Genomic DNA, 57,671 nt, shown 5'->3' with positions numbered 1-57,671 from the left:
GCTGCAGATCCGTTGGAGACTGTAAAAACATTAAAAGATATCGATATTGCTCTAGCAAAAATATAAAGATTCAGAGGTGATTTAGTAAAATAAATCACCTCTTTTTTTTATGGCGGATAATGGAAAGAAAATAAATTCGGGAAAAACGGCCGGATGGCATAAGTGCTGTTTAGAACAATTCCAAATTGATTTAATTAAATGGAATGCATGCGTTTAAAGTTGGATTTTCATTATTTTTGTATTTAGTCATAATAGTTGATTTACAGTAAAAAAATCGGCTTGAATACACGAACTGAACGGGCTAATTTATAATGTAGTGTAGCGGGTCTACATGAGTTATTCTATTAGCTTAATTATATTACAGACACGGTAGTGGAAGAAGATCAAAAATATATCTTCTAAACTATCCTTAAAATAGAAAGATTGATATCTATGAGTATTTACAACGATTACGTACAAGAGGTTGTAGAGCGAGAAGGCCAGGGATTACATCCTAAGCCTATTGACGGAGCAGAATTACTAAGTGAGGTAATTGCTCAGATTAAAGATTTAAACAATGAAAATAGAGCGGAATCTTTAAGATTGTTTATTTATAATACTTTGCCCGGCACAACACCTGCGGCTGGTTTTAAGGCGCAGTTCCTAAAGGAAATTATTTTGGGTGAATCAGTTGTTGCTGAGATTACTCCTGCGTTTGCTTTTGAGCTATTGTCTCATATGAAGGGTGGACCTTCGATCAAGGTGCTATTGGACTTAGCGCTTGCTACTGACCTTGCGATTGCCAATCAAGCAGCAGAGGTGCTTAAAACACAGGTTTTCTTGTATGATGCGGATACAGCTCGTTTGAAAGCAGCCTATGAGCAGGGTAACGCTGTCGCAAAAGATATTTTAGAGAGTTATGCAAAAGCTGAATTCTTTACGAAACTTCCTGAAGTAGCAGAAGAAATTCAGGTGGTTACTTTTATTGCAGGTGAAGGTGATATCTCTACGGATTTATTATCTCCGGGTAATCAGGCGCATTCACGTTCTGACCGTGAATTGCATGGTAAATGTATGATCACACCAGAAGCCCAGCAACAAATCAAAGAATTACAGGCGCAACATCCTGGTAAGAGCGTGATGTTGATCGCTGAAAGAGGTACAATGGGCGTAGGATCCTCACGGATGTCAGGGGTGAACAATGTGGCCTTATGGACTGGTAAACAAGCAAGTCCTTATGTTCCTTTTGTAAACATCGCGCCAATTGTCGGCGGTACAAATGGTATTTCTCCAATTTTCTTAACGACAGTAGACGTTACGGGTGGTATCGGTATTGATCTTAAAAACTGGGTGAAGAAGGTAGACGAAAACGGAAATGTGGTTCGCAATGAAAAAGATGAGCCTATTTTAGAGGAAGTTTATTCTGTCGCTACAGGTACTGTATTGACCATCAATACAAAAACAAAAAAACTCTATAATGGTGAACAAGAGCTAATTGATATTTCAAAGGCTTTGACTCCACAGAAAATGGAATTTATCAAGGCAGGTGGTTCTTATGCTATCGTATTTGGTAAAAAAATCCAAACTTTCGCAGCACAAACCTTAGGTATCCAAGCACCGACTGTATTTGCGCCTTCGAAAGAAATCACGATTGAAGGTCAGGGATTAACTGCTGTAGAAAAAATCTTCAACAAAAATGCGGTAGGAGTAACATCGGGCAAAGTATTGCATGCTGGTTCTGACGTTCGTGTCAAAGTGAATATTGTCGGTTCTCAAGATACGACAGGTTTAATGACTGCACAGGAGTTGGAAGCTATGGCTGCGACAGTAATCTCGCCGACAGTTGATGGTGCCTACCAATCAGGTTGTCATACAGCATCTGTATGGGATAAGAAAGCGCAAGCGAATATTCCGAAATTGATGAAATTTATGAACGATTTTGGTTTGATTACTGCGCGTGATCCAAAAGGCGTTTATCACGCTATGACAGACGTGATCCACAAAGTATTAAACGATATTACGATTGACGAATGGGCAATTATCATTGGTGGTGACTCCCATACGCGTATGTCTAAAGGTGTTGCTTTTGGAGCTGACTCGGGTACTGTTGCATTGGCATTGGCTACAGGTGAAGCTTCGATGCCAATTCCTGAATCTGTAAAAGTTACTTTCAAAGGTAGCATGAAAGAACACATGGATTTCCGTGATGTTGTACATGCTACGCAAGCACAGATGTTACAGCAATTTGCCGGAGAAAACGTTTTCCAAGGTAGAATCATTGAAGTCCATATCGGTACATTGCTTGCCGATCAGGCCTTTACTTTTACAGACTGGACCGCAGAGATGAAAGCAAAAGCGTCCATCTGTATTTCTCAGGACGAGACCTTAATCGAATCGTTAGAAATCGCTAAAAACCGTATCCAGATCATGATTGATAAGGGTATGGAGAATAAAAACAACGTTTTGCAAGGTTTGATCGATAAAGCAAACAAACGTATCGAAGAAATTAAATCAGGTGTCAAACCAGCGTTGACTCCAGATAACAACGCAAAATATTATGCTGAAGTTGTGGTTGATTTGGATCTTATCGAGGAACCAATGATTGCGGATCCAGATGTAAATAACGCAGACGTTTCTAAGCGTTATACACACGACACCATTCGTGACCTTTCTTACTATGGCGGAAATAAAAAAGTAGATTTAGGTTTCGTGGGTTCATGTATGGTACATAAGGACGATTTGAAAATCGTTTCGAAAATGTTGCGGAATATTGAACAGCAAAAAGGTGTTGTTACTTTTGAGGCACCATTGGTTGTCGCTGCTCCAACTTATAATATCATTGATGAGTTGAAAGCCGAGGGCGATTGGGAATTTTTGCAAAAATACTCTGGATTTGAGTTCAGTGATGCATTGCCAAAAAGCACTGCCCGTATGGAATACGAAAATATTATGTACCTGGAGCGTCCTGGTTGTAACCTGTGTATGGGTAACCAGGAGAAAGCTGCTAAAGGTGATACGGTGATGGCGACTTCAACACGTTTGTTTCAAGGTCGTGTCGTAGAGGACAGAGATGGTAAAAAAGGAGAATCCTTATTAGCATCTACACCTGTCGTTGTACTTTCAGCTATTTTAGGCCGTATTCCTAATATTGAAGAATACAAAGCTGCTGTCGAAGGCATTAACTTAACTAAATTTGCGCCTATTCCGACAAAATAAAAAGCTATCAGGGTTTCAGTAACTTAATTAAATAACATAAATAAGAGAGATATGGCTTTTGATGTAGATATGATTAAAAAGGTGTACAGCCGTTATGATGAGCGCATTGCTGCGGCTCGTCAGGTGGTGAACAAACCTTTGACTTTATCTGAGAAAATTTTATATGCCCACCTTTGGGATGGTAATGCGACAGAGGATTACAAACGTGGCGTTTCTTACGTTGATTTTGCTCCTGATCGTGTAGCGATGCAAGACGCAACTGCACAAATGGCTTTATTGCAATTTATGCAGGCTGGACGTCCAAAGGTGGCCGTTCCTTCTACTGTTCACTGTGATCACCTGATCCAGGCGAAAGAAGGCGCAGATAAAGATTTAGCCCGTGCTAAAAACGAAAGTTCGGAAGTATTTAACTTCTTGAGCTCTGTTTCAAATAAATATGGTATCGGTTTCTGGAAACCTGGTGCAGGTATTATCCATCAGGTTGTATTGGAGAACTATGCTTTCCCTGGTGGTATGATGATCGGGACCGATTCACATACGGTGAATGCGGGTGGCTTGGGTATGGTTGCGATTGGTGTAGGTGGTGCGGATGCCTGTGATGTGATGGCCGGTTTACCTTGGGAATTAAAATTCCCGAAATTAATCGGTGTTAAATTAACCGGTAAATTGAGTGGTTGGGCTGCAGCAAAAGATGTTATCTTAAAAGTTGCAGGTATCTTGACAGTAAAGGGCGGAACCGGTGCGATCGTTGAATATTTTGGCGAAGGTGCTGAGTCCCTATCTTGTACAGGTAAAGGTACAATCTGTAATATGGGCGCTGAAATTGGTGCCACGACCTCCACATTTGGCTACGATGCCTCGATGGAGCGTTACCTGCGTGCGACAGGCCGTGCTGAAGTTGCAGATGCTGCAAATGCCATTAAACAGCACTTGACAGCTGACGCTGAAGTTTATGCTAATCCAGAGCAATATTTCGATCAACTGATCGAAATTAATCTTTCGGAATTGGAGCCTTCATTGAATGGCCCTTTTACGCCAGATCTATATACACCGGTTTCACGCATGCGTGAAGAGGCAGCCAAGAATGGTTGGCCTCTGAAAGTGGAGTGGGGATTGATCGGATCCTGTACAAACTCTTCATATGAGGATTTATCGCGTGCTGCATCCATTGCGAAACAAGCTGTTGATAAAGGACTGATCACCAAAGCTGAATTTGGTATTAATCCTGGTTCTGAGCAGGTTCGTTTTACAGCCGATCGTGATGGTTTGTTAAAAACATTCGAAGATCTTAATGCAACGATCTTCACCAATGCTTGTGGCCCATGTATCGGTATGTGGGATCGCGTTGGTGCGGATAAGCAAGAGAAAAACACGATTGTCCACTCGTTCAACCGTAACTTTGCAAAACGTGCGGACGGTAATCCAAATACTTATGCATTTGTTGCTTCGCCGGAACTGGTTGCTGCAATTGCAATTTCCGGTGATTTGGGTTTTAATCCGGTTACGGATACGCTAACGAACAACAAAGGAGAGCAAGTGAAGCTGGATCCACCGGTAGGGGATGAATTACCAACAAAAGGTTTTGCTGTGGACGATCCGGGATATCAAGCTCCTGCGGTAGACGGTAGCGCTGTTGTTGTTGATGTAGCGCCAACATCAGATCGCCTTCAATTATTAGAACCTTTCACTCCTTGGGAGGGTACAGACCTAAAAGGTTTGAAACTATTGATCAAGGCTAAAGGAAAATGTACGACAGATCATATTTCTATGGCGGGTCCTTGGTTGAAATACCGTGGTCACTTAGATAATATCTCAAATAATATGCTGATTGGTGCGGTTAACTTCTTCAATGAGAAAACCGATAACGTCAAGAATCAATTGACAGGTGAATATGGTCCTGTTCCGGCAACGCAACGTGACTATAAAGCTCATAACATCGGATCAATTGTGGTAGGAGACGAAAACTATGGTGAAGGGTCTTCCCGTGAGCATGCGGCAATGGAACCTCGTCATTTGGGTGTTCGCGCAGTATTGGTTAAATCTTTTGCGCGTATCCACGAGACGAATCTGAAAAAACAAGGTATGTTGGGCTTAACTTTTGCGAACAAGGATGACTATAACAAAATTCAGGAAAATGATACAATTGATATCCTTGGCTTGACTGAGTTTGCTCCTGGTAAACCATTGACTCTTGTCTTGCACCATGCAGATGGAACGCAAGAGGAGATTTTGGCAAACCACACCTACAATGCCCAACAAATCGAATGGTTTAAAGCCGGTGGTGCTTTGAATATCATTCGCAAGAATCAAGCGAAATAATTTGATTTTATAAAATAGTTTAATAGAAAAGCTGCTTTCATAGAAAGCAGCTTTTTTTTTGAACTCAAGACCGGGAACATTTCTGTGATCTTCGTCATATTTTCCTATTTTCCATCTAATTTATTTGCTTATAATATAGAATGAGGGTACTTTTGCCCAACGTTTTTAGCGCTGATATGAGAAAAATATTTTTGACAATTGGAGCACTTGCACTAGGTGTTTCGAGTTTATTTGCACAGGAAAATCCCGAGATAGGAAAAAGCATTTTTAAGCCAAAGAATTTAAGGACGGAAAGTAATAAAGGGAAGTTTTTCTTCTTTTGGGGATATAACTTTTCTTCTTATGCGAAATCTGATATTCATTTCACAGGTCCAAACTATGATTTCATCCTTCATGATGTAAAGGCAGGAGATCGCCCGACGAAATTTGGCGCAACCTATTTTGATCCTAGTCGGTTAACAATCCCGCAATTCAATTTGCATTTTGGATATTATATCAAAGATAACTATTCCATCTCTTTAGGTTGGGATCACATGAAATATGTAATGGATATCCCACAGCAGGTTAAGATCACAGGTTATATCGGCGAGGAAATCTCAAATCCTGGTATACCGACGGGAAACCGGGCTGGACAATACAACGGCGAAATGATTACAGTAGATTCTGCGATGCTAACATTTGAACATACAGATGGCTACAACTTTGCCTCTGTAGGATTAGAACGCTACGATGATATCATTAACAATCGTAAAGGTCAACAGGTGCTTACCATGGAGTCCGGTGTAGATGTAGGACTTTTGATACCACGATCTGATGTACATCTCTTTGGTGAGGGGGCCAATCATTTTTGGAATATTGCTGGCTACGGTGCTTCAGCAAAAGTTGGTTTACATTATCGTTTTTATAAAGGCCTTTACCTGCAAGGGAACTTTAAGACAGGCTGGACAGATTTATACAATATCCGTACAACGGGAAGAAGAGGGGTGGACAAAGCGACACAACAGATCTGGTTTTTTGAAAACTACTGGGCTTTGGGCTTTAGATTCTAACGATTTCAAGATACAAATAAGAAGGCACCTGTCACATACCAGCTCCCTCTTATTTGTATCTTGAGTAGTAGCATTTAATATGCAATCTGAGAGTTCTATATATCACTTAATTTGAATATATCTTTCACTCGGATTCCTTTCTCCGTATGTTGTAAGGTACAACATTCATTTATTGGGTCATGTTCCAGGAACAGGATGTATTCATTGTCAACGATCTCATTCCAATACGTATTGCGTTCATCCATGGTAATTAAAGGTCTCACGTCGTAGCCCATGACATAGGGGATGGGGATGTGGCCAACAGAAGGTAATAGATCCGCCATATAAAGCATTGTTTTTCCTTTATATTGAATCTGTGGCAACATCATAGCTTCGGTATGACCATTGGCATAACGAATATCGATGTCCTTGCCAAATGGTTCCTCCACATCTTCAACGAATTTCAACTGGCCGCTTTCTTGAATTGGAAGAATATTCTCTTTTAGAAAAGATGCTCTCTCCCTAGCATTTGGAGCTGTTGCCCAAGCCCAATGATCGCTATTGCTCCAAAAGTTAGCATTTTTAAATGCGGGAGATAATTTTTCACCTTCACGGATTATTGCACCACCACAATGGTCAAAATGTAAATGAGTCAGAATGACATCCGTGATATCATTTCTGTCAAAACCTATGCTCTTGAGGGAATTGTCTAGTGTGGCATCGCCGTGTAGATAATAATAACTGAAAAATTTTTCTGTTTGTTTGTCGCCAAGGCCTGTGTCTACTAACATTAATCTTTTACCTTCTTCGACGAGGAGTAAACGGTTTCCCCATGTGCACATATTATTGGCATCGGCTGGATTTGTTTTATTCCAGATACTTTTTGGAACCACTCCAAACATGGCACCCCCGTCCAATTTAAAGAAACCAGTTTCTATCGCGTGTAATTTCATCTTATTAATATTTGTAAAGCTTGGAACAATTTACGAAAAATCTACATGATAAGAACAGTATACAATACTATTTTGCTAAAAAAATATGCTAAAAACTTTAATTTTTTTTATCTTCATAAGTAGCTGTTAGTGAAGTTGTTGTTTTTGTGTTTTTTGTACAATAAGCTTGATTTTAAGATGTTTAAGTTTTGTTTTTAGCGAAATTTGCCTTTAACTTTGGGCACATTTTAAAACAAACAAAAATATGAAAAAGGGTAACATTGGAAACGCGCCTGATTTGAAATATTTGAAAATTGATGATACAGGAACTGTATTTTATCAATTACCTGTTTCAGCGCTGGTTGAACATGCTCTAACGAATCAAGAGGGAAAACTATCTGATACTGGAGCATTGGCTGCTGATACAGGAAAATTTACTGGAAGATCTCCCAAGGACCGTTTTTTGGTCGAGGATTCCCGGACCAAGGATACTGTATGGTGGGGAGAAATAAACCAGCCGATGACTACGGCCAATTTTGATGCATTATTTTCGATGGTTGGCACACACTTGAGCAAGAAAACAATTTATGTTAGGGATTGTGCTGCTGGGGCGGACCCAACATATCAATTATCCATTCGTGTTATCACAGAGACAGCATACCAAAGCATTTTTGCGAATAATCTGTTCTTGAGACCGGAGGAGGATATCAATCATCAACCACAATGGTCGATACTAGCTGCGCCAACATTACTTATTGAGAATCCGCAGCACTACGGTATCCGTAATGAAAATTTTGTAGCAATAAATTTTACAAAAAGAATAGTATTGATTGCAGGAACTGGATATACTGGTGAAATCAAGAAAAGTATCTTTTCCATCCTGAACTTTATTTTGCCACTAGAATATAATGTTTTATCTATGCACTGTTCAGCAAACACCTCCAAGGATGGCAAAACGGCTTTATTTTTCGGGCTTTCTGGAACGGGCAAGACGACGCTATCGGCTGATAAATATAGAAAGTTGATCGGTGATGATGAACACGGTTGGAGCGAAAAAGGTATTTTTAACTTTGAAGGTGGCTGTTATGCAAAATGTGTTGGACTCACGGAGGAGAAGGAACCAGAGATCTATCATGCCATCCGTTTTGGTTCATTGTTAGAGAATGTTGTTTTGGACGAGTTTGACCGACCAGATTATGATGATATCAGTAAAACAGAGAATACGCGGGTTTCCTATCCGATAGATTTCATGGAAAACGCTGAAATGTCTGGCGTGGGTAATGCCCCTGCCAACATTTTCTTCCTGACAGCGGATGCTTTTGGTGTATTGCCGCCCATTTCCCTGTTGACGGTAGATCAAGCTGTGTATCATTTTGTGAGTGGTTATACAGCGAAAGTCGCCGGTACAGAAGTGGGTGTAAAAGAACCTACAGCAGCTTTCTCCACCTGTTTCGGCCAGGCATTCTTACCTTTACATCCGGCGAGGTATGCTTCTTTACTGCGCGCTAAATTGGAACAAAATCCTGATATCAAGGTATGGTTGGTCAATACAGGTTGGATTGCCGGGCCATACGGTATCGGACGCCGGATTAAATTGAACTATACCCGGGCTTTAATTCGCACTGCTATGGACGGTTCATTATTGGAGTCTCGATTTAATAAACACGAGATCTTCGGATTGGATTATCCAACAAACTGCGGCGAATTTGTTCCTGAACAGATCCTGGATGCCAGGGGACTGTGGAATAATAATGAAGCTTATGATATGCAAGCCAAACGTTTGGCAAAACTGTTTATTGAAAACTTCGAAAAATTCGACAATGATATGCCGGCTTCAGTAAAAATGGCTGGCCCCAGGGTTGTTACAACAGTACTGGTCTAGAATACCGAACAAACTGAAATAAAAGCACCTCTAGAAAGATATCGTCTTTCTAGAGGTAGTTTATAAAGATACGATCTATTCATACTTATTGACAAATGAATCTAGTTTCTCTTGTTCATTACCGACAATTGCATTGATAATTACCCGAAATGAAGCCAATCGGGCTTTCTTTTTATTGTCTTTATCAATCTCAAACCAAGGAGACTTTTTGGTCCCTGTTGTTTTAAAGAGATTTTTAATATAACCCGTGTAAACATCCCATTTTTCCTGCGCCTGCTGATCTAAAACTCCAACTTTCCAACGTTTTAGAATATCCTCTTGTCTTTCTTTCAGCCGTTCAGCTTGCTCTTCTTTGTTAATGCTGAGAAATAACTTGACTAATATAATACCATCGTCAATCAGCTGCTTTTCAAATTCAGGTACTTGTTTCATGAATAATTCGTGCTGCTCTTTGGTACAAAAGTCAAATACAGGTTCTACCACAGCACGGTTATAATAACTACGGTCGAAAATTACTATTTCTCCGGCATTAGGCAGGTGTTTAATATATCGTTGAAAATACCATTGTCCATTTTCCTCCGGAGTTGGCTTAGGTAACGCTACCACTCGTACCTTTTTTGGATTGAGATGTTCCGTCACACGACCAATGGTACCTCCCTTTCCAGCAGCGTCCCTACCCTCAAATATAATAACGACACGCTTTCCTTTCTCTATAATGTCATATTGTAATTTGAGCAAGCTAACCTGTAGCTCGTAGAGCTCTTTTTCATAATCGTAGATATCGTTAAATTTTTCAATTTCTATAATTCCATGTTGCTCTAAATAATCAAGCACATCTTTGTTTTGACGGATTTTTTGAAGCTCTTTTAAATCGTATTCTGCCATAAATATATTTTGATTTTAAGTTTATTAAACTAAAGTTACTTAATGAAATGTTAAATAATGTCAAAATCGAGATAAATCCGATCAGTGCATGTACTATGAATGGAAAAGTAAACGTTATAAGGTAAAGTAATACAAAATATTGCTTTGAGTAGAAATTAGACTTTTCATAAATTTAGGTTAATAATTGGTTAGGTAAGCTCGGAGTTCTCAACTTCGGGCTTTGTTATTTATCATAAATTGTTTATGGAATCGTTCTTAATGTCTGCTGATTTGGATTTGTAGCTAAAATATGCCATTTACCCGATGCGATATTGTGTAAATGTTAAAAAATGTTAAAGCATTAGCAACCATATAATTAATTGGAACAAGCGTCGTTTTAATTACAAATACTTTTCATAAAATAGGTTAATATATGGCTAACGAAAGCTCAGAGTTCCCCACTCTGGGCTTTTTATTTTTTTACTAGACTAGATGGAACAACTTTAACGACAGGGCGAATACTTCGTGGTGACTAGGAATTTGATTAATGGCAAGAAAAATATGAGTGGAAAAAAAGCCCTACAATTTATGTAGGGCTTTTTTTCCACTCATATTTTTATGCTACTTCCCTTAAATCTACGGCAACAACACGCGAGACCCCTTGTTCTACCATGGTCACACCATAGATAATATCAGTACTTGCTATTGTTTTCTTGTTGTGGGATACAACGATAAACTGTGAGTTTTTGGAAAAATCGCGAATGATATTATTGAATTTATCAATATTCGTATCATCCAAAGGTGCATCTACCTCATCGAAAATACAGAAAGGTGCTGGTTTTGAAAGGTAGAGTGAAAATAATAACGCTGTTGAAGTCAACGTTTTCTCACCTCCCGAAAGCTGGTTGATTGACAATGGACGTTTTCCTTTTGGCTGAGCAATGATATCAATATCCGAATCCAACGGGTTGCTTGGATCAGTCAAGACAAGGTCACAGCTGTCCTCTTCATTAAATAATGAGCGGAACACCTTAATAAAATTGTCTCTTACGGCATTGAAAGTAAACATAAACTGCACTTTGGCGGTGTCGTCGATTTCCTTAATGGTAGCCATTAAAGAACCTTTTGCTTCGATCAGATCTGCCTTTTCTTTATTGATAAAGTCATAGCGCTCATTCATCTCATCAAAGGCTTCTTTGGCCATTAAATTAATCGTTCCAAATTCATCAAGCTGCTTTTTGAGTTTGCTGCATTTTGCCGCTAAGGTGGATTGATCTTCCGCAATTTCCGGTACATCTTCACGTTCAATCAGGTCTTTCAGCTCGATATTAAATTCTACGGAGAGGCGCTCCTTTAGCGTGTTGAGATCAATTTGTAAGGCGGTTTTCTTATCCTTAATCTCACCGATAAGAAAATCACTCTGCTCTTTTGATCGGCGTTGCTGAGTGAGGGCATCCTCCAGATTATTGATCTGTTGCTTGTCTGCATAGTACTTTTCTTCCAGCTCCTTTAGACCGTCTTCCAATGCAATCTTTTGCTCATACATGGCAATCAAATCCGCATCTTCTTCGTCCTCAAACGGAATAGTGGTGCGCAATGCTTCTTGTATTTCAACAAGTTCAACGCTATTTCGCTCGATACGGATTTCATAATCATCTTTTTGGGTCTCTCTGAATTCCAGATCCTTTGTAATGTTAGAAACTTTATTTAATTGCTGATGATAGCTGATATTTTCCTGATTATAAGCGATAGACTTTTCATTTAAAATCTCTGAAATTTCATGGAATTGATCCTGTAATTCCGATAATTCGGTTACACTCCGATCTTTTTGTACGCGCAATTCCTGCAGCTGAGGTTCGGCAAGAGTAAGATCGGTTTCGATACCTGCAATTTTTTCCTGGATATCTCTTTTACGGACCTGCGAATTGCTGATGAAAGACTGGTATTGCTCCTGTTTCGTTTTTACAGTGATCAGCTCATTGTTAAATCTATTGAGTTGAAAACGGAGTTCATCAATGTGTTCTTTTTGCGAGTTGCTGCGTAAAGCCTCCACGCGCGCTGTTTCGGCTGTTATCTTGTCTTCAAGTTTTGCAATCTCTTCATTGAGCATTTTAATTTCCTGTGCGAGAACCTCGAGGTTTTTCGCTCTACCGATGCGTTTTCCCTCAAATAATCCGACCGATCCACCCGAAAGTCCCAAATGATGTTTGGCATAGCGACCATTCTTTTGCAGAATCACTCGACCTGTTTCCGGTAGCTCTTGTTCCAGTTCCTTTTCACTTTCCTGCTTTAATATATAGACGTGCTGAAGGAGTAGGGTACAAAGAGCTTTATATTTTTCATCCACGGTGATCACATCCAAAGCAGACATGAGATTATTATTTGGTGGGACGGGAGAAGTAGCCGCGGTATCAATTGCTTCCAATACGAAGAAATGAGCTCGACCTTTTGCGGCATCACTCAGTAGCTGAATCGCTTGAACAGCATCTTGTTGTGTTTCGACAACATAATGGTTCATGATCGGTTCCAAGTAATTTTCAATTGCAACGCGATAATCTTCCTGACAGAACAATACATCCGAGAACAGCGGTGGTTGCTTTTTCCATCCTGCATTTTTCTTTAAAAATCGGATGGAATCGGGGAAACCCTCTAAGTTGTCAATAAGAGATTTTGTTAGGTTATATTCATTCTGTTTGGCATCAACTAACCTAAGGTCTTTCGCAAGTTGTGTTTTAAACTCCTCCAGATTTGTCTGGCATTGAAGAATTTGGGTCTGTAGCTCTTCCTCAAGCTCATTGGCGGATTCATATTGCGCTTGTTGAGCCTCAACACGACCTTCCAATTCAGCTACAGCATTGTCAAATTGCAGTAATTCGGCTTCTTTTGCTTCGGTATCCACGCTATTGCGCACGGCTTCCTGAAGAAGGGCTTCTTTCTGAATATTAAAAACAGCTAGATCTTTCTCCAGTTTATAAATTCTGGCCTGAAGTTCAGCATTGCTTTTATTGAAGATATCCAATTTGCCTTTGGCAGACTGTTGCTGACCACGTAAGGCATCTACTTCAGATTTATTGGATTCCAGGTTATCTTTTAATGAATCAAGTTTATTCTGTTCATCAAACAACTCCTCGTTTAATCTTTTTATGGTGTAAAGAACGTGATTAAGTTGTTGCTTGTCGCTATTGATGTCCAGGTTTAATCTGTTTTCTTTGTCCTGGAGATTTTTTACTTTCTCATTTTTGATCTTCTTTTCCGACTCATAACCACGGATTTTGTTGACAAATTCCTGCGTCGCCTTTTGCTGTACGGAGAGGTTTTTCTCCTGCTCCAAATTTACCTGACGTAGTGACTGCAATTCTGTTTCTGCATTCAGGATCAATTGTTGAGAATTAGCGGCGTCTTTCTGAACCTTAGACTCCTGTGTTTGAAGCCTATCAAGTTCTGTCGAAAAATCAGCAATTCTATGATAAGCCAGATCAATGCTACTTTGACGATATTCTTGCTTAAGTAAAGTATATTTTTCTGCTTTTTTTGCTTGATTTTCTAATGATTTAAGATTTTTAGTGATCTCATAGAGTAGATCGTCTACCCGGCTGAGATCGGCTTCAGTGTCCCTCAATTTTGTGAGCGTCTGTTTTTTGCGCACCTTATATTTTGAGATTCCAGATGCTTCTTCAAAAAGATTTCTACGCGAATTATCTTTGTTGTTGATGATCTCGTCAATCATTTTCAATTCGATAATAGAATAGCTATCCGCACCAACTCCCGTATCCAAAAATAAATCGGTGATATCTTTTAAACGACATTTTACGTCATTCAAACGGTATTCACTATCTCCATTGCGGAATAGTTTACGTGTAACTGTGACGGTAGAGAATTCCGTTGGGAGGATATTATTATTGTTGTTGAAGGTTAGGGAAACTTCGGCAAGATTGGCTGGTTTTCTATTTTTCGTTCCGTTAAAAATAATGTTCTCCATTTTATCAGAGCGTAGCATCTTTGTACTTTGTTCACCAAGGACCCAGCGTATTGCGTCCACTACATTGGACTTCCCACATCCGTTTGGTCCGACAATTGCGGTGACACCGTCATTAAAGTTGATCGTGATTTTGTCTCCGAAACTCTTAAATCCTTTTATTTCTAGTTTGGTTAACTGCATTTATACCAAATTTGTTTGTCGTTATAAGCTTGCGAAAATAGTAAATTAAAATAAAACTTTTTTCTTTCTTTACTCACATTTTCCCGTTTGAGGATCGCAGGAAGGCCCATCTTCACCTCTTTGCTGCAGCGGGGTAGCCTGGCCCGCCAAACATTCTTTGATTGTGTTGTGAAAAACCTCCATGGGCTGTGCGCCAGGAATTGCATATTTACGGTCAAACACAAAGAAAGGCACACCGCGAAGGCCAAGGTTGACTCCTTCTTGAATATCTTGACTGACATCGTAAGCATAATTGTCGGAATCCAAAAGTTCACGAACTCCGCGCTCAGGCATGCCTGCTAGTCTAGCCAGTTCAGTAAGGGTAAGATTATCATTGACATCCAAACCATCGGTAAAATGCGCTTTGAATAATGACTTTTTTAATGCTGTTCCTTTGTTGTGCGCTTGCGCAAAATGAATAAGACGGTGTGCCTTTTTGGTATTTACAACGATCGCTTTATCAAAATTTAACGTAATACCTAATTCTTTCCCCTGCTCACTGAGCTGTGCTGTCATCGCTACCACGTCATCCATGCTCATTCCTTTTGTCCGGACGAGATAATCGTACGTAGGCATTCCCGCCTCATCTTCTGGAAAATCTGGGTTGAGCTGATAGGATTTCCAGGTAATCTTCACTTGCGCTTCATCTGCAGTTTCGTGCAGGGCCAATTCAAGCTTTGTCAAACCAATATAACAAAAAGGACAAATGATGTCCGACCAAATTTCTATCTTCATATTTCTTAATTTACTCCGTATATTGTAATCAAAAATACATATTATAACGGTGATTATCGGATTACATTGTTGTGCCAATCTCAACATCATTATAATGCAGGTCTAAGCATATGTCAGAGAAAGATTTTTTGAATCGTAAAGTAACACTTGTCCTTGGAGGTGGTGGAGCAAGAGGACTGGTACATATCGGTGTTATCCGGAAATTAGAGGAAATGGGCTTTGAGATAGATGAAATAGTCGGCTGCTCCATAGGAGCATTGGTCGGCGGCATTTACGCTCAGGGAAAGATGGACGTGTTGGAAGATTGGATGTTTAATTTAACAAAGAAATCAGTTTTCAATATGATGGATTTCAGCTGGAAGGGCTTGGGGATGATGAAGGGGATCAAAGTGTTCAATGCATTGAAATCGGTAATTCCTGATGCCAATATCGAAACGTTTCCCATTTTATTTAAGGCCGTTGCGACAGACCTAAACTATGAAGAAGAAGTTGTATTGGATTTTGGAAGTATGTACGATGCTATTCGGGCCTCAATCGCGATACCTGCTGTCTTTACTGCTGTAGAAGATAATACCCATGTCTATGTAGATGGGGGGGTACTTAATCCTTTGCCCATCAATCACGTTACAAAAAAAGAAAATTTAATTATTGCTGTCAACCTGGAGTCGAAACCTGATAAACAATATTCTGTTATCAAAAAGCTCGATACAAAAACATCCAATTCTTTGGACATTTTACAGGCTTCCTATTATGTGATGCGTAGGAAAATGAGCCGTATGATTATTGATCTATACCGCCCGGATGTCGTTGTGGACATCCCATATAATATCTGTAATTTATGGGATTATCACCGCGCTGAATTTTTAGTTCAAAAAGGACGGGAGTATATCGATAACGCTCTTAAAAATAAGACCAAAATAGGATAAAAGTTTGCGCGCTCTTGGTTTAGTCATTTAGATTTAAATCGTTATATACTAAAACAAGTTGATTTTAAAACATCAAGGAATTAGAATAAGTTTGGATAATCGCTGATAACTCCATCCACCTTCAAAGCTTTTAGTTGCTCCATAACAGTTTTCGTATTTACTGTCCATGGAATTACCTTTACATTTACTTTATGGTATTGGCGAATAAAATCGCTGTTCACTAACTTATAGTGTGGGCTTATAATGAAAGGTGTAAAACCTAGCGCATCGATTGTTTCTTGCGCGTTTTTTGAATAATTTTCATCAATAAGATAAGACACTTTTAGTTGGGGATAGGCAGTGTTGAGATACTTGACAGCACGAATATCAAAGGATTGAATAACTGTACGTGCGGCAATTTTTTTCTCTGTGATGACCTGTACAATTAAATCGACAAATTCCTCCACTCGTGGATGATTGATACCATCTTTATCTTCGTTGCTTTTTACCTCGATGTTATAAAACATGGGTGCTTTTCTCTTTTGGAGGGCATAGGCTTCTGTACTATCAATGAGGTCAGCGAGTTTTGCTATGCGTGTCAACTGTTTTTTTTGTTCAGGAAATTCTTTGTAAAACTTCGATCCAATATCATATCTAATGAGATCTTGATAATTCATTGCATAGATCTTCAGGGATTTATCCTTTTCCGGGATTTCACTGCCATCCGGTTTTAACACAAATTTGGGATTGAGATAGTCATCATGAAAAACAACAACTTTCTTATCCTTAGTAATATGACAGTCCATTTCGAGTGTAGTTACTTGAGGCAGGTCAATTGCATTTTTCATTGCAGGGATAGACTCTTCTGGATATAAGCCGCGTCCTCCACGGTGTGCTTCCAAGCTCAGTTTTGGAAAACTGTTTGCCGGTTGAGCGGAATCTTTCATAACTGAACAAGATGTAAAGGGCAATATTACGCCAAAAAACGCTATTCTACGTAGACTTTTTCTCATTATATTACTATATTTAAAACAAAATAAGGGTTATCCCGTTTTGATTAGGCGAATATACACAACCTATTTTATTTCGGCGACTTTGCATACTTGATTTCCTATTTCGAAAGTGCGTTTAAAATAGAACAAACTAAAATGATTCGAAATTGTTGAAATGAAGAAAAAACGAAGCTTTAAAAATCTGTTAGATTAGCCTTACTTTACGAGAAGAGGATACTCTTAGGGACAATGTTGACGTTGTTTTGCAATAGAAAATACAGTTATATACCGAGATGAAATCTATTTTTTTTGTCTTTTTTGCAAGAAATTATTGTCATTCCTTTTAGAATTCCCTTTATTTGCACAAATCTCAAATTAGATGGCGAAAAATTTATTGATAGTTGAGTCTCCAGCGAAAGCAAAAACGATAGAAGGATATTTAGGAAGCGATTTTATGGTAAAGTCAAGTTATGGACATATCCGTGACTTGGTGAAAACCGATGATGCGATTAATACAGAGAAGAATTTCGAACAGAAATACGAGGTTCCCTCCGATAAAAAAGCTATTGTGAGCGAGCTGAAGAAATTAGCTAAGGCAGCAGAAACTGTTTGGCTTGCATCCGATGAGGACCGCGAGGGAGAAGCTATTTCTTGGCATTTATTTGAGACATTGGGATTAAAGGATGAAAGTACAAAACGTATTGTGTTTCATGAGATCACAAAGCCAGCGATACTAAAAGCTATCGACAATCCCCGTAAAATAGATTATAATCTTGTTAACGCACAACAGGCCAGACGGGTTTTAGATCGGCTCGTGGGCTTTGAATTATCTCCTGTTTTATGGAAAAAGGTTAAGCCTTCGCTATCTGCAGGCCGTGTACAATCTGTTGCAGTTCGATTAATTGTAGACCGTGAGCGTGAGATTAACAAATTTGAACCGGAGGCGGCTTTTAAGATTGTTGCGTTTTTCCATACCGGTAAGATCAAAGATAGTTTTAAAGCCGAGCTTCCGCAACGATTTGCAACAGAAGTAGAGGCGACACGATTTTTGGAAGACTGTAAAGCAGCTTTGTTTACGATTAAAAATCTGGAAACAAAACCATCAAAACGCTCACCGGCTGCGCCATTTACCACATCAACCTTACAACAGGAAGCAAGTAGAAAACTTGGCTTCTCGGTCGCAAGGACGATGCAGGTTGCTCAACGTTTATATGAGTCGGGACGTATTACCTATATGCGTACGGATTCCGTCAATTTGAGTGATACGGCTATTGAAGCGGCAGAAAAAGAAATTAAATCGGCTTATGGCAATCAATACCATAAAGTAAGAAAATATAAAACAAAAACTTCGGGTGCGCAAGAGGCACACGAGGCCATACGTCCTACCTATTTTTCGGAACATACCATTGAAGGTGATTCGGCTGAAAAGAGGTTATATGAACTGATCTGGAAGAGAGCAATTGCATCTCAGATGAGTGAAGCAGAATTTGAACGTACGCTGGCTAAGATTTCCATTTCTACACGTCCGGAAGATCTGAATGCTTCAGGAGAGGTGATGAAGTTTGACGGTTTTCTGAAAGTCTATATGGAATCCGTAGATGATGATCAGGAGACAACACTCGATGAAGATAGCGATAACGCCATCCTGCCACCATTGACGGTCGGATTACAGCTGACGTTGAAAAGCATGTCAGCTACAGAGCGCTTTACAAGACCTCCGGCACGTTATACGGAAGCGGCATTAGTAAAAAAATTAGAGGAACTAGGTATCGGTAGACCGTCTACCTATGCGCCAACCATTTCTACAATTCAAAATCGTGGTTATGTTGTTAAAGAAGAACGGGAAGGAAGATCACGCGACTATCGGGTATTGACCCTAGAGAATGCCGAACTGAAAGCCGTTACCAAAACAGAAATTACAGGCGCCGAAAAAGGGAAAATGTTCCCCACTGATATCGGTATTGTCGTGAATGATTTCTTGGTAGAGCATTTCAATGGTATTGTAGATTTTCACTTTACGGCGAATGTCGAGAAAGAGTTTGACGATATTGCGCATGGATTGACCGAGTGGACAAAAATGCTGCACGATTTCTATGGCCCTTTTCACTCCGAAGTGGAGGATACGCTGGAAAATGCTGATCGCGCCAATAACGAACGTGAACTGGGTATAGATCCAGTTTCCGGAAAACCGGTTTCTGTACGTATCGGAAAATTTGGGCCTCTGGTTCAGATTGGTTCGCCAGATGATGAGGAAAAACCTCGATTCGCATCGTTGCGCAAAGGACAGATGATTGAAACAATTACCTTTGAAGATGCCATGGAGTTATTTAAACTTCCCAAAAAAGTAGGCGTATTTGAAGATAAGGAAATGACAGTTGCCATCGGTCGATTTGGACCTTATATCCGTCATAACTCCGCTTTCTATTCCTTGCCAAAAGGAGTAGATCCGTTGGACGTGACTGAAGAGGAATGCATTCAGATTATTCAGGAGAAACGTCAGAAAGATATTGAAAAAGTGATCCGTGTATTTGATGAAAATCCGGATGCACAGATCGAACAGGGCCGTTGGGGACCATTCATTCGTTTTGGAAAGCAGAATCTGAAAATTCCGAAAGGAACAGAAATCGAAAAAATCAGCTATGAAGAAGTTCTGAAGTGGGCGGAAGCGGATGCACCGAAAGGTAAAGCTGTTAAAGCAAAAACTGCCGAAAAGAAAACAGTTGCTAAAAAAGCGACAGCCAAGAAGGCTCCAGCTAAGAAAACGACAAAGTCTAAATAAGGATGAAAGCAGATTTGCCAGAAAATATAGTAAAAGATATTATGATTGCCGTGGTGTTGGAGGGCGAGACCGTGGAGACTAAAAACTGGACAGTGTACGTTATCAACGATAAGAATATTGCGATACAGAATGTGCTGATCAGTTCAAAAGGGTATGGTGAAAAGGATGGTCGGCAAGTAACAACCACCACTTTGCGGCATTTCATCGGAAATATTGAAGCAAAATCCTTTGATCGGGTCGAGGCAATCGACGAGCAGGTATTTGGCCTAACTAATGAATATTGGTTGAGTTTTTATATTGACAATATTATTTACGATAAAAAATATATCTTTTTACCCGAAAGCATCGTCGATGGTAACCTGACTAAGGTTCCCTTAGTAAATAAACCCGGTGTCATCATAGGAGGAAACGAATAATGAGCACAAGACACAATTTTATCATTGCCATAGATGGTTTTTCTTCTTGTGGAAAGAGTACACTGGCAAAAGCTCTGGCTAAAAAATTAAAATTTGCCTTTATTGACAGTGGCGCGATGTATCGAGCAGTAACACTCTATTTTACACGCCATAATATCGATTTGAACGATCAGGAAGCGATTGATACTGCCCTAAATGATATCCATATCGACTTTATTCCCAATGCTGTCAAAACGGAGATTCACCTGAATGATGAAGACATCTCGGAAGAGATCCGTCAGATGTATATTTCCGATAAGGTGAGCGAGGTCAGTGCGATTAAAGCGGTACGTACCGCCATGGTTGCGCAACAGCAAAAGCTGGGCAGCCGTCGAAATATCATTATGGATGGCCGTGACATTGGTACCACGGTTTTTCCGGATGCCGATCTCAAGATCTTCATGACAGCTGATCCTAAAGTTAGGGCAGCCAGAAGATACCTGGAACTCACGGAAAAAGGGGAGGATGTCACACTTGAAGAGGTGGTGGAAAATCTTGCCAATCGGGACCGAATTGATAGTACCCGTGCGGAGAGTCCTTTGCGGCAAGCCGAAGATGCCATCGTGCTGGATAATTCAAATTTGACTCCGGAACAACAGTTGCATTTTGTCGAAGAAGAATATCTGAAAGTTAAAGCAGCCAGGATGCAAGCATAAATAAGAATATAACAAAAGATGCCGATTGAAAAATCGGCATCTTTTGTATTTTGGCCCCAGCTATTTGATACTATTGATTTGCTGTTGCTCCAGTAATTTGTCGACATTGTTTTTTTCGCCAAACTCTGCAGTCTGTTCTTGAAAAGATTCCAGTAGCGCTTTAATAGCGTCTGAATTATCGGCTGTACGTTGATAGATCTCAGGAATTGTCTTTTCGATATTCTTATCACCAAGTTCGATGTTATCAACTTCGATTTTGCCTATTTTTTCCAAAACAGCTTGTTGACTGTTTCTGACATCTTCTAACTCTCTTGCTATTTTTTCCATCAATTGGAATTTCTTCAATTTATCCATATGCAATATCTTTAGTCTACTCTAATAAGAACAAAGTCGCTAGAAACTTTGTTTTGTTTTTTTTTAAATCAGTGAAAAACAGGTTTTAATGGTACCATTGGATGATACCATTGGGTACAAAAAAGCCAGTCCTTTTCTTGGACTGGCTGCAATAACGTAGAAGCTTTGCTGTTTAATTTGTTCTTCCGGGATATACCTCTAGCGCTTTCTCCAGACAGGTCAATGCGTTTTTAAGATCATTTTGATTCAGTACATAAGCTAAGCGAACTTCATTTGTTCCGGCACCTTCTGTACTATAAAAACCAGTTGCTGGAGCCATCATGACCGTTTCATTATTGTAAGAAAACTCTTCCAACATCCATTGGCAAAATTTATCCGCGTTATCTATGGGCAGCTTGGCAACCACATAGAATGCACCGCCGGGATTAGGAGAGTAAACACCTTCAATTGCATTTAATCCATTGACTAGAGTGTCTCTTCTCGCTGTATATTCTTTGGATACTGCTTCAAAGTAGCTGTCAGGTGTATCTACAGCAGCTTCTCCCGCAATTTGACCTTCCATTGATGGACTTAAACGCGCCTGCGCAAATTTTAATGCAGTCTGATAAAGCGCTTTGTTTTTGGTAATGATACAACCAATACGAGCACCACATGCTGAATAGCGTTTAGAAACGGTGTCAAAGATGACAACATTATTTTCAAGACCCTCCAGGTGCATAGGGGATATAAACTCCTTGCCATCGTAACAGAATTCGCGGTAGGCCTCATCCGAAAATAGATAAAGATCGTATTTCAGGCAAAGTTCACGTAAGGCTTCCAGCTCTTCTCTCGAATAAAGGTAACCTGTCGGATTGTTGGGATTACAGATGCAGATTGCTTTTGTTTTTTCCGTAATTACTTTTTCAAATTCAGCAATGGAAGGCAGTGCAAATCCAGTTTCGATGTAGGACATGATCGGTTTGATCACAATATCAGATGAGCAGGCAAAACCATTGTAATTCGCATAGAATGGTTCCGGGATAATCACTTCTTCACCTTCATTCAGACATGCTTGCATGGTAATTGTGATCGCCTCAGAGCCACCATTGGTCACCAAGATGTCCGTAGGTTCAATATTGTAATTTAACTTGTTATAGTATTCGGCTAATTTTTTACGGTAGGAGGCTGTACCTTCAGAAGGCGTATAAGCCCACACCTTGAAATCAATATTTTTCAATGCATTAAGCATAATTTCAGGTGTTTGGATATCAGGTTGTCCGATATTTAAATGGTATATTTTTTTACCGTCTTTTTTTGCTTGATCAGCATAAGGCGTCAGTTTTCTGATTGGCGACGCAGGCATATTCAGCCCTTTTTCTGATATTACTGGCATTATAGTTTTTTTAAAATTAGTTGTGCAAAGCTAACCAAAATAAAACGAAAAAAGCCACATCAGGATGTGGCTTTTTTCGTTTTATTTGTCGGATTTTTATTCCACAATCCCTTTAATATAAAGTGTCTTTACAGGTGTTTTGGTATTCGATTGTACCGTAAAACTTTTGGTAAATGGCGCTTTGGCCGCAGCGTTATACGTTACCTTGATTGTTCCTGTTTCCCCCGGTTTGATTGGAGTTTTTGTGAACTCGGCCACCGAACAACCACAGGTAGGGACTACATTCGAAATGATAATAGGCTCGCTGCCTGTATTTGAAAATTTAAAATTATATGATACAGGTGTTCCAGCCGGAATCTTGCCGAAATCATGTGTTTCTTTTTCAAATTTAAATTCCCCTTGTCCAGCTTGCATTGACGAAAAACCGATAAAGGAAATGATCACTGCTAAGATTGTTATATACTTTTTCATGCTTCTAAGATATTACTTTGTGATTAAACTAGTACAACTGATATGCCAAATGTAGGATTTATTGTCAATTTATTACACATCTAACAACTTTATTACAGTTAGATTATACCCTCTTTAAGCAGATCTTGTATATGGATAACCCCATCATAGTTCCCCTGATCCGATACCAGCAATTGGGTGATATTGTTTTCCCGCATGATATGGAGCGCACTGGCTGCGAGTTCGTTTTTATCAATGACCTTTGGGGATTTGCCCATAATATCTGCCGCGCTGATTGTCGCTAGGTCAGTATGTCTTTCGAGCATGCGACGGATATCACCATCGGTAATAATACCCTGAATTTGTGTGTCCTTTAAAACAGCGACGGCTCCGAGTCTGAAGTGTGTAATGGTGATGATAATGTCTCTGACGTTGGCATCCAATTGTACGCTCGGCTTGCCGTTTTGATCAGATAGGTCTCTGACTTTTAAGTAAAGTTTCTTACCCAGTGCACCACCGGGATGATATTTTGCAAAGTCCTGGTCTGTGAAATCCCGACATTCCTGCAAGACAACCGCTAAGGCATCACCCATGGCCAACTGCGCTGTTGTACTTGACGTTGGCGCTAAATTGTTTGGACAGGCCTCTTTCTCCACCGTGGTATTCAGGGTATAATCCGCATTTTTGGCCAAGTAGGATGCTGTATTGCCAACCAAAGCCACCAACGTGTTTTTCGTTTGTTTGAGAAAAGGAACAAGTACTTTGATTTCTGGTGTATTGCCGCTTTTAGATAGGGCAATAATCAGATCATACTGTTGGATAATGCCTAAATCTCCGTGAATGGCATCGGCAGCATGCATAAAAATGGACGGTGTGCCAGTGGAATTTAATGTTGCAACAATCTTTTGTGCTATTATGGCACTCTTTCCTATACCTGTAACGATTACACGACCTTGGAGATGCAAAATTTTATTTACCACGGTAACAAAATCATCATCAATATATTGAGCCAGAGCAGCTACTGCTTTCGCTTCTTCTTGAATAGCTTGAATAGCTATATTTTTTATTTCGTAGTTGTTTTTCACAAAAAATACTCTTACTTTTATGTATTAGAATAGATTGCAAAAATAGATTATTTTTCAGGATTATTTCTTCATTTATCTATCTTATTTTTGCCCAAGGCGCAATGGAAATAGAAAAATCACTTTTCGACAATTTACAGGATTTTTTTGGTTTTGATACTTTTAAAGGAGATCAAGAGGCTATTATAACGAGTATTCTTCAGAAGAAGGATACGTTTGTTATTATGCCAACCGGGGGAGGGAAATCAATTTGTTATCAACTACCAGCACTCATGAGTGAGGGAACTGCAATTGTAATTTCCCCGTTGATTGCTTTAATGAAAAACCAAGTGGATCAGCTTCGTGCATTTGGCGGCGAAGATAGTATCGCTCATTTTTTGAACTCCTCCCTGAACAAGAGTGAAATCACTCGAGTAAAGGAGGATGTGCTTGCGGGAAAAACAAAGCTACTGTATGTAGCTCCGGAATCGCTTGCTAAACAAGATAATGTAGAGTTTTTGCATCACATAACGGTATCTTTTGTAGCCGTAGACGAAGCACATTGTATCTCTGAATGGGGACACGATTTTCGACCAGAATATCGTAAAATACGTCAGGTTATCAATGAAATTGGATCGAATATTCCAATTATTGCATTGACAGCAACAGCAACTCCGAAAGTCCAATCCGATATCCGTAAAAATTTGCAGATGAATGATGCTATGTTATTCAAATCATCGTTCAATCGGAGCAATTTATACTATGAGGTCCGCCCTAAAAAAGATGTAGTCAAAGAAATTGTACGTTTTATCAAAACCAAATCCGGTAAGACAGGTATCGTCTATTGCCTGAGTAGAAAGAAAGTTGAAGAAATAAGTGAAGTTTTGAACCTTAACGGGATCAAAGCGCTGCCATACCATGCTGGACTCGATGCGAAAACTAGGGCCGATACACAGGATAAATTCCTAATGGAGGATGTCGAAGTGATTGTTGCGACAATTGCCTTTGGTATGGGGATCGACAAGCCGGATGTTCGCTATGTTATTCATCATGATATCCCCAAATCTATGGAAGGGTATTATCAGGAAACTGGCCGTGCGGGTCGTGATGGAGGTGAGGGCTACTGTCTGGCATTCTATTCGGAGAAAGATGTCGAGAAGCTGACAAAATTCATGAAAGATAAGCCTGTGGCCGAACGCGAGATCGGGACACAGATACTAAAAGAAGTTATTGATTATTCCGAATCTGCGGTCTGCCGACGTAAACAGATTCTTCATTATTTTGGTGAAAATTTTGACGAACAAGGTTGTAGTAACATGTGCGACAATTGCCGGTCGGAAAAAGAATATTTTGAAGCCGAAGACTCCTTAAAAGATGTACTGGGCTTTATTAAAGAACAAGGCGAAAAATTTGACGATCATCATGTCGTTAATGTGATGATTGGACAAAACAATCAACCTGTATCTTCCTATAAGCATGATGAGCACCGGTTATTTGGTTCGGGAAAAGACAAAGGCTCTATTTATTGGAAGTCTTTGTTAAGACAAGCCGTACTGGACAATTTCATTGAGAAAGACATTGATCATTATGGTTTGTTGAAACTAACCGACATCGGTCGACGTTATCTGGAAAATCCATATCAGTTAAAGTTTGTTTTAAACCGTCCGATTGAAGGCGGAGAGAATACGAGTGGTGAAGATGCCGGTCATGGTACTGGAGCGTTAGACACCACCTTATTAGGTATGCTCAAAGACTTGCGTAAAAAGATCGCCAAGAGTAAATCTTTACCACCTTTTGTTATTTTTCAGGACCCGTCCTTAGAAGAAATGTGTACACATTACCCCGTTAATATCGAAGAATTAAAACAAATTCAAGGGGTAGGAAATGGTAAGGCAATTAAATTTGGCGCTTCCTTTATCGCTCTCATAAAAGACTACGTGGAAGAAAATGAAATCGACCGCCCTGTAGATCTAGTGATTAAAAGTACGGCAAATAAATCAGCGCTGAAAGTGGCAATCATTCAAAATATTGACCGGAAAATAGCGCTAGATGATATTGCTGCAGCAAAAGGAATTACCTATGAGGAGATATTAAAAGAAATTGAAACTATCGTTAATGCTGGTACTAAAATAAACATTAATTATTTTATTGATGAGATTATTGATGAGGACCGTCAGGACGAAGTGTACGATTACTTTAAGACGGCTGAAACCGATTCAATAAATGATGCCCTTAAGGAATTAGGGGGCGACGATTATACTTTTGAAGACATCCAATTGATGCGTATCAAATTTTTATCGGAATTGGGTAATTAAAATTTTTATATAATTTATATGATCAACAAATACATTCCTGAAATAAAGAATGGAACTTCGCAGAACTTCTTTTTAATGGCAGGGCCATGTGCAATTGAAGGAGAAGAAATCGCTATGCGAATTGCTGAAAAAATTGTTACTATTACAGATAAACTCAATATTCCTTATATTTTTAAAGGATCATACCGTAAAGCCAACCGATCACGTTTGGATTCTTTTAAGGGTATCGGTGATGAAAAAGCATTAAAAATTTTGGAGAAAATAGGGAATACCTTTGGTGTACCAACGGTAACGGACATCCATGAGAGCCATGAGGCAGCAATGGCAGCAGCTTATGTCGACGTCCTTCAAATTCCAGCGTTTTTATGTAGACAAACGGATCTATTGGTGGCTGCGGCAAAAACCAATAAAGTCGTTAATGTAAAAAAAGGACAGTTTTTAAGTGCTGGATCCATGAAATTTGCTGTGGATAAGATTGTAGAGTCCGGCAATGAGAAAGTCTTTTTGACAGATCGTGGGAATACGTTTGGCTACCAGGATCTAATTGTTGACTACAGGGGAATTCCTGAAATGCGTTCCTTTAATGTGCCCACTGTTATGGATTGTACACATTCACTTCAACAACCGAATCAGACATCTGGAGTAACGGGTGGGAAACCAGCATTGATCGAGACAATTGCCAAAGCGGCAATTGCTGTGGGCGCAGATGGCTTATTTATTGAAACCCATCCTGATCCTGCAAATGCAAAATCTGATGGGGCGAACATGTTGCACCTCGACTTACTCGAAGGATTGATGGAAAAATTAATACGTGTTAGACAAGCTATTTTATAGTATAATAAATAAATCGCAATAGAAAGGAGCCAATAGGCTCCTTTTTTAATCAATTCAAATCCAAATTACTCCCTATGTTTTCAAAAGTTTTTTTCATGGCACTCATATTTATACTGTTTTCGCTTTCGATTGTCAAAGGGCAACAGAATTATACGTGGTTTTCGCCGCTTGAGGACAAACAAGTAGAAGGCCGTATTGACAACCATAAACTGACAGCTTTTAATCGACTTCCAGATGAATTGGAAAACCAAGTCCGTAAACCCGTATGGCAATTGGGAGAAAATTCCGCAGGACTCTATATTGATTTTCAAACATCAGCTTCAGAAATTAAAGTGCAATATCAAGTTGCTGGTGCATTAAATATGCCCCACATGCCTACTACAGGTGTGAGCGGCTTGGATCTCTACGCTTATGATAATACCAGTAAAGATTGGAAATGGGCTTATGGTAACTATAATTTTTCTGATACGATTTCATACACTTGGGAGAATATTGGTGAGAACAGTAACTTCAGTTACCGCTTGTATTTTCCTTTATATAATACGGTTAAGTGGCTGAAAATTGGTGTTCCAAGTAATGGTAAATTTGCGTATACCCGTACTGCTACATTGAAACCCATTGTTGTTTATGGGACATCTATTGGACAGGGGGCATGTACGAGCAGGCCGGGGCTTGCCTGGACAAGCCAGGTTGGGCGTGCCCTAAAGAACGAAGTTTTGAATTTGTGCTTTTCGGGGAATGGCCGTCTTGAAGAGCCCATTCTAAAGGTTATGAATCAAGTGGATGCGGCTTGTTATATTTTAGATTGTATCCCCAATCTTGCCATTACAAAATCACGCACAGAAGAACAGCTGGATTCCTTATTGGTCAATGCAGTTACCTTGCTGAGGAAAGAACGCCCTACAACGCCGATCATACTAACGCAACATAGTTCAGGGAGTATTCCGACGGTTTTCAACGAAGATAAAAATAAAGAATACCAACAAAGTAGTAGCGTCTTGAAGAAAACTTTCGAAAAATTACAATCCCAGGGGGAGCGTCGGATTTTTATGTTATCAAGTGACGAATTAGGACTTGACTTGAATTCTACGGTAGATTATGCGCACCCCAATGATCAGGGAATGGAGCATATTGCTAATGCCTATATTAAGCTGCTAAAAAAGGTGTTAGAGTAAAGAAATAAAAGAGGGAAGTTTTTTACTTCCCTCTTTTATTTCTTTTTCAACTTCATCGTCATTTTTGCTTTTTCACCCCCACCATAATTGTAAGTTTTTGCATTACTTTCCTTCTTTTGATGAAATGCTCCACCTCCGAAACTGTCATCTTGTTCTTCCTTGGCTGATTTTTTCTTTTTATCATTCGAGGGATTGTAGATTTGAAGATCTTCTGGTAGCTCTAGTATTTCCATTCTCTTTCCCACAGCCTGTTCGATTTTCCTAACCATAGGAAGTTCTAAATCGGTAGAAAATGTCAATACCACGCTATCCTCATTCTCTTTATTTTTGACTACATGGTTTAAAAATTCCTCTTTTTCATTTGGCAATTCAAATTGCAAAATAAAAGGAATATTCGCGAGATCATCAACTACAGTATTATTTTCCCGGGCAATGATCAATACACGGGATTGCACATTGGTCATAAAATCCTCGGTTGTTTCGTAACCAAAATCATCATAGAAGAGCGGGTTTAAAATAGCGATCTCTTCTTTGCGCTCTTGGAATAGGCTCGTTGCTAACTTCTGTGCTGTAAGCTTTGAATTAACAAAAACGATCACTTTTTGAAAAACTTCTTTATCCTGCAGAAGATAATTTAATAAATTGATTTTTGTGGTGAAATTAGGGAGCTGATATAGAAAGAGATCCAAGGTATCTATGGATTTGTTTTCCAACTCATCCACTTCTATCAAGGCATAATCCTCGTTTAAATATGCATCAATCATGTCATACAGTTTCTGATGTTCAACAGTACTGAAGACTAGGTGTTGTACTTTACCACAACTTTCTGCTAGTTCCCTTAACGGAGTTTGCATGCCCTGCTTGATGATTTCTTCTGCATCATCAATAATGAACGTCTGGATACGGTTTAAGTTCAGTGCTAATTTAAGATAGATTGCCCGCGCACGGTTAGGTGTTGCAACGACAATATCCTTTCCAGCAACTAATTCTTCGATTTCTTCCTCCATACTTCCTCCAGCACGTAATCCAATAATACGAAGATCTCTATTTTTACTGAGCTGATAGAATTTTTCAACAATTTCATTGATGCGTTCTTCATTGGGAGCCAAGATTAAAAACTTAGGTGCCTCATCATCCGTAAATTTTAATTTCATCAGGGTTGATAATACATAAGTTGTAGTCTTGCCAGCTCCTTCGGGAGCAATCGCAATAACATCTTGTCCACCAAGAATTCTGGAGATGCACTTACGCTGAATTTCCTTAGGGGTCAAATAACCGAGTTCGGTCATTGTAGCTGTCAATCTTTTGCTTAATTTTAGTTTCTCTAACGACACGTATCCTTTAGTTTATGTAAGTTGCAAAAATACACATTTAGTTTTGAGATCAGCTAATGTGTACCCATTTTTGAAAACATATTAATAATAATAACTCCAGCAACAATCAGTATCATTCCGATCACAGCTGCTGTATCGGGAATCTGCTTAAATAGGATCATGCCGATCAATGTAATGGCAACAATGCCTATCCCAGACCAAATTGCATAGGAGATCCCAACGGGTAGGTACTTCAATGTAATACTTAGGAAATAAAAGGCTATAATATAGCCAATTATACAGATAAGCGTTGGTTTCCATAAGGTAAAACCATCGGATTTTTTCAAGAAAGTAGTGGCGAAAATTTCTGCTGCAATCGCGAGAAGTAGGTATATATATTTCATCATAAATGATCCTTCCTAATGGACTGTAACAAAGCTACACTTTTTGTGTTTTACTTTGTTCTGATGACATTTAATTTAGGAGTTTTTGACGACAGTAATGATGCAATATAGCCGACTCAATGGTGTTCGGGCGATTTTGCAGGTATTAATTGTTTATAAAAGTAAATTTATTTAAGTTTGACCAATCCACTAATGGGAATGAATAGACTTTATGAGATGTATTCGAGTTTTTTTTAAACCCTTTACTATATGCTTAGTTTTTCTACTTTCCTGCCTTTCATTGCATGCGCAAGAACAGCTTCAGGAGCTTCAGAAATCTTATTATAATCTTCCCTTAGGAAGTAAGGAGCGTTTTCTACTGACTGGAAAATATGCGCAAGCATTATATTTCAATAATGAGAAGGCATTAGCTAGCCAGTTGCTAAATGATAATATTCAACTGGCCAAAAATTATCCAGATAAACAGTACTATGCCTATTTAAATTGCATTGCAGCGATAAACAGTTATAATGATCATCTCTTTGAGAAATCAGGTTTTTATCTGGAACATGCAAAATCTGTTCTACCGATTATCGTTGACAACAGTACTAAGGGATATATCTATTATTGTGATGGCTGGATTATGACAAGGCAGAATAAAGAGGATCAGGCTGTTTCGCAGTTTCATAAAGCAATTTCCTTTTTGGAAAAGGCCCCCCAGACTGATGTGAATATCGCGCGAAAGTTAGCAATTTATAAAGAGTTAACCGCTATTTACGCCAATCAGCGGAATTTCGAATTTCAGGAAAAATATACAAGTCTTTTACTGGAGACAGCCAAAGCTGGCCGGAATATAAATAGTTTATTTGATGCCTATATGCAAGCCGGCTATCTGTTTGAGGAAGAGTATCGGTCAGATCGAACGAACCCAAACGTATTGAAGAAAGCGGAAGAGCATTATCTTCAAGCTCACCAAATAGCGAAAAATAATCGGAAGAATCTTATTAACCCGACGGATATGGCTTATGTTTCCGTTAATTTAGCTAATCTATATCACGAATTCTATCCCGAAAATGCTGCAAAAAAGGCGGCTTCATTTGCCCAACAAGCCTTAGAAATTGCACAGGAGACCGGACAATATGCGCTTACAGTACCTGCCTACGGCGTATTGGCTGATGAAGCATTCAAAAATGGAAATCGGGATCTGGGGAAAAAATATTTACAGCAGGCACTCTATAACTTACAGCGGGAGCCACATTATGATTATCAGGTAGGACTGAGCCTCTATAGTAGACTTGCTGAGGTGAGTGTCGAAGAGGGGAAATATGAGGAGGCATTTCAGTTCCAAAAGAGCTATATCGATGTTTTCGAGGAGGCTTTCAATTCAGATAAGCTGGATAAAACCAAACAACTTGAAATCAAATATGAACGGGAATTGCAGAACCAAAAGTTAATGCGGCTGCGTTTGGAAGGGGAAAAAAAAGAACAACAAATCACGTTGATGAGAGCCCTTAATGACCGTCAAAATCAATTGGTTGAGAACTTAAAGTTAAATGAACTAAACCGAACACAACAGTTGAAAGTGCTTCAGTTAGAACGGGACAAAAAGGAGAAGGACCTTCAATTAAGCCGTCTGGAAAATGCGCAACGATTGCAGGAGCTTGATGTTTCGAAGCAGGAGATCGCTTTTAAGTCGCGTATGAATTCCATTTATATCTGGTTATTTATTAGCTGTTTAATCGCCGTCATTTTATTGTTTTATGCATATTGGCAGCGTTCCAACACATTGAAGCAAAAAGAGCACTTACATAGCCTCGAGATTGAGAAGAATAACCAGCAGCATGCCATAAAAAATCTGACCGCGATGTTGGCCGGAGAAGAGAAAGAGCGGACACGTTTGGCCCGAGATCTACACGATGGTTTAGGCGGACTGTTGTCGAGCACAAAACTTGGCTTGTCATCCCTCAACGATAAGGAATCCGAACAGGCCGCTGTGAAGGAAGGCATTACACGAAGCATTGAACTATTAGATGGTGCCGTCGACGAGCTGCGTAAACTTGCACATAACCTGATGCCGGATCTGATTGTCAAATATGGTTTACAGGAAGCTCTAAGGGACTACGCCGCGCGGATGAGTCAGCCGAATTGTCAAGTGGAGTGCGAATTCCTTCAATTTGAATCAAATTTAAGTACGGAACATGAAATCTCTCTATACAGAATAATTCAGGAACTTGTGAACAATGCATTGAAACATGCCGAAGCAAGCAATGTCCTAATACAACTTTCTGCACACAATGAGCGTTTGCATATTACCATTGAAGATGATGGCAGGGGATTTGATACCGAAAAGGTGGATTTACAGCATTCCGCAGGAATGCACAATATACAGTCAAGGCTTTCTTTTCTATATGGTGATATGAAGATTTTATCTGCGCTAGGTGAGGGAACCACGATAGAAATTGAAATGCCGCTCGTTTAATTATAGTGTAAAATGATAAAGATAGCGATTACAGATGATCATCCTCTTTTGCTGGAGGGGCTAAAGAATATTATTAATACCCATGAAGATTTTGAGGTCGTGGGGATGTATACAAGTGCTGCAGACTTATTCACAAACATTGCATCAGACGCGCCACTTGTACTGTTACTGGATATCAATCTTCCCGATGCAAATGGAATTGATCTGGTAAAGGGATTGAAAGAGCGTCATAATGAACTAAAAATTGTCGCTTTTAGTGTCCATAACGAACTAGCGGTGATCAATAGTATATTAAATGAGGGTGCGGATGCTTATCTTCAAAAAAATGCCACCGGCGCTGAGATTATTGCTGCCATATCCGATGTTTTGGTTGGCAAGCGCTACATCTGTGCGAAAACTCAGGTCATACTCAATAAGAAGACAGAAGCGGGACTGAAGCAAGTTCCCAAACTTACCCGTCGCGAAAAGGAGATACTGACTTTTGTGGCCAAAGGAATGACGACCAATCAGATTGCTGAATCCTTATTTATCAGTTCACATACCGTGGAGAGCCACCGTAAAAACTTAATGGAAAAATTTCAGACAAAAAGTGTGACCGCGGCTGTCAAATCTGCCATAGAATACGGTTTGATACGCGAAGCCTAAAGGAAATCCGGGAATTACCTGAATTCAGGGATGAGAATAACCCCATGCATTTGATACTTTTGATGCTATAGATGAAGTATCAAAAGTATATGGTTATATCAAATTATGTATTCCGTTGTCGGGGAAGAAAATTGCTTCCCTATGGTTTTGGCCTAGTATTGTCTTTAGGCTTAGGTCTCAGTACAGTTCGTGCGCAGGGCTTTGGTACCAAAATACCCGATGGATCAAATACAGTGGTGGCTATTAATTTAGCTAAGGTCGTTGAATCTGCTGAGGCTGCCACACTGAATAAACTGTTGGACCGTATTGGCTTTTTCAAACATTTTGAAAAGAAAAGCATTGATCTGAAAAAGGATTTTCAACAGACTGGTGTGGATTCAAAAGGAATAGCGATATATTACCGAAACGACAGGGATAGTTTGCTATACGGTGAAATGATCATCCCGATCAATGATAGCAACCGCTTTGAAAGGTTGCTGAATATGCAGGGAACCCCGCTTCCGTCGTTGAACGGTTACCACCGATTTAAAACAATGGATGGGCAACTACTCGCCTGGAATGCCAAGGAGTTCAGGGTACTAAAAGGGGAGGTCGGACAGACTTATTTCGCCAATGATTCTATTGCCGCACTATATGGTATTGAAAATACGGACTATGCTGCTGCAGCCGTAGCAGCAGCTACAGCTGCGGCCGATGAAGCAACTGATTGCGCCGTTATAGATACTAGTCTAATGGATTCCTCCACGATGGAATGGGATGCGTTTGACTTTGACACATTGCAAGCTGAAGAGCCGACAGAAATAGAACCATTGGAGGTCTATGACAGTGCAAAAGACACTGATACAAGTGTGTATGATAGTCCTGTCAACTATGATTCACTTGACACAACCTTTGAGGAAGTGAACAGACGAAATGATTCCATTAAAAATGTGTTGTTGGAGAAGTGGCTACTGCATGAGCAGGAGCAATTATTGAGTGGTAAATATCCAAATATAAAGGTACAGGAGCAGACACGATTATTTAAAAATGTGGACCTGGCGCGTGTGTGGATTCCTAGAGCTGGAAGCTTTTATAGTGGACTTCATTCCGTAAGGTCCATCGTGGACGCCTATTATAATACAAGCGATTTCTCCTTGAAAAGCGGCTATAGAGATATGTTTTTTGACCTGGCACAGCAACAAAATAAAATTACGCTGAAAGCAAGTGTAACCTTAGGAAAAGACTTGATAAACCTGACCAAAAAGTTGTATGCCAAAAAGCCAAATCCCAAATTTGCTAAGTATTTAACAACGGAAACGTTGGGATATTTTAATGTCAATATAAATACAGAGGCTTACTTAAAGGAAATGCCGGCATTTTTTGCGAAAAATCTGAAAAAATATTTTGGTAAAGAAAATGAGTTATTTGAACTTCTGACTCTTGGACTTGAAATTGCATTGGATGAAAAAGCCATGGCCAAAATTATGCCCGGGGATAATTTGGTTGTTGTCAATGGAATAACTAATTTAAAAGTAGACTACGTCGATTACGAGTATGATGATAATTATGAAGCCAAGGAAGTAAAAAAGACAAAGGAGGAGAAGATGCCATCTTTCATATGGATGTTCACATCGGAAGATCAAAGGATCATCAGAAAGACAGCGGACGTGGCAGTATCAAAGAATGAGGCTATCTTAGCGGGCGGTATCTATAAAATCAAACAAGGCAATGGTAAAGATTTTCCAGTATATTTAATATTCAAAGAGGATTTGGTGATGATCAGCAACGATAGTCTTGCACTAAATAAAATTTTGCACCAAGATCGTCCTGCCAAAGCCAATAAATCTTTTGTGAAGCTTATGAAGGGAAGTAAATTTTCGGCAGCATTCCAGACCGGGAAAATACCAGCTCTAACAAAGGAGCTGGGTATAGTATCAGGTAACAGCTGGCGTTCTACATTAGCAGAATTGAATAATTATGGTAATTTTACAGTGAGTTCTAAAGGCATTGTAGGTGATAGATTGGAAACCGATGTACAACTAGCGTTGCCGGTGACGGCAAATAACGGACTACAGTTTGTTATCAACCAACTGCTTGATGGAATTGTGCCGGATGAACAACCCGAATTTGACTACCCAATTGATACAACTGACAATGATTAAAAAAGGAATAATTTGGACTTTAGGTATTTTCGTAGTATTGGCTATAAGTGGCTGGGGAATTTATATCATCCGACAGCAGCAGTCGTATCAGTCTGTCGTACATAAAAAAAGCAGAGCCTTATTGACGATTTCCTTGGACGATATTCTATTGAATCAATTTTTCGATAAATGGCAAACAGCACTAAGAGGAGGGCAGGATTTCGCCAAAAAATTGAATAAACTTAAGGATAACGGAATAGATATCAAGGCGAATGTATTTCTTTTTTCACTGGAAGATAGCGCGAAGAACTTTTATGCATTTTTTGATTTAAAAGATGAGAAGCAATTTCTGACTTTTTTAAAGGAGGGTTTGGCAGTTGATGCCATTGAAAATAATGCCGCTCCTGGGGTAAATTATGCGTATCAGGAGGCAAACAAAATTGCATTTGTTTGGAAAGGCCGTGAATTATTGGTGGGACTGGGATTTAATCTGGACAAAAAGAAAGATGAAATGCTCCAGTTGATCCAATCCGATTCAGAGCGGATTTCCATTGAGCATTTCATCGACCGACCGAGTGAATTGACCCGCGCATCATTACGTTACAGCAACATTTCCACAAATAATTTTATTGAATTTGATTTGAAAGGCAGCCGGATAGAGATCGCAGGAGAACTTCAGTCGAGCACTTGGAATTTTCCACAAGAATATCTTGTTCGGGAGTTAGTAAAGGAAAATTATATCAGCAAAGGCTGGATCAATTTCCCGAATCAAGGTCTAAAGACAACTATAAAGCGTATTTTAACTGATCTTCCGATAGCAGCGGATTCGATTATGGCGCATGCCAATGGGGATTATGTTGATATTGAAATTTTGAATAGTCAGGTAGTACAGACAGATACGATTATTAATTATGCTGTCAATGATAATTTTGAGACAGTGGCGGAGAAAACGCCCTATGAAAACAAAGTACCCAATGTCAGCTTGAGTATAAGAGGTGATGCGGAATTGTCGAAATTTCTACCCGATAAGCTGTTTTACCAATGGTTTCAGCGGAAAGATAAACAGTCTTATCTATTGTCTACAGCACCTGCGAAAGATAATTTACAGTCAAAATATACGAAGACCAATAGTCTTTCACATGTAGCGATACATCTTGCGGATTGGCCGGATGCCTTAAAAGTGACTCCGATTCTGATATTAAAGGCGATTGCTTCGGATATGGATCTCAGCTTGAAAGTTTCCCGGTCAAATCAGCTTATTCTTCAGGGAACTATTCGGGACTATTCGCATAAGTAGTGGTACAAGAGTTCTTCACTGTTTCTTTGTAAAATCCAAAACTTTCTTTGCTGCTGAGCAGTTTATTCATAATAACAAAGGTAATTACTATGGATATTAGAACTAAAAGTGGAAGTAAAATAAAGACCTACTGGCGCATTTTGAAAAGTAGCATTGCTGGATTTGTAAATGAAGATTCAATGAAATATAGTGCTTCCTTATCTTACTATACTGTTTTTTCTATCGGTCCAATTTTAGTATTGATCATCGCACTTGCCGGAATATTTTATGGCGAAGATGCTATTGAAGGAAAGGTGTTTATGGAGTTGCGTGGCTTGGTAGGCAATAGTGCCGCCAAACAGATCCAGGAAGTTATCCAAAATCTTGAACTATCGGGGAAATCCAATATGGCGCTGATCATCAGCAGCATCACCTTGATTTTAGGAGCGACAACTGTATTTGGAGATATTCAGAATTCAATCAATAAAATCTGGCATGTGCGGGCAAAACCAAAAAAAGGCTGGTTAAAGTTAATTCAGGACCGCTTGCTGTCTTCTTCTTTGGTCATCGGACTCGGGTTTTTATTGGTTGTCACCTTGATTATTAATGGAGTCATTTTGGCTATGACCGGACAATTACAGCGCTATTTTCCTGATATGACGGTACTGTTGCTCGATGGAATCAACTTTGCGCTGTCGTTTGGAATTATATTTCTACTTTTTAGCATCATATTTAAAGTCCTTCCAGATGTTAATATTGAGTGGAAAACTGTGCGTGCAGGTGCTTTGTTTACCTCAATTTTATTCGTTTTTGGCCGTTATCTGATCGGAATATACCTCGAGCATTCGGCGACGCAGGATACCTATGGTGCCGCGGGCTCCTTTGTCCTGATTTTGCTTTGGGTATATTATACTGCAGCTATTTTATATTTCGGAGCCATCTACACCAGAGAGTATGCAACGGTGATGGGGATCCCGATTGAGCCAGCCCAATTCGCCGTACATGTGGAAACCCAGGAGATCGAACGCGCAGATGGTGAGATTCCCCCGGCTCCCCTGACTCAGGAGGACAAGAAGGTGGAAATTGATGCGGGAGATGATCACAAACATTAGGACGTCGTTGGCTTTTTAGCTTTTAGTTCGATGCTGTCTCTTCGGTATCGATGGTATTGTGCTCACGGTATAGCTTTTCGCCAATATGGCCTTTATCTCCCAGGGCACGGCCTTTGATCAGCCATGAAGTGCCGAATAAAAAGAGCGCTATCGCTTCAAATACAAGTGTCGCGTGTCCAAAGAGCTTGAGCGGAATGAATGCAATGCAAATGATTATACCATATCCACAAAATCGGTAAATATTGTTTTCATTTAGTATGCTTATGGGTATCTCGCTGTTCGGTTCTTGGCCAATTGTAAATACATTGATCGAAAGGAATGCAAAAGTTAGGAAAAGTACAGCAGCAAATCCATAGTGCAGTTCTTTCAATCCCATCGAAATCAGCGTACATTGTGTGCAGCTGGTACCGATCGGATCCGTAGGAATAAATGCGACTCCAATCGCCATAAATCCAGCAAGGTTTGTAAGCAGGTTGTCATTCTTCCAGATGACTTTGTTTCCATTGCCCTTATAGCAAATAAGAAATAACCCTACGGCACATAATGTTCCCGTAAAAATTTCACGCAGTTTTGAAAAATAATAATGACTTATGGATGGTTGTATCGCTGTGTCAAAAAACTTGAAAAGTGAAAATGAAACTAAGATCACGGGTAAAAAGATCCCCATATAACCAATTGCCCTACGTAATCTTCTATAAGCAAAGAGATTGTTGTTCTGAATTTTTTTGATGTGCATAAATACGATAATTGATTAGCTTAAAACTCGCCTGTTTGTGAGTTATACGATTGCTTAGTGCTTTCTGACTTCGGCATATAATCTATCCACATCTTTCTTTTGAAAAAGGGCAGTTCCTTCAGCCATTGTGGTGGCTGAGCCACAGGCAATTCCCATACGAAGTATTTCTTCAGGAGTTCCCTGTCCAGCCAGAACGGAAACCATGCCCGCAACCATGCTATCCCCGGCCCCAACCGTACTACGTATTTTTACAAGCGGTGGGATCATTCGAATTTTTTCTGTTGCGGTATACAATACAGCTCCCTGAGCCCCCAAAGATACCACAACAATGGCCGCTTGGCCCTGTGCAATTATTTGTTGGGCAGCATGATCTAAATCTGTGTTTTCCAGTTCCTCTTTCCCAACAAGGGCCGCCAATTCACCAGCATTGGGTTTCAGCAAAAACACGCCTTCCTCCAGTGCAGCTCTAAGGGCATCTCCGGATGTATCCACGACTACTCTACTTCCTTTTGTTTTATATTTCTTGATAAGAAACCCGATAAATTCAGCGGAGATATCGCCTGGAAGACTACCACTGATGACAACAAAATCAGGAGCCGGATATAATTGGTCGATAATAGTCAGAATTTCATCTTGTTCACTTGACGTAAAAGATGCACCTGGAAATCCAAACCGGTATTGCTGGTTGGTGGTCTGGTCTACAACAATAAAGTTTTCTCTTGTTTCACTGCTTATGTGGATTGGTATAATATCGAGTCCTTCCTGTTTCAAAAGAAGCTCCAGCATATCGCCCGTTTTTCCACCGGAAGTAAAAAGCACATTAGAAGGTATACCCAGCCGTTTCAGCGCGCGGCTTACATTAATACCGCCGCCCCCCGCTTCGTACTTTGGAGCGTTGCAGCGCAGTTTTTTTTCTGGAACGATGTTTTGAACACTAGTACTTTTGTCTACCGAAGGGTTTAATGTTATGGTTAAAATAGATTTTTTCATCCTATTACTGTTGTTAAATTCAGGTTTGTCCTATACTCCTTATTGCCATAATACCATCACTCAGGAGCGAATTACAATAAAGATAGCGTCCATACCATGAAGATAATTGATATTTGTAATATATACACAATTATGATGAAATTTACAGGCAATTGTCTTGATATACATCCTAGCGACTGTTACCGGTTCACGTTCTACTGCATTAACGCTGTCAAGCAGTTCGCCCCATTGTTTTTTAGCCGCAATTGATCGTAGCGCAAAGGCTGTTATTTTAATAATGATTTGTGTCCGACGGATTATAAGCCATTCTCTACGAATATAAAATTGCGCTTAAGCGGGATGATAAATGTCTTAAATTTATAGTGTTATTCGTGAAGGTACATTGGTCAATTAATAATACCAACAGTGAATGAAAAATTAGAGGCAGTATTGAATAGGAGACCTGGTTGGTTTTCAGGACACTAACAGAAGTAAACCAAATTTAAAAGTCTAAATTTTGAGCGATGTATAAATTAACTGTTTTATCGTTTTTTTTGCTCCGTTGTGCTGACAGCAACAATCATAAAACCGCCCAGCCTAAGAATATGGAAAATATAGAAATACGGTCGGTTGAAATCATGTCTGCCGGTGGTCAGCTGGGGTATAGCTCTCGTATGTTAATAGATGAGGATTCCACGCACTATAAGCAAACTGTCGCCGTTAATCAGGAAAAGAATTCGGAATATCATAAGAAAACAGCGTCTCAGGATTGGAATAACCTTATAGCTAATATCGATTTGGTAGCATTTAAGTCCGCAAAGGAAGGTAAAAGTGTTCAGCCCATGGATGGAATTGATATCAAGATTATTGTGGTAAGCAATTCTGATACCATCTCAAAAATGAATGCCTATAATAACAGTGAATGGAAATACATTGTTGAACATGTTTATCAGGTAAAGATGAATATAGACGGGGAACGAGGTAACAATTGATTTTAAAGTAGCAAAAGCAAAATTTTAGGATGTTCCTTATATAATTGACTAAAGATCTATAGAAGGAATAGCATAACAATTTATCTTAAAAAAGGTGGGATGATAAAAATATATAGACTTATTCTGGTAACAGCGTTTGTTTTCACGGCGTGTGATAATAAAACGGAAAAGAAAAAAATGGAAAAATCTCCATTAAAAGAAGTATTTGGAAAGGATAGCGTGCGTTCAGCGCCAATTAAGGTAATTTCGGGTGCAGAAGCAGATATATTAACATCGCTTCCCATCCGGCATTTTCCGATAGTGGACTCCACTGACTTCGAGAATTTTGACAAATCAGGGATACATGATAACGGTTTTCTGAAAAAGATCAATTTTGACCCCAAACGTAAAGATGCGACAAATTTCAGGCTTAATTATAAAGTACCATTTTCTGAAAAATTTGCTTCCATTGTGGTTACCTACCAAGGCGGTGAGCACGAATTATTCACAACATTGATCACAATAGATAAGGATAGCAAAATAATCGACAAACTTGAAATTGCATATGATGAAATAGCGGAATCTGCATTTGCAAAAACGAGTAGAATAGAGAAAAATAAAATAGTGGTAACAAATAGCAATTGGATGAGCGAAGATCCTATTTTTGAAACCGAAACGTTCATTTTAGAAAACGACGGTAAATTTAAAAAAGTACAGGCTGGTACATCGAACCCGGCCGACCCTTCGTTCGAATCCTGATACCTTTAAACAAGAAAAGCTAATCTTGCGATTAGCTTTTCCTTGTGTGATCCCGCTGGGATTCGAACCCAGGACCCATACATTAAAAGTGTATTGCTCTACCAGCTGAGCTACGGAATCGTACTTCTTTTTGAACTGCCGTTCCCTGTTTGAAGTGATGCAAAAGTAGGGCTTTAATCCTACTCCTGCAAATTTTTTCAGTTTAAAATCGCGTTAGCACGTTAAAAAGCTGATTTTAAGCCAAAAAAATTAATCGTTTTCCAATTCCATAATTTCCTCGGCCAATTGCTCCCATTGTTCCTGATAATGGATTAACATGGCCTTGGCCGAATTGTAAGCGCGTGTAGTTTCCTGTAACTTAGTCGCATCCGAATAAACAGCTTCATCCGCGAGTTTTAATTCGAGGTTCTTGACTATTATTTCTTGTTCTTCGACGTTTTTCTCCAATGTCGAAAGTTCTTTATTCTTTTTGCTTAGCAACCGTGTCCGGTCTTCAGATGGCGCCTGTTTTTCCTTTTTGACCTTTGGCTCTTCTTTGATTTTTTTCTCCGGTTTGCCCTCAGTTTTTATAATACGTTTTGCCGCCCATTCTTCATACTCCTGATAAGTGCCCGGATATTCTTTGATCTCCTTATCTTCGATATACCAAATTTTATTGGCCACATGATCCAGAAAATAGCGGTCGTGAGAAACAACAATAAACGTTCCTTCAAATTGTTGCAAAGCTTGGATCAAAATATTGACCGATTGCATATCCAAGTGGTTGGTAGGTTCATCGAGCGCCAGAAAGTTGGCATCAGCTGTCAGTGCTTTCGCAAGGGCTACACGGGATTTTTCACCTCCAGATAGTACCTTAATTTTCTTGAAGGCATCATCGCCAGTAAATAGGAAACAGCCTAGTATTGAACGCAATTCGGTCTCCGTATGTTTTGGGGCAAATGCCTGGAGCTCGGCCAATATTGAGTTTTCGAGGTGAAGTGCCTCCAACTGGTGTTGTGCAAAGAACGTTTGTGAGACATTGTGCCCATGTTCTGCTTTGCCTTCAAATTGATCGTCGGTACCAGCGACAATACGAAGTAGGGTAGACTTACCTTTTCCGTTTGCACCGATCAAAGCAATTTTATCACCTTTTTCAATAATTGCAGAGGTATTTTTTAGTATTTCTAAGTTCGGATAAGATTTAGAAATATTGTCTAATGTCACTACATGACGGCCAGAAGGTTTTGAAAATTTGAAGCTAAAGTTGACGGTTGGATTATCGTCATCCACATCTTCAATCTTTTCCATTCTATCCAAAGCTTTAATACGCGACTGTGCCATTTTTGCCTTGGACGCTTTGGCACGGAAACGTTCGATAAGCCGTTCTTCCTGCTTGATCTTCGCTTGCTGGTTTTTGAACTGGTTGGCCTGTAGTTCGTTTCTTAATTCTTTTTCCTCTAGGTAAAAGCTATAGTTACCTGCATAAAGTGTTAATTTTCCTTTGCGTGACTCTACTGTTTTTTTGATGATGCGGTCCAGAAAATACCTGTCGTGTGATACAATGACAATGGCTCCGTCAAAAGCCTGTAAATAGTTTTCAAGCCACTTGATCGAAGGTAAATCCATGTGGTTGGTAGGCTCATCCAACAATAGAATATCAGGAGTCTGCAACAGGATTTTGGCAAGCATTACACGCATGCGCCATCCCCCAGAGAATGTTGCCAGAGGTCTTTTTTGTTCTTCTTCTGAAAAACCCAGACCGGCCAGGATCTCGTGGGCTTTAAACTCGAGATTGTAACCATCCAGTGCCTCAAATTCCAACTGTCTGTCACTGAGTTTATTGAGAATATCGTCCGAATAATCAGTTTCCAATTTTGCGAGTAAATCCTCGATTTCGGCATGTAACTGATTTTGGCGTTCGAACGCTTCCATGGCTACATATAGAATGCTCTTGTCAGAATGGTAAGATAGTAAATCTTGATTTAGATAACCGATCTTAAGGTCCTTTGCCATGGAAATCGTTCCCGAAGTCGGGGCATACTGTCCAACAATTAACCGCAATAATGTAGATTTTCCGGCACCATTGGCACCTATTAAACCTACTTTATCACCTGGTTTGATGTGCCAGTTTGCCTCATCATACAACGCACGGGATCCTATTTCAAATGTTAAATTATTTATTGATATCATTTCAAATGCAAAAGTACAAAAGTAATGAATATTTCTTCTTGTTTGAGTAACTTTGCCATTATGTATAAATTAGTCAAACCTATATTCTTTACAATGAATCCGGAGACGGCTCACCATAGGGTGACCGGCGGATTGAATGTCTTCTCAAAAATCTGGGGTGCCAAGCGATTATTGAATGCTATTTTTACGGTAGAAGATCCTCGTCTGGAACGTGAGGTATTTGGATTGAAGTTTAAAAATCCGGTAGGTCTTGCCGCTGGCTTCGATAAAAATGCCGAATATATTTCCGACATGACTAATTTAGGATTTGGTTTTATTGAAATCGGAACAGTTACACCAAAACCTCAGCCGGGAAATGACAAACCACGGATGTTTCGTCTTGTGCCGGATGAAGCGTTGATCAACCGTATGGGATTTAATAATCAGGGAGCGGATGTGGCTGCAAATCGCTTGAAGAACCTGAAAGACCGAAAAGGACTTCTTATCGGCGGCAATATTGGAAAGAATAAAGTTACACCGAATGAAGAGGCGGTAACCGATTATATTTATTGTTTCAATGCACTCTTTGATTACGTGGATTATTTTGTTGTCAATGTCAGTTCACCCAATACACCTGGCCTGAGGGATTTGCAGGAAAAAGAACCGTTGAAAAATATACTAAATACCCTACAGCACTTGAATAAAGCAAAACCAGCTTCAAAACCTATTTTGCTTAAGATTGCTCCCGATTTAACAGACAGTCAATTGGATGATATTGTGGAAATCGTTGTGGAGACACAGATTGCAGGGGTCATTGCCACAAATACCACGATTTCGAGAGAAGGTTTAAAGAGCCAGGAGGAGTTGACCAAGGAAGCCGGAGGAGTAAGTGGACGACCACTGACCAAGCGCTCTACGGAAGTAATCCGTTACTTAAATGAAAAATCCAATAAAGCATTCCCGATTATTGGTGTCGGCGGCATTCATTCTGCCAAGGACGCTATTGAAAAGCTTGATGCAGGTGCCAGTCTTATCCAGGTCTATACCGGATTTATCTATGAAGGGCCGGGCTTGATTGCAAACATCTGTAAAGGGATACTACAGACAGGAAGATAGATTAGGATAATGGCTGTAGATTTTAATTTAAAAGACTTTTTGGATAAAAAGGTTGATGAATATAATCAACCCAATTTTATCCCCAATGACCCGATCTCCATTCCACATCAATTTTCTGCCAAGCATGATATTGAAATTACAGGGTTCCTGGCCGCTATTATGGCTTGGGGACAACGTAAAACGATTATTAACAAATGCAATGAACTGATCAAAAGAATGGACGGTACGCCTTACGATTTTATTATGAATCATCAGGAGCAGGATTTAAAAAGCCTGCTTGGTTTTAAGCATCGTACGTTCAACGATACGGATATACTCTATTTCGTTGCTTTTTTTAAACATCATTACAATCACTTTACCTCCTTGGAGGACGCCTTTTTAATGGGACAGGAAGCCCTGGAAGCGGTGAATTTGGAACAGGCGCTCAATGCATTTAAAGTGTATTTTTTTTCTTTGCCTGACTATCCACATCGTACACGTAAACATATCAGTAGCCCAGCCCAGAAGTCTACTGTCAAACGTATCAATATGTTTCTGCGCTGGATGGTCCGAAAGGATAATAACGGGGTTGACTTTGGTCTTTGGGACCGGCTGTCTCCAAAAGATCTCATCTGCCCATGTGATGTCCATGTCGAACGTGTTGCACGAAAATTTGGACTGATTACTTTGGAAAAGGTCAATTGGAAGACAGCGCTTGAGCTGACCGGGAATCTTCGCCTCCTGGATCCTAATGATCCTGTGAAGTATGATTTTGCGCTTTTTGGTCTGGGGGTCGAAAGGGAACTTTAATTACCTGTCTTGCTTCAATATCGAATGTTCCGTATCATAAAGCCCGCATTCAAAAATACGGGCCTTTTGTTCTTTAGCAAGGGCGGTCACCCGAGATGGTCGATCTTAATCAGGAGATCCACCAAGCGATTGGAATAGCCAAATTCATTGTCGTACCAACCCACAACTTTCACTAATCCGCCAACAATTGAGGTCAATTGGGCATCGAAAACACAAGAATAGGGATTGTTTATAATATCGACAGATACGATTGGATCTTCCGTATAAAACAATACTTGCTTTAATTCATTTTCCGCCGCGGCTTTGAAGGCGCTGTTGATTTCTTCAACCGTTGTTTCTTTTTCCAAGGTACAGGTAAAATCTGTCAATGATCCGTTCAATACAGGAACACGTATACCCGCTCCACCCAATTTATCCTGTAAATGCGGGAAGACGTTGGTAATCGCCTTGGCAGCACCTGTCGTTGTCGGTATGATCGCCGAAGAGGCTGCCCGTGCGCGTCTCAAATCTTTGTGTGGTGCATCATGCAGATTTTGATCTCCCGTCATAGAGTGAACAGTAGTAATATATCCGTCTTTTATCCCCCAATTGTCGTCTAATATTTTGACTAAGGGCGCGACATTGTTGGTTGTACAGGAGGCATTCGAGAGAATGGATTCGGAGAGGTCCACCGTGTTGTCGTTGATACCCAATACAACTGTTGCAATATCTTTGTCTGCTGGAGGAGCGGAGATGATTACCTTTTTGGCTCCGGCAGTTAAGTGTAGTGTCGCTTTCTGGCGACTTGTAAAATGGCCTGTAGATTCAACAACAACATCAATATGCAAGGATTTCCAGGGTAGTAGGGCTGGATCTCTTTCATTAGTTACCAAAATGGGATGGCCGTTCACGATGATATGATTCTCGTCGTGTGTGACCGTGCCGGAGAAAGGTCCATGAACTGAATCATATTTGAACAAATGGGCCAAAGTCTTGGTATCCGCCAAATCATTGATGGCAACTACCTGCAGCTGACTAAAAGTCTCACGCAGAAAAATATTGCGTAGGGTGTTTCTTCCGATACGCCCAAATCCGTTTATCGCTATATTGAGCATTTCAGCTTATTTATGAAATTGGCTTATCACCTCATTAATATTCTTCTCACCTTCCCAATGTACTTTTAGTTTACCATCAGCACCGTAGACATAATTTGCCGGGAATTGTGAGGGGACATGTATGCTTTGGATAAAGGTTTGATCTTTGTCAATCAATACCTCTACATTGGAGGATTTAGACAATTTTGGTGCAAAGCTGTCGAAGAAGCCTAATACCAATGCCGGATCATTCATGGAAATGTAGAAGATGTTTACATCTTTTAGCCGATCGATATTTTTTTCAAGTTCGGTTGCTTCATGTTGGCAGTGGCTACATCCCGGATCAAATAAAATAAAAACGGTATTCTTATCTTTAGCAAGGTTCTCATTGCTGACACGTATACCCGATCGAAGTTGGTAAAAAGTGAAATTAGGAAGAATTGCAGCTGGCTCGGAAGACTGCGCGGGCGCCGCTTGCGCATGGTCATGGCCAGTATGATCGTGACCTGCGTGATCTTGACTATCTGCGGTATTTTCCGGTGTGTTACTTTCCGTACCTGTTACCTTTTGATTGCCTTTATTGTTACATGAATAAAGCATAGCTGCCGCTAATACAGCGGTTACTCCTAAGATTATTTTTTTGTTCATAGACTACCTTTGATTTTAAACCAGTTTCCGCGATTTTTTATTGTTTTAGATTCGTCAATAGGATGTGTTTTTTAGCTCAACTTTAGCTGAATGCCAACCATGCTCCAACGAAATCAATAAAGAATCAAAACTATAAAAAAAATGGGACTATGCATGGTCTAATCTTAAGTTATGACAGTTTACTGGTTAAACGTCAATAACACTGGCTACTGCTATTTGTCCTGGGATTTGTTTTATTGTGATCTATCTTTGATATCAGGTGGACTGTTTGGATCTATCAGCGAGGTTGATTGGATGATTTCTGGTGTACCACGGCCAAACTCGTTACCATAGACTTTAAGGAGTACGCCTACGCAAGAAAGAATAAGAGGTCCAAATATCAATCCAAGCATGCCGAATAAATTTAATCCAAGCAATACACCAAAAACAGTAATTAAGGGATGGACATCGCCCAGTTTTTTTAAGATTGTAAAGCGAAGGACATTGTCAATACTCCCGATGATAATGATGCCGTATAGTGCAAGGCCGATGGCATTGCCGGATTGCCCATTTGCCAATAGAAATACAGCTGCTGGAAGATAGACCACCATTGTGCCTAAAATGGGGATAATGGTCGATACTGCGGTTAAAATACCCAGAAAAATTGGGTTTTCAAGCCCGAAAATCCAATAGCCTACACCGGCGACAACACCTTGACACATTGCAAGGATCGGAATGCCAATAGCATTTGATTTGACCATCATATCGAATTCTTTCCATAGCTCTGCTTTACTGCCTGTGGAAAATGGGATGGCATTATATATGGTCCGTTCTAGCTGCTTGCTGCTTACCAACATGAAATAAAGTACAAATAAGGCTACCAAAACATTGACACCAACTTCGGCAACGGAATTCAGGATGTTCGGAATAAACTTTGCTGCCCGTTGTAGTCCGCCCATCAAAGCGGTATCCGATAGATCAATGCTGCTGAGGTATGGATTATCCTTGAAATAGTTTTTAATGGAATCAAATTTTTCCATAATCTCATCTTTATTGCTAATTGCATCAGTTACCTGAGGGACCATATAATTGATCAGTAAATAAAGCGGGCCGACCAGAAATACAATCGTGAGCAGGATTAATAAAAGACTTGCGATGGACCTTTTCCATTTTCTTTCTTCGGTCAATTTAAAATTGATTTTTCGGAAGAGGATATATAATGTTATTGCTCCCAAAAAGCCGGGAAGATAATAGAATAAATTCGTAAATATCAAGATGCATATCAGCAGAATTATGATGATAAGCATGATCTGGTTAATGGAATTGTTGTTGATCTGTTTGTATTTCATGTGTCTGGAATAAATATCACTTTAATTTCTATGTATCGTATGACAATATTTTTTTACAAATGTTTTATATTGTTAAATTAAACTTACTTTTTTACAATTTCAATGATTTTTTAATTTCTTTTTCAAGTCGACAAATCTAAGCGATGAGATTGGTAAATCAATAGGATGTGGAGGGGATTATTCGGCTAAAGGATTGTTTCAACTGCAAAAATTGGGGTACATCAATACTGCTATATGTTGTGGACAGGATGCCAACAAAAGTAGGAGCGGAGCAAAAAAACTGTCGCTTAAGCGATGTATTTATGGTGAAAATTAATTTTGGTTTTGTGGCATTAGAATTTCCTTTAGAATGGTCATAATATCATACTGCTTGACGAAGAGTATGGACTGCGCCGGTGAATGCGCAGTAGAAGGATTATTATTTGCAGCAGTTAAACGAACAGTTGATCTAGCTGATTTATGAAAAAAAGGATGCGACCCTTTCCCTTTCCTATTATTTGAAAATAAGCCCATAATCTTTCTTTTTGGTTATTAGCGTCAGTTTTTTGGCTACTGACGCTATACTAATTTACAAAATTACTTTTGGATTTGCAATTAATTAATGAAAATTTGACTACCTCGTTCTTCATCTTTTTCTATAGAAAGCGATAATGGAATCCGTTCTTTCAATTCTTGCACATGGGAGATAATACCGACAATCCGATTTTCTTTTTGAAGATCAAGCAACGTTTCGAAAACGATATTGACAGAAGCAATATCTTGAGTACCAAAACCTTCATCAATAAAAAAGAAGTTTTTTGAGGCTTTGGTATTAGATTGCACACTTTCGGCTAAGGCTAGCGCCAGACTCAAGGAGACTTGAAAAGCTTGACCGCCAGAGAGTGTTTTAACACTCCGACTTTTCCCTTCATTTAAATAGTCTATGATTTCAAACTCATTGTTTTCATTAATATGTAAGCTCAACTGGTTGCGGGTCATCCGGTGAAAGCGGATATTCGCATGATCACAGAGCTGACGTAAATAGATTGATGATACGTATTGCACGAACCCCGCGCCCTTAAATAGGTTGAACAGTTGTTTCAGATTATCATTCCGTAGCGCTAGCTTTGCCTGCTCGTGTAGCAAAATTTCTTTTTTTTCAAAAGCAGTTTCCAGCTGATTCAATTCCTGCTCATATTTAGCGACGTTCTCCGTAAGAATTTTTAGCTGATGAGAATTTTGTTCCAATGCAGTTTCTTGCTGTAAAAAAAATGCTTCATCGTACACTTTATCAACTAACTTTTTGTCTAACTGTGCAATTTGTGCTTTCAGGGTTTCAAATTTGATCTGAAATTGCTCAAGTTCGGCTCGGATCTGCTGAACTGGTAAGTTCTCAGCCAAAGTTTCTTTCACCTGATCTATCGTGTTGAAAGGAGAAACTTTCAGAAGTTGCTCGATGACCGCTTCAGCTTCTACTATCTCGTTATCAATTTTACTAATCCGATCCTGAATAGATTGTACTAAGCTATTTTGTGCGGCAAGTTGACTGTTTAGTCCATTTAGCTGTTCCGTAAGCTCCTTATAGTGCTTTTCTATGTGGAGGTTCTCTGCTTTTAACGTACTATATTGGTTTTCGACAGCCGCATGTTCCAAGGGCTGGTAATCTGGCCACTTTAAATGTTTAAGATGTCCAATATTTTGATTAATCTGGGTCTGTTTTCGTGCTTCATTTACTTCAAGTTCATTTAATTTATTGTTCGCTTTGTCCAGTTTTTTCTCTAAATCGGCCAATACCAACTTCCGGTTGGTTAAGATTTGCTCCGTTGCCACGATCTGAGCTTCAATGCGAGTAAGTTCCTGTTTTTTCTGCGTATAAACGGACTCGTCCATACTGCTGTAATTCTGCCAGGTAAACTGAAGCAGGTGGTTGGATTTAAGCGATTCATGTGCACGGCTCTTTTCTGTGAGATCATTTTGCTGCGCCTCAAGTGACTGCAGGCGAAGCAAGAGTTTTTCGATCTCGAATTTCTGATCGGTCCTGGATTTTATCGCCCCAGTGATTTTCGCGATGGCATCACGATTGTCAGTAAGTTCTTGGGTAATGTCGATGCCTTCAGCGATCGCTGGATGCTCCAGGGCACCACATAAAGGGCAGGGGGAGCCTGCGCTCAGATTCTCGGCAAAATGTGTTAGCTTTTGCTGTAACAGAAGATGTGCTTTCTCGTCGTTTAGTGCGCTCAGCCTGGCCTCAAGGGTTAGTAATTCGCTGTTGTACTTGGATTCAAATTCAACAGCATCGAAGCCCCGGCGTCGCAAATTATCGTTCAGATCGGCTATAGTAGTCTTCAACTCAGCAAGTTGCTGATGGAGTTCAGCTTCCTGTTGGAGAATGGCTTGATGTCTTGTATACCATTGACCCAGTTCCATCAGCTCATTTGCAGAAGGTTTCGATTGTTTCAGACGAAGGAGTAAGGCTTCCGTTTCTTGGATACTGTTCTTACTTTGTATTTGCTGTTCTTTGGCTTCCCTGACAAAATTCCGTCCTTTCTCTGCGCTTTCTTTTAGCCCTTTTATCTCCGATGAAAAAGTGATCAGCTGCAGAATTAGTTCCAGATCCAACTCACTGATGCGCCGTTCAGATAGTCTTTCGTACTGGGGTTTAACTTCTTGAAGCTGCAGCGATAACTGTTGATTAAGCTGCTGGATATCGTTGGACTTTGTTTCCTCGCGTTGCAGCCTGCTGTGTTCATACCTATTTTCCTGCTTCAATTTGTCCTGTGACTGTAGGATATGATAAAAATTTGTATATGCCTCTTCAAAGCGGATCATACGCTGGCGTAGATGTTCTTTTTCTGCCTGCTGATCTGTTAGCTGTTGAAATTGAGATTTCATTTTATGCAGTTGTAAGAAATCCTCTTTGATATTTTTGACGCGCTGGAATTTTTCCTGAAGAAGCTTGTTGCTATCCTGAGCCAATATAAAAGATTCCCGTTCCCCCCGCAGCTTGTCCCTTATTGCCAGGATATGCTCGCTGTTGATCTCTTCATAGCTCATCAGCTGGCCATTGAGCTGGTCCAGCTCAGACTGATTTTTTTTATAAAGTGTCGCTACTTTGTCCTGCAGATCAAAGCGGTGGAGCTGAAAGATTTCTTTCATCATATCGGTGCGTTCTTTCGCACCCAGTTCAATGAATTCTTTGAACTGTCCCTGGGGAATAATGATTGTTCTTTTGAAATTTTCGTAGCTTAATCCAATGATGGATTGTGTGTTACTGCTTTCCAGCGGAATCCATTGTTCATTAATGTTTTCGTACAATACAACGGTGGGCGATTTGACATCCTCAAAATTTTTGGAGTTCCGTTTGAATTCACGGGTGATCTTAAACGTGCGGTTATCGAAGTTGATAAAATTCAATTCGATATACGAACGGTTTGATTTCAGGTTCATCATATTATAGGCCCGCCTATCCCGCGCGTTTAAGCGCTCGGTTTCGCCATATAAGGCATAGGTAATTGCTTCCAAAATTGAAGATTTGCCCGAGCCAACAGCGCCAAAGATCCCAAAAAGTCCAACATTTGTCAATGCGGTGAAATCTATTGTCTGACGTTCTTGGTAAGAGTATATGCCTTCTATAATTAACTTTAAAGGGATCATGGGCTTTAAGAATTTAGTATTTCGCGAAAGAGGTTAAGAATGTCTTCGTTGGGCGCCTGGTTGGCATTTTTGGATTTAAAATAATCCCCAAATAGTGTAGCGATATCTTGGGTCAGATTAATTTCTTTTGTCTCCAGCGTATTTTGTTGATCATGTTGAACAACAGGGATTAAATAGACAATTCCTGAATGCGTCTGATAAATCAGTTTACGGTCTTCAGCTTTCAGGAATGTTTGCGATTTTAGGGTTAACTCCACGAATGTTTCGGGGTTTTCGGACAGCCAAGTGATACATTGGCCAATATCCGCAAACGATTTTCGGACCAGCGGCTTTCCTTGGCGGAGTGCAATTTGTTCGTATGTGACGTCTTTGCCCGGTACGGCATTGACGATGTTGACATACTTTGTCTGTCCCGCTTCAGCAAAACTATAGCAAAGCGGTGATGAAGCGTATACAACAGGCTTTTGCGCGGAGCCGATATTTTTGAATCCATGGATATGGCCCAATGCCGTATACTGAATCTGATCGGGGATAGATTCGGAATAAATCAGGTCAGCATTTCCAATTTTAATGGGTTTTTCTCCATCAGGTTCTTCGATTAGCGGAGTGCCAATTTTATTCATATAGAGGTGTGCTGTCAGGATATTGACACCCTTGTCATCACAATAGGCTTCAGCTAGCTTCAGCCAATTTTCTGCGAGCGCTCTATTTAATTGAACTTCTTTCTCTTCCCCCAGGTATTGTTTGAGCCGGATCTCGTTGGCATACGCGGTATGTAGTATTCGGATAGGATAGTTATGACCGTCAATACGAAGCTCGATAAAACCTTTGTCTGAATGTAGAACGGCGAAACCTTCAGCTGTAAACGGTGTAATAAGGGAATTGGGATGACCGATAAGGATAATGCCAGAGGCCCGTGCTAGCGGATCCGGCGCATCGATCAAATGTGGTGAATCGTGGTTCCCCGCAATAGCGACTACAGGCCGCATACCATTTTTTGCCAGTCGTTTGATGGTTTTGTAAAAGAGCTCGATGGCTTCTACACCGGGATTGAAGCTGTCGAAAAGGTCGCCAGCAATAAGCACCAGATCCACCTCTTGTTGGTCCGCTATCTGGATAATTTCCTCCATGACCAGGTGTTGTTCATCCATGCGGGAAAAGCTGTCCAATCGCTTTCCTAAATGCCAATCTGCAGTATGTAGTATTTTCATGATGAGCCCTTAATTTTTACCAGATAGTACAAACTAAGATAAATTTAGACGGATATGCAATTATAATTGCATATCCGTCTAAATTTATGCTGGCGTAGGTTTGAATGGTATCGCTGAATGATGCTGAAATGTTAAAAGTTGTTAAATGCGGTCGGTAAAAATCATTTAATTGTATTTTTAGTCTTCCAAAATTAAGCTAAGAAATCGTTGATAAATTAAATTTATGCATAAAATTTACCTGTGTTTATGTGTTTTCTTTCTGTATTTTACAACGTTAAATGCACAAGAAATACAAGCAATCAAAGGGGAAACAGCTTATCCTTTTTTATTGAAAGATGCCGACCGGGATGCTGCGGCATCTGAAAAGCAGCCTGTTTTTGTGTTTTTGCATGGCCGGAGCTTATCGGGTACAAATTTAGATCGTGTCAAACGCTATGGGGTGTTATATGCCATCAATAAGGGCCAGGAGGTGCCCGGAATTATTGTTGCTCCCCAATCCCGTGGCGGCTGGGATCCGGATAAAGTGATCGAAATTGTCGATTATGTTATCGCGCATTATCATGCTGATCCTGATCGTATTTATGTATGTGGAATGAGTATGGGGGGGTACGGTACCATGGATGTTGCCGGAAAATATCCGGACCGTATTGCGGCTGCCGTGGCGATTTGTGGTGGCGGATCGAGCCAATATGCTTCCAACCTGAGCCAGGTACCTATCTGGCTGCATCATGGAACAGCTGATCGTGCTGTACCAATTTCAGAGTCCAGAAAAATTATGAATGCTATAAAAAAGGCCGATCCCGATGCTGATGTGAGCTTAAATGTGATCAAAGGTGGAACGCACGGTAGCGTCGAACGTTTATTTCACGATGGTGCGATTTATGACTGGATGTTAAAATTTAAGAAAAAGCATAAATCCTAAGGTTTACATGGTCGTCAGGTTTGCGCTGTTTGGGGCATTTGAAATACTGTACAAAAGAAAAAGGCTGATGTTCATCAGCCTTTTGTTATTTTAACCCTCATCTGTGTTTTCAAGCCGTTGTTGACGACTGAATTGCGCCATTAACACATTTGGTTGATGGATCAAATGCGTTTTTGCAAGATATTCCTGATTGTCTGCATAGATAAATAACAGGGTGCCATCCTTAATGGTATTGATTATTGGTGCAGCATATTCCCGGGGTACTGCCGGGCAGCCATAGCTTTTGCCTAATCTTCCCAAGCTTGAAATTGTTCCAGTACTGCAGTAATCTGCGCCATGCATGACCACGTACCGTGCTTTGGCATTATCATTTATTCCTTCCTCCAGGCCATTCAGCACCAGCGAGTAGCCATTTTCTCCATTATAGGTATTTTCTGTGACAAAAAAACCTAAGGAGCTTTTTAAGGATTCTTGCTGATTTGAAAAATTTGTGGCATAGTTTTCGCCACTATTTTTCCCATGAGATACCAAGGTGTTAAAAAGTACCTTTTTGTTGGCCAGATCAAGCACAACAAGTCTTTTTTCCGTGGATGCCAGGGAAAAGTCAATGACTGTCATAATATCTCTGTTGTGCATGGATAGCTCTTTTCTGCCTTCCATTGCTTGTCGGAACGCCTCGTATTTTAATATCGGGCTTAAATTCATTTCATCATATAAAGAATCAACTTCTGTACGTTGACGTTCTACATTTATATGATGGATGTTGGTCTGTTGATTTGTTGTTTTTAAATCTTCTTTCGTTGACAAAGCTGTATTTAATGCCATTAAAAGAAACATAAACGTATTTCCCATTCTCCTCCCTTTTTCTGTGTAGATGTTTACAAAAATAATTATTAAAGTTAATACATATTTGATTTACAGAATGTTAAATATTGTTAATCAATAACAATTACGAGTGAGGAAAGGTCTTTTGACCTTTTGTAGACAAATTGAGCGTGGGATGACGCATTTCTGACACACATATGGGACTTAGGCGTCGTACCCAAACTTTCGCTGTATTCGATGATACTGCCGCTTGGATTATTGACTGGAACGCCATGAATATAAGCTCCCGCCGTAAATCTGGTCGCATAGGGAGCAAAGCCCGCATAGGTGCGCGTACCGTCTTCATAGTAAAACATTTTTGATTTGTGCTCTTGTACTACAAAAAGCCCTGTTGGCGTTTCCTGAGCATGTGGCGGTTTGTGTCTGCCACTGGTGATAGGATTCATACTACGTACAAGCCATTCTCTGTCCACTTTTTCCAATGTGCAGATATTCTGGTTTTTGACGTCAACAACGTTAATAATATTAAATTGCACACTATCGCGTATCAGACGTAGATACCGTTTAGGAATCGTATATTTTCCATCAAATGATACGCCTGCAATCGGTATTCTAGCTAGGGTATCTGCACCTTTTAGGCGAACCAGCCATCCGTCACGTCCGTAACGGACAGGTTTGTCCGTGGCCGGATCGTATAATGGGGCGGCTTGATAGCGAGCCACATTGAAGCTGTCAGCAACGCGTTTGTATGCATCTCGTTTGAAATCTTTAATCGTGGGAGCTTCTCCTTGTTCATTCTGATAATTCTGAAGAACGGCATAGCGTGAGGGCGTCTGCTGAAAATTCTCCACAAAAGCCAGCTGCTCCTTTATTTTGTCCCATTGAAAACCACGCGTGGTGTCCTTATAAGGATAAGTGTCTTCCAGTGTATATTTTTTGTATAACAGGTCTTTTTTGATAACAATATCATCTGCTGTCACTGGCTTTGGCTTTTCTTCCTGCTTTTTAGTGTGGGGAGCTTCCTGATGCTTAGGCGGCCGCTCTTCTTGTACTGTACTTTTCTTTTCTTGCTGGCAACCCAACGATAGAACTAATAGGCTAAATACGAGGCATGTTAATCCTTTGTTCATATATGGATTATATAAATTGTTGTTTTATTCTTTAAATATAAGAATAAAACACATTTTTTAAATGATTGATAAAAAGTTAGTTTTGTAATATCAAGTAGTAGTATGCATAAGATTGTGATTTGTTCAGCAATGATGATTGGCCCTGATGGAGACTTATTGCTGGTTAGAAAGAAGGGGTCAAAATATTTTCAATTGCCCGGAGGGAAGATTGCTGCCGGAGAAAGTGATGTAGAGGCTTTAGTGCGGGAACTCAGGGAAGAGCTGAATTTTGATGCAAGGCGCATTGCCTTACAGTTTATCGGTCAGCATAGCGCACAAGCGGTGAATGAGCAAGATACCTTGGTCGAGGGACATATCTATCTGATAAAACTCAATGTGAAGGTCCCTTTTACTCCACAGGCCGAATTGGAAGAACTACAATGGATCAAAAAAGATAGTTGGCAAAATTATCAGTTGGCTCATCTCGCTGAAGAATTCGTCGTGCCAAAGTGGCTGTCCGGAGACTTTTGACAGCCTTGGTTTGATTTGAACAATTTAAGCCTTTGTTTGTTAATGTTTTATCATATAAACAATAAATAAACTAAGGTTATGGAAAATCAGCTTTTAAAATCAACTAAAGACTTTTTTAATGACGAGATTCTTACTCGGTTCGGGCAACGCTTAAACCAAAATCATGAACAGGTAAAACAGGGCTTAAACGTTGTTGTTCCTGCACTGTTATTAGGCATGAGTCAACAGTCCGATAATGGTGGTGGAATGGCGGCAATTTTGGAACAAGGAAAACAGCATTTTTCGAATTTTGACCTTACTCGATTTTTAGGTGATCGGACAAATGATGGAGATGTGGAGGGCCAAGAAGTGGTCTCGGAAGGTTCGGACAATAGCAATATCTTGACTTCTATATTTGGTGGTGGGTTAGAGACTGTGATAAGTACCATTGCCGGCTATCTAGGCTTTAGTGCAGACTCAGTGCACAAATTGATGCGCTTCTCGCTTCCAGCTATATTCTCCAGCTTGACGAATAAGGGGCAACACTGGGATGCAAGTGTAATAAGTCAAACATTAAAAGAGAATAAGACTGCATTTGCTGCTGCTATCCCTGCTGGTCTTAGTTTAGGCGCCTTTGGAAAACTATTTGATGGTGATCATTTTTCGGAACCCGAAACAGTCGTGCCTGAAAAGCCCGCCGAAGATATTGTGAAAAATGTCGAACATCATCAAGATTCGCCTGTTATTAACCCGGCTACAGAGTTAGGGGCGCATAAGGAACCTTTGGCATTACCCCGAGCAGATGCTGTCAAAACAGGTGCTGCATCAACAAACTCTTCAGGTGGTGGATGGTGGAAGATTTTAATTGCGTTAATTGTCATTGCGCTTCTTTGGTTTTTATTTGGCAAGGGCTGTAGTGGGGATAAAAAAGAGGGCTCTTCGGATACCAGTGTCAATCAAGTACAGTTAGATTCAGGAAATATGGCGGGAGGCGACCCGTCTAGCGAAATTGATCGTGAGCGCTTGGATGTGGCGCTGCCAAATGGTGCAAAGTTAGGCGCGTTTAAAAGCGGAATAGAAGACCAATTGGTTCAA

At 40.0% G+C, this 57,671-nt stretch carries 45 protein-coding genes and 1 tRNA gene (2 of these 46 cut by a window edge); 24 read left to right on the top strand and 22 right to left on the bottom strand.

Going from position 1 to position 57,671, the window contains the following annotated elements:
• From rpe to HPC41_RS12390, 4 genes are all read left to right on the top strand, one after another.
• Window positions 1–66, top strand: the 3' portion of a protein-coding gene (gene rpe, locus HPC41_RS12405; protein ID WP_172394322.1) for a ribulose-phosphate 3-epimerase. The gene continues 615 nt to the left of window position 1, outside the view; the window shows 66 of its 681 coding nt (coding positions 616–681); the start codon falls outside the window, past its left edge; the stop codon is at window positions 64–66.
• Window positions 67–432: 366 nt separating this feature from the next.
• Complete coding sequence (locus tag HPC41_RS12400) at window positions 433–3,195, top strand: bifunctional aconitate hydratase 2/2-methylisocitrate dehydratase (RefSeq protein WP_172394321.1); 2,763 nt, start codon at window positions 433–435, stop codon at window positions 3,193–3,195.
• Between the two features lie 51 nt (window positions 3,196–3,246).
• On the top strand, window positions 3,247–5,514 hold the full coding sequence (locus HPC41_RS12395; RefSeq protein ID WP_172394320.1) for an aconitate hydratase: 2,268 nt from the start codon (window positions 3,247–3,249) through the stop codon (window positions 5,512–5,514).
• Window positions 5,515–5,690: 176 nt separating this feature from the next.
• Entirely contained in the window at window positions 5,691–6,563 is an 873-nt protein-coding gene (locus HPC41_RS12390; RefSeq protein ID WP_172394319.1) for a hypothetical protein, read from the top strand.
• Between the two features lie 95 nt (window positions 6,564–6,658).
• Here HPC41_RS12390 and HPC41_RS12385 read toward each other — a convergent pair whose 3' ends face one another.
• Entirely contained in the window at window positions 6,659–7,495 is an 837-nt protein-coding gene (locus HPC41_RS12385; RefSeq protein WP_172394318.1) for an MBL fold metallo-hydrolase, read from the bottom strand.
• Between the two features lie 244 nt (window positions 7,496–7,739).
• On the opposite strand from HPC41_RS12385, the gene pckA reads away from it, so the two are divergent.
• On the top strand, window positions 7,740–9,356 hold the full coding sequence (pckA, locus tag HPC41_RS12380; RefSeq protein WP_172394317.1) for a phosphoenolpyruvate carboxykinase (ATP): 1,617 nt from the start codon (window positions 7,740–7,742) through the stop codon (window positions 9,354–9,356).
• A 75-nt stretch (window positions 9,357–9,431) separates the two neighbouring features.
• Here the strand turns inward: pckA and ppk2 are convergent, their stop codons facing one another.
• From ppk2 to HPC41_RS12365, 3 genes are all read right to left on the bottom strand, one after another.
• Window positions 9,432–10,241, bottom strand: coding sequence for a polyphosphate kinase 2 (gene ppk2, locus HPC41_RS12375; protein ID WP_172394316.1), 810 nt, complete (start codon window positions 10,239–10,241; stop codon window positions 9,432–9,434).
• A 595-nt stretch (window positions 10,242–10,836) separates the two neighbouring features.
• Window positions 10,837–14,379: a chromosome segregation protein SMC gene (gene smc / locus HPC41_RS12370; protein ID WP_172394315.1), complete on the bottom strand. Its 3,543-nt coding sequence runs from the start codon at window positions 14,377–14,379 to the stop codon at window positions 10,837–10,839.
• 69 nt (window positions 14,380–14,448) lie between these two features.
• Window positions 14,449–15,153 (bottom strand): DsbA family oxidoreductase, encoded by a 705-nt coding sequence (locus HPC41_RS12365; protein WP_172394314.1) that lies wholly within the window; start codon window positions 15,151–15,153, stop codon window positions 14,449–14,451.
• Between the two features lie 110 nt (window positions 15,154–15,263).
• Here HPC41_RS12365 and HPC41_RS12360 point away from each other — a divergent pair, with 110 nt between their 5' ends.
• A complete protein-coding gene (locus HPC41_RS12360) occupies window positions 15,264–16,079 on the top strand; it encodes a patatin-like phospholipase family protein (protein WP_172394313.1) in 816 nt (271 codons plus the stop codon).
• A gap of 80 nt (window positions 16,080–16,159) precedes the next feature.
• Here the strand turns inward: HPC41_RS12360 and HPC41_RS12355 are convergent, their stop codons facing one another.
• Complete coding sequence (locus HPC41_RS12355) at window positions 16,160–17,005, bottom strand: glycerophosphodiester phosphodiesterase family protein (protein WP_246250624.1); 846 nt, start codon at window positions 17,003–17,005, stop codon at window positions 16,160–16,162.
• Between the two features lie 424 nt (window positions 17,006–17,429).
• Here HPC41_RS12355 and topA point away from each other — a divergent pair, with 424 nt between their 5' ends.
• The 3 genes from topA to cmk are packed head-to-tail and all read left to right on the top strand — an operon-like array spanning window position 17,430 to window position 20,940.
• Entirely contained in the window at window positions 17,430–19,829 is a 2,400-nt protein-coding gene (gene topA / locus HPC41_RS12350) for a type I DNA topoisomerase (protein ID WP_172394311.1), read from the top strand.
• 2 nt (window positions 19,830–19,831) lie between these two features.
• Entirely contained in the window at window positions 19,832–20,245 is a 414-nt protein-coding gene (locus HPC41_RS12345) for a hypothetical protein (protein WP_104382157.1), read from the top strand.
• Window positions 20,245–20,940, top strand: coding sequence for a (d)CMP kinase (cmk, locus tag HPC41_RS12340; protein ID WP_172394310.1), 696 nt, complete (start codon window positions 20,245–20,247; stop codon window positions 20,938–20,940). The genes HPC41_RS12345 and cmk overlap by 1 nt, the downstream gene beginning before the upstream one ends.
• Window positions 20,941–21,000: 60 nt before the next feature.
• Here cmk and HPC41_RS12335 read toward each other — a convergent pair whose 3' ends face one another.
• The 4 genes from HPC41_RS12335 to HPC41_RS12320 form a co-directional block, all read right to left on the bottom strand.
• Complete coding sequence (locus HPC41_RS12335) at window positions 21,001–21,294, bottom strand: hypothetical protein (RefSeq protein ID WP_104382155.1); 294 nt, start codon at window positions 21,292–21,294, stop codon at window positions 21,001–21,003.
• 172 nt (window positions 21,295–21,466) lie between these two features.
• Window positions 21,467–22,666, bottom strand: a complete 1,200-nt coding sequence (locus HPC41_RS12330) for a pyridoxal phosphate-dependent aminotransferase (protein WP_172394309.1) — start codon at window positions 22,664–22,666, stop codon at window positions 21,467–21,469.
• A 96-nt stretch (window positions 22,667–22,762) separates the two neighbouring features.
• Window positions 22,763–23,137 carry a DUF1573 domain-containing protein gene (locus HPC41_RS12325; protein ID WP_077434338.1) on the bottom strand — a complete coding sequence of 125 codons (375 nt, stop codon included), beginning with the start codon at window positions 23,135–23,137 and terminating at the stop codon, window positions 22,763–22,765.
• Window positions 23,138–23,235: 98 nt separating this feature from the next.
• Window positions 23,236–24,201, bottom strand: coding sequence for a KpsF/GutQ family sugar-phosphate isomerase (locus tag HPC41_RS12320; RefSeq protein WP_172394308.1), 966 nt, complete (start codon window positions 24,199–24,201; stop codon window positions 23,236–23,238).
• Between the two features lie 101 nt (window positions 24,202–24,302).
• On the opposite strand from HPC41_RS12320, the gene recQ reads away from it, so the two are divergent.
• From recQ to HPC41_RS12305, 3 genes are all read left to right on the top strand, one after another.
• Window positions 24,303–26,492, top strand: a complete 2,190-nt coding sequence (gene recQ, locus HPC41_RS12315; RefSeq protein ID WP_172394307.1) for a DNA helicase RecQ — start codon at window positions 24,303–24,305, stop codon at window positions 26,490–26,492.
• Window positions 26,493–26,510: 18 nt separating this feature from the next.
• Window positions 26,511–27,326: a 3-deoxy-8-phosphooctulonate synthase gene (gene kdsA / locus HPC41_RS12310; RefSeq protein ID WP_172394306.1), complete on the top strand. Its 816-nt coding sequence runs from the start codon at window positions 26,511–26,513 to the stop codon at window positions 27,324–27,326.
• A 95-nt stretch (window positions 27,327–27,421) separates the two neighbouring features.
• A complete protein-coding gene (locus HPC41_RS12305) occupies window positions 27,422–28,501 on the top strand; it encodes an SGNH/GDSL hydrolase family protein (protein WP_172394305.1) in 1,080 nt (359 codons plus the stop codon).
• A 35-nt stretch (window positions 28,502–28,536) separates the two neighbouring features.
• Here the strand turns inward: HPC41_RS12305 and HPC41_RS12300 are convergent, their stop codons facing one another.
• Both HPC41_RS12300 and HPC41_RS12295 read right to left on the bottom strand, forming a co-directional pair.
• The gene (locus tag HPC41_RS12300; protein WP_172394304.1) at window positions 28,537–29,835 is read right to left on the bottom strand and encodes a DEAD/DEAH box helicase; all 1,299 of its coding nucleotides are present in this window, start codon (window positions 29,833–29,835) and stop codon (window positions 28,537–28,539) included.
• A gap of 53 nt (window positions 29,836–29,888) precedes the next feature.
• Window positions 29,889–30,221 (bottom strand): DMT family transporter, encoded by a 333-nt coding sequence (locus tag HPC41_RS12295; protein WP_172394303.1) that lies wholly within the window; start codon window positions 30,219–30,221, stop codon window positions 29,889–29,891.
• Window positions 30,222–30,498: 277 nt separating this feature from the next.
• On the opposite strand from HPC41_RS12295, the gene HPC41_RS12290 reads away from it, so the two are divergent.
• The 5 genes from HPC41_RS12290 (at window position 30,499) to HPC41_RS12270 (ending at window position 37,829) form a co-directional block, all read left to right on the top strand.
• Window positions 30,499–32,676, top strand: a complete 2,178-nt coding sequence (locus HPC41_RS12290; RefSeq protein ID WP_172394302.1) for a tetratricopeptide repeat-containing sensor histidine kinase — start codon at window positions 30,499–30,501, stop codon at window positions 32,674–32,676.
• Window positions 32,677–32,688: 12 nt separating this feature from the next.
• Window positions 32,689–33,321, top strand: coding sequence for a response regulator (locus HPC41_RS12285; RefSeq protein WP_172394301.1), 633 nt, complete (start codon window positions 32,689–32,691; stop codon window positions 33,319–33,321).
• Between the two features lie 71 nt (window positions 33,322–33,392).
• Window positions 33,393–35,462 carry a hypothetical protein gene (locus HPC41_RS12280; protein ID WP_172394300.1) on the top strand — a complete coding sequence of 690 codons (2,070 nt, stop codon included), beginning with the start codon at window positions 33,393–33,395 and terminating at the stop codon, window positions 35,460–35,462.
• Complete coding sequence (locus HPC41_RS12275) at window positions 35,413–36,738, top strand: hypothetical protein (RefSeq protein WP_172394299.1); 1,326 nt, start codon at window positions 35,413–35,415, stop codon at window positions 36,736–36,738. The genes HPC41_RS12280 and HPC41_RS12275 overlap by 50 nt, the downstream gene beginning before the upstream one ends.
• Before the next feature lie 89 nt (window positions 36,739–36,827).
• Complete coding sequence (locus tag HPC41_RS12270) at window positions 36,828–37,829, top strand: YihY/virulence factor BrkB family protein (RefSeq protein WP_172394298.1); 1,002 nt, start codon at window positions 36,828–36,830, stop codon at window positions 37,827–37,829.
• Window positions 37,830–37,851: 22 nt separating this feature from the next.
• Here the strand turns inward: HPC41_RS12270 and HPC41_RS12265 are convergent, their stop codons facing one another.
• Both HPC41_RS12265 and HPC41_RS12260 read right to left on the bottom strand, forming a co-directional pair.
• The gene (locus tag HPC41_RS12265) at window positions 37,852–38,565 is read right to left on the bottom strand and encodes a hypothetical protein (RefSeq protein WP_172394297.1); all 714 of its coding nucleotides are present in this window, start codon (window positions 38,563–38,565) and stop codon (window positions 37,852–37,854) included.
• Window positions 38,566–38,619: 54 nt separating this feature from the next.
• Window positions 38,620–39,555 (bottom strand): 1-phosphofructokinase family hexose kinase, encoded by a 936-nt coding sequence (locus HPC41_RS12260; RefSeq protein ID WP_172394296.1) that lies wholly within the window; start codon window positions 39,553–39,555, stop codon window positions 38,620–38,622.
• Window positions 39,556–40,139: 584 nt separating this feature from the next.
• On the opposite strand from HPC41_RS12260, the gene HPC41_RS12255 reads away from it, so the two are divergent.
• Both HPC41_RS12255 and HPC41_RS12250 read left to right on the top strand, forming a co-directional pair.
• Window positions 40,140–40,526 carry a hypothetical protein gene (locus tag HPC41_RS12255; protein WP_172394295.1) on the top strand — a complete coding sequence of 129 codons (387 nt, stop codon included), beginning with the start codon at window positions 40,140–40,142 and terminating at the stop codon, window positions 40,524–40,526.
• Between the two features lie 177 nt (window positions 40,527–40,703).
• Window positions 40,704–41,264, top strand: coding sequence for a hypothetical protein (locus HPC41_RS12250; protein WP_172394294.1), 561 nt, complete (start codon window positions 40,704–40,706; stop codon window positions 41,262–41,264).
• A gap of 47 nt (window positions 41,265–41,311) precedes the next feature.
• On the opposite strand, the gene HPC41_RS12245 is transcribed toward HPC41_RS12250, so the two are convergent.
• Window positions 41,312–41,384 (bottom strand) — tRNA-Lys (locus tag HPC41_RS12245).
• Window positions 41,385–41,513: 129 nt separating this feature from the next.
• Entirely contained in the window at window positions 41,514–43,433 is a 1,920-nt protein-coding gene (locus HPC41_RS12240; protein WP_172394293.1) for an ABC-F family ATP-binding cassette domain-containing protein, read from the bottom strand.
• A 60-nt stretch (window positions 43,434–43,493) separates the two neighbouring features.
• On the opposite strand from HPC41_RS12240, the gene HPC41_RS12235 reads away from it, so the two are divergent.
• The gene (locus tag HPC41_RS12235) at window positions 43,494–44,528 is read left to right on the top strand and encodes a quinone-dependent dihydroorotate dehydrogenase (RefSeq protein WP_172394292.1); all 1,035 of its coding nucleotides are present in this window, start codon (window positions 43,494–43,496) and stop codon (window positions 44,526–44,528) included.
• 9 nt (window positions 44,529–44,537) lie between these two features.
• Window positions 44,538–45,317, top strand: coding sequence for a TIGR02757 family protein (locus tag HPC41_RS12230; RefSeq protein WP_172394291.1), 780 nt, complete (start codon window positions 44,538–44,540; stop codon window positions 45,315–45,317).
• Between the two features lie 86 nt (window positions 45,318–45,403).
• Here the strand turns inward: HPC41_RS12230 and gap are convergent, their stop codons facing one another.
• The 5 genes from gap to HPC41_RS12205 all read right to left on the bottom strand — a co-directional run bounded on the left by gap (window position 45,404) and on the right by HPC41_RS12205 (window position 53,210).
• Window positions 45,404–46,411: a type I glyceraldehyde-3-phosphate dehydrogenase gene (gene gap, locus HPC41_RS12225; RefSeq protein ID WP_172394290.1), complete on the bottom strand. Its 1,008-nt coding sequence runs from the start codon at window positions 46,409–46,411 to the stop codon at window positions 45,404–45,406.
• Window positions 46,412–46,417: 6 nt separating this feature from the next.
• Window positions 46,418–47,038, bottom strand: coding sequence for a TlpA family protein disulfide reductase (locus HPC41_RS12220; RefSeq protein ID WP_172394289.1), 621 nt, complete (start codon window positions 47,036–47,038; stop codon window positions 46,418–46,420).
• Between the two features lie 233 nt (window positions 47,039–47,271).
• Window positions 47,272–48,366, bottom strand: a complete 1,095-nt coding sequence (locus HPC41_RS12215) for an AI-2E family transporter (RefSeq protein ID WP_172394288.1) — start codon at window positions 48,364–48,366, stop codon at window positions 47,272–47,274.
• 594 nt (window positions 48,367–48,960) lie between these two features.
• A complete protein-coding gene (locus HPC41_RS12210) occupies window positions 48,961–51,999 on the bottom strand; it encodes an AAA family ATPase (RefSeq protein WP_172394287.1) in 3,039 nt (1,012 codons plus the stop codon).
• Window positions 52,000–52,004: 5 nt separating this feature from the next.
• A complete protein-coding gene (locus tag HPC41_RS12205) occupies window positions 52,005–53,210 on the bottom strand; it encodes a metallophosphoesterase family protein (RefSeq protein WP_172394286.1) in 1,206 nt (401 codons plus the stop codon).
• A gap of 223 nt (window positions 53,211–53,433) precedes the next feature.
• On the opposite strand from HPC41_RS12205, the gene HPC41_RS12200 reads away from it, so the two are divergent.
• Window positions 53,434–54,132: a carboxylesterase family protein gene (locus HPC41_RS12200; RefSeq protein WP_172394285.1), complete on the top strand. Its 699-nt coding sequence runs from the start codon at window positions 53,434–53,436 to the stop codon at window positions 54,130–54,132.
• Between the two features lie 90 nt (window positions 54,133–54,222).
• Here the strand turns inward: HPC41_RS12200 and HPC41_RS12195 are convergent, their stop codons facing one another.
• Window positions 54,223–54,984 carry a murein L,D-transpeptidase catalytic domain family protein gene (locus HPC41_RS12195; RefSeq protein WP_246250616.1) on the bottom strand — a complete coding sequence of 254 codons (762 nt, stop codon included), beginning with the start codon at window positions 54,982–54,984 and terminating at the stop codon, window positions 54,223–54,225.
• Between the two features lie 83 nt (window positions 54,985–55,067).
• Complete coding sequence (locus tag HPC41_RS12190) at window positions 55,068–56,087, bottom strand: L,D-transpeptidase (protein ID WP_172394284.1); 1,020 nt, start codon at window positions 56,085–56,087, stop codon at window positions 55,068–55,070.
• A gap of 102 nt (window positions 56,088–56,189) precedes the next feature.
• On the opposite strand from HPC41_RS12190, the gene HPC41_RS12185 reads away from it, so the two are divergent.
• Together HPC41_RS12185 and HPC41_RS12180 are read left to right on the top strand one after the other, a co-directional pair.
• On the top strand, window positions 56,190–56,597 hold the full coding sequence (locus tag HPC41_RS12185) for an NUDIX hydrolase (protein WP_246250613.1): 408 nt from the start codon (window positions 56,190–56,192) through the stop codon (window positions 56,595–56,597).
• A gap of 78 nt (window positions 56,598–56,675) precedes the next feature.
• Window positions 56,676–57,671, top strand: partial view of an OmpA family protein gene (locus HPC41_RS12180; RefSeq protein ID WP_172394283.1) — the 5' portion only. It continues 387 nt past the right edge of the window; the window shows 996 of its 1,383 coding nt (coding positions 1–996); it begins with the start codon at window positions 56,676–56,678; its stop codon lies off the right edge, out of view.

It is taken from the genome of Sphingobacterium prati (assembly GCF_013167215.1).
Classification (GTDB): Bacteria; Bacteroidota; Bacteroidia; order Sphingobacteriales; family Sphingobacteriaceae; genus Sphingobacterium; species Sphingobacterium prati.
This window is presented reverse-complemented; position numbering and strand designations above follow the sequence as displayed.

Bases quoted from the DNA above. Each gene is read 5' to 3' on its own strand.
- HPC41_RS12230 (WP_172394291.1), top strand. From the start codon at position 44,538: ATGGCTGTAGATTTTAATTTAAAAGACTTTTTGGATAAAAAGGTTGAT.
- HPC41_RS12205 (WP_172394286.1), bottom strand. From the start codon at position 53,210: ATGAAAATACTACATACTGCAGATTGGCATTTAGGAAAGCGATTGGAC.
- HPC41_RS12355 (WP_246250624.1), bottom strand. From the start codon at position 17,005: ATGAAAGATTCCGCTCAACCGGCAAACAGTTTTCCAAAACTGAGCTTG.
- HPC41_RS12325 (WP_077434338.1), bottom strand. From the start codon at position 23,137: ATGAAAAAGTATATAACAATCTTAGCAGTGATCATTTCCTTTATCGGT.
- HPC41_RS12330 (WP_172394309.1), bottom strand. From the start codon at position 22,666: ATGCCAGTAATATCAGAAAAAGGGCTGAATATGCCTGCGTCGCCAATC.
- HPC41_RS12280 (WP_172394300.1), top strand. From the start codon at position 33,393: ATGAAGTATCAAAAGTATATGGTTATATCAAATTATGTATTCCGTTGT.
- HPC41_RS12235 (WP_172394292.1), top strand. From the start codon at position 43,494: ATGTATAAATTAGTCAAACCTATATTCTTTACAATGAATCCGGAGACG.
- HPC41_RS12400 (WP_172394321.1), top strand. From the start codon at position 433: ATGAGTATTTACAACGATTACGTACAAGAGGTTGTAGAGCGAGAAGGC.
- HPC41_RS12345 (WP_104382157.1), top strand. From the start codon at position 19,832: ATGAAAGCAGATTTGCCAGAAAATATAGTAAAAGATATTATGATTGCC.
- HPC41_RS12255 (WP_172394295.1), top strand. From the start codon at position 40,140: ATGGAAAATATAGAAATACGGTCGGTTGAAATCATGTCTGCCGGTGGT.
- HPC41_RS12295 (WP_172394303.1), bottom strand. From the start codon at position 30,221: ATGATGAAATATATATACCTACTTCTCGCGATTGCAGCAGAAATTTTC.
- HPC41_RS12200 (WP_172394285.1), top strand. From the start codon at position 53,434: ATGCATAAAATTTACCTGTGTTTATGTGTTTTCTTTCTGTATTTTACA.
- kdsA (WP_172394306.1), top strand. From the start codon at position 26,511: ATGATCAACAAATACATTCCTGAAATAAAGAATGGAACTTCGCAGAAC.
- recQ (WP_172394307.1), top strand. From the start codon at position 24,303: ATGGAAATAGAAAAATCACTTTTCGACAATTTACAGGATTTTTTTGGT.
- smc (WP_172394315.1), bottom strand. From the start codon at position 14,379: ATGCAGTTAACCAAACTAGAAATAAAAGGATTTAAGAGTTTCGGAGAC.
- HPC41_RS12395 (WP_172394320.1), top strand. From the start codon at position 3,247: ATGGCTTTTGATGTAGATATGATTAAAAAGGTGTACAGCCGTTATGAT.
- HPC41_RS12210 (WP_172394287.1), bottom strand. From the start codon at position 51,999: ATGATCCCTTTAAAGTTAATTATAGAAGGCATATACTCTTACCAAGAA.
- gap (WP_172394290.1), bottom strand. From the start codon at position 46,411: ATGCTCAATATAGCGATAAACGGATTTGGGCGTATCGGAAGAAACACC.
- HPC41_RS12195 (WP_246250616.1), bottom strand. From the start codon at position 54,984: ATGGGAAATACGTTTATGTTTCTTTTAATGGCATTAAATACAGCTTTG.
- cmk (WP_172394310.1), top strand. From the start codon at position 20,245: ATGAGCACAAGACACAATTTTATCATTGCCATAGATGGTTTTTCTTCT.
- HPC41_RS12385 (WP_172394318.1), bottom strand. From the start codon at position 7,495: ATGAAATTACACGCGATAGAAACTGGTTTCTTTAAATTGGACGGGGGT.
- topA (WP_172394311.1), top strand. From the start codon at position 17,430: ATGGCGAAAAATTTATTGATAGTTGAGTCTCCAGCGAAAGCAAAAACG.
- ppk2 (WP_172394316.1), bottom strand. From the start codon at position 10,241: ATGGCAGAATACGATTTAAAAGAGCTTCAAAAAATCCGTCAAAACAAA.
- HPC41_RS12305 (WP_172394305.1), top strand. From the start codon at position 27,422: ATGGCACTCATATTTATACTGTTTTCGCTTTCGATTGTCAAAGGGCAA.
- HPC41_RS12215 (WP_172394288.1), bottom strand. From the start codon at position 48,366: ATGAAATACAAACAGATCAACAACAATTCCATTAACCAGATCATGCTT.
- HPC41_RS12190 (WP_172394284.1), bottom strand. From the start codon at position 56,087: ATGAACAAAGGATTAACATGCCTCGTATTTAGCCTATTAGTTCTATCG.
- HPC41_RS12240 (WP_172394293.1), bottom strand. From the start codon at position 43,433: ATGATATCAATAAATAATTTAACATTTGAAATAGGATCCCGTGCGTTG.
- pckA (WP_172394317.1), top strand. From the start codon at position 7,740: ATGAAAAAGGGTAACATTGGAAACGCGCCTGATTTGAAATATTTGAAA.
- HPC41_RS12335 (WP_104382155.1), bottom strand. From the start codon at position 21,294: ATGGATAAATTGAAGAAATTCCAATTGATGGAAAAAATAGCAAGAGAG.
- HPC41_RS12275 (WP_172394299.1), top strand. From the start codon at position 35,413: ATGAACAACCCGAATTTGACTACCCAATTGATACAACTGACAATGATT.
- HPC41_RS12365 (WP_172394314.1), bottom strand. From the start codon at position 15,153: ATGAAGATAGAAATTTGGTCGGACATCATTTGTCCTTTTTGTTATATT.
- HPC41_RS12220 (WP_172394289.1), bottom strand. From the start codon at position 47,038: ATGAACAAAAAAATAATCTTAGGAGTAACCGCTGTATTAGCGGCAGCT.
- HPC41_RS12250 (WP_172394294.1), top strand. From the start codon at position 40,704: ATGGAAAAATCTCCATTAAAAGAAGTATTTGGAAAGGATAGCGTGCGT.
- HPC41_RS12270 (WP_172394298.1), top strand. From the start codon at position 36,828: ATGGATATTAGAACTAAAAGTGGAAGTAAAATAAAGACCTACTGGCGC.
- HPC41_RS12390 (WP_172394319.1), top strand. From the start codon at position 5,691: ATGAGAAAAATATTTTTGACAATTGGAGCACTTGCACTAGGTGTTTCG.
- HPC41_RS12285 (WP_172394301.1), top strand. From the start codon at position 32,689: ATGATAAAGATAGCGATTACAGATGATCATCCTCTTTTGCTGGAGGGG.
- HPC41_RS12185 (WP_246250613.1), top strand. From the start codon at position 56,190: ATGCATAAGATTGTGATTTGTTCAGCAATGATGATTGGCCCTGATGGA.
- HPC41_RS12265 (WP_172394297.1), bottom strand. From the start codon at position 38,565: ATGCACATCAAAAAAATTCAGAACAACAATCTCTTTGCTTATAGAAGA.
- HPC41_RS12360 (WP_172394313.1), top strand. From the start codon at position 15,264: ATGTCAGAGAAAGATTTTTTGAATCGTAAAGTAACACTTGTCCTTGGA.
- HPC41_RS12260 (WP_172394296.1), bottom strand. From the start codon at position 39,555: ATGAAAAAATCTATTTTAACCATAACATTAAACCCTTCGGTAGACAAA.